At 47.1% G+C, this 57671-nt stretch carries 59 protein-coding genes, 1 tRNA gene and 1 pseudogene (2 of these 61 running past the window's edge); 14 read left to right on the top strand and 47 right to left on the bottom strand.

The window, feature by feature from the left end:
* Window positions 1–1149: the 3' portion of an alkaline phosphatase PhoA gene (locus JNUCC22_RS04825; RefSeq protein WP_108725077.1), read on the top strand. The gene continues 231 nt to the left of window position 1, outside the view; the window shows 1149 of its 1380 coding nt (coding positions 232–1380); its start codon lies off the left edge, out of view; its stop codon occupies window positions 1147–1149.
* A gap of 38 nt (window positions 1150–1187) precedes the next feature.
* Here the strand turns inward: JNUCC22_RS04825 and JNUCC22_RS04820 are convergent, their stop codons facing one another.
* Window positions 1188–2594, bottom strand: coding sequence for a SpoVR family protein (locus tag JNUCC22_RS04820; protein ID WP_007409274.1), 1407 nt, complete (start codon window positions 2592–2594; stop codon window positions 1188–1190).
* A 104-nt stretch (window positions 2595–2698) separates the two neighbouring features.
* Here JNUCC22_RS04820 and JNUCC22_RS04815 point away from each other — a divergent pair.
* The 3 genes and pseudogenes from JNUCC22_RS04815 to JNUCC22_RS04805 form a co-directional block, all read left to right on the top strand.
* Window positions 2699–4278: pseudogene (locus tag JNUCC22_RS04815) on the top strand (mechanosensitive ion channel); the annotation flags it as partial.
* A 133-nt stretch (window positions 4279–4411) separates the two neighbouring features.
* Complete coding sequence (gene nsrR / locus JNUCC22_RS04810) at window positions 4412–4846, top strand: nitric oxide-sensing transcriptional repressor NsrR (RefSeq protein ID WP_007409277.1); 435 nt, start codon at window positions 4412–4414, stop codon at window positions 4844–4846.
* 178 nt (window positions 4847–5024) lie between these two features.
* Complete coding sequence (locus tag JNUCC22_RS04805; protein WP_216062176.1) at window positions 5025–6479, top strand: peptidoglycan endopeptidase LytF; 1455 nt, start codon at window positions 5025–5027, stop codon at window positions 6477–6479.
* A gap of 44 nt (window positions 6480–6523) precedes the next feature.
* On the opposite strand, the gene JNUCC22_RS04800 is transcribed toward JNUCC22_RS04805, so the two are convergent.
* Complete coding sequence (locus JNUCC22_RS04800; protein WP_003155332.1) at window positions 6524–6847, bottom strand: DUF3889 domain-containing protein; 324 nt, start codon at window positions 6845–6847, stop codon at window positions 6524–6526.
* 191 nt (window positions 6848–7038) lie between these two features.
* On the opposite strand from JNUCC22_RS04800, the gene JNUCC22_RS04795 reads away from it, so the two are divergent.
* A complete protein-coding gene (locus JNUCC22_RS04795) occupies window positions 7039–7281 on the top strand; it encodes a YhdB family protein (RefSeq protein WP_003155335.1) in 243 nt (80 codons plus the stop codon).
* Between the two features lie 14 nt (window positions 7282–7295).
* On the opposite strand, the gene JNUCC22_RS04790 is transcribed toward JNUCC22_RS04795, so the two are convergent.
* The 13 genes from JNUCC22_RS04790 to JNUCC22_RS04730 all read right to left on the bottom strand — a co-directional run bounded on the left by JNUCC22_RS04790 (window position 7296) and on the right by JNUCC22_RS04730 (window position 21425).
* Window positions 7296–7820: an NADPH-dependent FMN reductase gene (locus tag JNUCC22_RS04790; RefSeq protein WP_216062175.1), complete on the bottom strand. Its 525-nt coding sequence runs from the start codon at window positions 7818–7820 to the stop codon at window positions 7296–7298.
* Window positions 7817–8464: a response regulator gene (locus tag JNUCC22_RS04785; protein ID WP_216062174.1), complete on the bottom strand. Its 648-nt coding sequence runs from the start codon at window positions 8462–8464 to the stop codon at window positions 7817–7819. Before JNUCC22_RS04785 ends, JNUCC22_RS04790 begins: the two co-directional genes overlap by 4 nt.
* Window positions 8464–9600, bottom strand: a complete 1137-nt coding sequence (locus JNUCC22_RS04780) for a GAF domain-containing sensor histidine kinase (RefSeq protein WP_216062173.1) — start codon at window positions 9598–9600, stop codon at window positions 8464–8466. The genes JNUCC22_RS04785 and JNUCC22_RS04780 overlap by 1 nt, the downstream gene beginning before the upstream one ends.
* Before the next feature lie 145 nt (window positions 9601–9745).
* Window positions 9746–11488: a phospho-sugar mutase gene (locus tag JNUCC22_RS04775; RefSeq protein ID WP_130571226.1), complete on the bottom strand. Its 1743-nt coding sequence runs from the start codon at window positions 11486–11488 to the stop codon at window positions 9746–9748.
* Between the two features lie 139 nt (window positions 11489–11627).
* Window positions 11628–13295: a glycerol-3-phosphate dehydrogenase gene (glpD, locus tag JNUCC22_RS04770; RefSeq protein ID WP_003155341.1), complete on the bottom strand. Its 1668-nt coding sequence runs from the start codon at window positions 13293–13295 to the stop codon at window positions 11628–11630.
* Between the two features lie 138 nt (window positions 13296–13433).
* Window positions 13434–14924, bottom strand: coding sequence for a glycerol kinase GlpK (gene glpK, locus JNUCC22_RS04765; protein WP_216062172.1), 1491 nt, complete (start codon window positions 14922–14924; stop codon window positions 13434–13436).
* A gap of 16 nt (window positions 14925–14940) precedes the next feature.
* Window positions 14941–15768, bottom strand: coding sequence for an MIP/aquaporin family protein (locus JNUCC22_RS04760; RefSeq protein WP_216062171.1), 828 nt, complete (start codon window positions 15766–15768; stop codon window positions 14941–14943).
* A 172-nt stretch (window positions 15769–15940) separates the two neighbouring features.
* Window positions 15941–16516: a glycerol-3-phosphate responsive antiterminator gene (locus JNUCC22_RS04755; protein WP_007610287.1), complete on the bottom strand. Its 576-nt coding sequence runs from the start codon at window positions 16514–16516 to the stop codon at window positions 15941–15943.
* A 16-nt stretch (window positions 16517–16532) separates the two neighbouring features.
* Complete coding sequence (locus tag JNUCC22_RS04750) at window positions 16533–17885, bottom strand: aspartate aminotransferase family protein (RefSeq protein WP_216062170.1); 1353 nt, start codon at window positions 17883–17885, stop codon at window positions 16533–16535.
* Window positions 17886–18128: 243 nt separating this feature from the next.
* Window positions 18129–19667: a bifunctional GNAT family N-acetyltransferase/carbon-nitrogen hydrolase family protein gene (locus JNUCC22_RS04745; protein WP_003155346.1), complete on the bottom strand. Its 1539-nt coding sequence runs from the start codon at window positions 19665–19667 to the stop codon at window positions 18129–18131.
* On the bottom strand, window positions 19660–20349 hold the full coding sequence (locus JNUCC22_RS04740) for an HAD family hydrolase (RefSeq protein ID WP_003155347.1): 690 nt from the start codon (window positions 20347–20349) through the stop codon (window positions 19660–19662). The genes JNUCC22_RS04745 and JNUCC22_RS04740 overlap by 8 nt, the downstream gene beginning before the upstream one ends.
* Before the next feature lie 127 nt (window positions 20350–20476).
* The gene (locus tag JNUCC22_RS04735) at window positions 20477–20899 is read right to left on the bottom strand and encodes a CBS domain-containing protein (protein WP_007610283.1); all 423 of its coding nucleotides are present in this window, start codon (window positions 20897–20899) and stop codon (window positions 20477–20479) included.
* A gap of 130 nt (window positions 20900–21029) precedes the next feature.
* Window positions 21030–21425 (bottom strand): DUF5365 family protein, encoded by a 396-nt coding sequence (locus JNUCC22_RS04730; protein WP_007408448.1) that lies wholly within the window; start codon window positions 21423–21425, stop codon window positions 21030–21032.
* Window positions 21426–21534: 109 nt separating this feature from the next.
* Here JNUCC22_RS04730 and JNUCC22_RS04725 point away from each other — a divergent pair, with 109 nt between their 5' ends.
* On the top strand, window positions 21535–22443 hold the full coding sequence (locus JNUCC22_RS04725; RefSeq protein ID WP_007408447.1) for an RluA family pseudouridine synthase: 909 nt from the start codon (window positions 21535–21537) through the stop codon (window positions 22441–22443).
* Here JNUCC22_RS04725 and JNUCC22_RS04720 read toward each other — a convergent pair.
* Both JNUCC22_RS04720 and JNUCC22_RS04715 read right to left on the bottom strand, forming a co-directional pair.
* Window positions 22440–23036, bottom strand: a complete 597-nt coding sequence (locus JNUCC22_RS04720) for a class D sortase (protein ID WP_012117161.1) — start codon at window positions 23034–23036, stop codon at window positions 22440–22442. The two genes, JNUCC22_RS04725 and JNUCC22_RS04720, sit on opposite strands and share 4 nt — an antisense overlap.
* The gene (locus tag JNUCC22_RS04715; RefSeq protein ID WP_150941090.1) at window positions 23033–25075 is read right to left on the bottom strand and encodes a 5'-nucleotidase C-terminal domain-containing protein; all 2043 of its coding nucleotides are present in this window, start codon (window positions 25073–25075) and stop codon (window positions 23033–23035) included. Before JNUCC22_RS04715 ends, JNUCC22_RS04720 begins: the two co-directional genes overlap by 4 nt.
* Before the next feature lie 192 nt (window positions 25076–25267).
* Between JNUCC22_RS04715 and JNUCC22_RS04710 the strand changes: the two genes are divergently transcribed.
* On the top strand, window positions 25268–25933 hold the full coding sequence (locus JNUCC22_RS04710) for a spore coat protein (protein WP_007408445.1): 666 nt from the start codon (window positions 25268–25270) through the stop codon (window positions 25931–25933).
* Here the strand turns inward: JNUCC22_RS04710 and JNUCC22_RS04705 are convergent, their stop codons facing one another.
* Window positions 25934–26836: a hypothetical protein gene (locus tag JNUCC22_RS04705; protein ID WP_061862616.1), complete on the bottom strand. Its 903-nt coding sequence runs from the start codon at window positions 26834–26836 to the stop codon at window positions 25934–25936. It abuts the gene before it with no gap.
* A gap of 120 nt (window positions 26837–26956) precedes the next feature.
* Window positions 26957–27496 (bottom strand): YhcN/YlaJ family sporulation lipoprotein, encoded by a 540-nt coding sequence (locus JNUCC22_RS04700; RefSeq protein WP_003155362.1) that lies wholly within the window; start codon window positions 27494–27496, stop codon window positions 26957–26959.
* A 144-nt stretch (window positions 27497–27640) separates the two neighbouring features.
* On the opposite strand from JNUCC22_RS04700, the gene JNUCC22_RS04695 reads away from it, so the two are divergent.
* A complete protein-coding gene (locus tag JNUCC22_RS04695; protein ID WP_216062169.1) occupies window positions 27641–28204 on the top strand; it encodes a hypothetical protein in 564 nt (187 codons plus the stop codon).
* 104 nt (window positions 28205–28308) lie between these two features.
* Here JNUCC22_RS04695 and JNUCC22_RS04690 read toward each other — a convergent pair whose 3' ends face one another.
* A complete protein-coding gene (locus JNUCC22_RS04690) occupies window positions 28309–29700 on the bottom strand; it encodes an L-cystine transporter (RefSeq protein ID WP_216062168.1) in 1392 nt (463 codons plus the stop codon).
* A gap of 151 nt (window positions 29701–29851) precedes the next feature.
* Here JNUCC22_RS04690 and JNUCC22_RS04685 point away from each other — a divergent pair, with 151 nt between their 5' ends.
* Entirely contained in the window at window positions 29852–30931 is a 1080-nt protein-coding gene (locus JNUCC22_RS04685) for a GGDEF domain-containing protein (protein WP_061046937.1), read from the top strand.
* Window positions 30932–30947: 16 nt separating this feature from the next.
* Here the strand turns inward: JNUCC22_RS04685 and JNUCC22_RS04680 are convergent, their stop codons facing one another.
* Window positions 30948–31778 carry a MetQ/NlpA family ABC transporter substrate-binding protein gene (locus tag JNUCC22_RS04680; protein ID WP_216062167.1) on the bottom strand — a complete coding sequence of 277 codons (831 nt, stop codon included), beginning with the start codon at window positions 31776–31778 and terminating at the stop codon, window positions 30948–30950.
* Between the two features lie 382 nt (window positions 31779–32160).
* Between JNUCC22_RS04680 and cspB the strand changes: the two genes are divergently transcribed.
* Entirely contained in the window at window positions 32161–32361 is a 201-nt protein-coding gene (cspB, locus tag JNUCC22_RS04675; RefSeq protein ID WP_003155376.1) for a cold shock-like protein CspB, read from the top strand.
* A 91-nt stretch (window positions 32362–32452) separates the two neighbouring features.
* On the opposite strand, the gene JNUCC22_RS04670 is transcribed toward cspB, so the two are convergent.
* The 18 genes from JNUCC22_RS04670 to queG all read right to left on the bottom strand — a co-directional run bounded on the left by JNUCC22_RS04670 (window position 32453) and on the right by queG (window position 48696).
* On the bottom strand, window positions 32453–33400 hold the full coding sequence (locus tag JNUCC22_RS04670; protein WP_007408439.1) for an ABC transporter permease: 948 nt from the start codon (window positions 33398–33400) through the stop codon (window positions 32453–32455).
* Window positions 33393–34310 (bottom strand): ABC transporter ATP-binding protein, encoded by a 918-nt coding sequence (locus tag JNUCC22_RS04665; RefSeq protein WP_012117151.1) that lies wholly within the window; start codon window positions 34308–34310, stop codon window positions 33393–33395. The genes JNUCC22_RS04670 and JNUCC22_RS04665 overlap by 8 nt, the downstream gene beginning before the upstream one ends.
* Window positions 34311–35027: an ATP-binding cassette domain-containing protein gene (locus JNUCC22_RS04660; RefSeq protein ID WP_216062166.1), complete on the bottom strand. Its 717-nt coding sequence runs from the start codon at window positions 35025–35027 to the stop codon at window positions 34311–34313. It lies immediately after the preceding gene.
* A complete protein-coding gene (locus JNUCC22_RS04655) occupies window positions 35017–35394 on the bottom strand; it encodes a GntR family transcriptional regulator (protein ID WP_007408436.1) in 378 nt (125 codons plus the stop codon). Before JNUCC22_RS04655 ends, JNUCC22_RS04660 begins: the two co-directional genes overlap by 11 nt.
* Before the next feature lie 2 nt (window positions 35395–35396).
* Window positions 35397–36164 (bottom strand): hypothetical protein, encoded by a 768-nt coding sequence (locus JNUCC22_RS04650; RefSeq protein WP_216062165.1) that lies wholly within the window; start codon window positions 36162–36164, stop codon window positions 35397–35399.
* Window positions 36165–36283: 119 nt separating this feature from the next.
* The gene (locus JNUCC22_RS04645) at window positions 36284–36655 is read right to left on the bottom strand and encodes a hypothetical protein (RefSeq protein ID WP_003155385.1); all 372 of its coding nucleotides are present in this window, start codon (window positions 36653–36655) and stop codon (window positions 36284–36286) included.
* 12 nt (window positions 36656–36667) lie between these two features.
* Entirely contained in the window at window positions 36668–37201 is a 534-nt protein-coding gene (locus JNUCC22_RS04640; protein WP_003155386.1) for an NAD(P)H-dependent oxidoreductase, read from the bottom strand.
* Window positions 37202–37225: 24 nt separating this feature from the next.
* Window positions 37226–38821, bottom strand: a complete 1596-nt coding sequence (locus JNUCC22_RS04635; RefSeq protein WP_003155387.1) for an MFS transporter — start codon at window positions 38819–38821, stop codon at window positions 37226–37228.
* 40 nt (window positions 38822–38861) lie between these two features.
* Window positions 38862–39527, bottom strand: a complete 666-nt coding sequence (locus tag JNUCC22_RS04630) for an HlyD family secretion protein (RefSeq protein ID WP_007610259.1) — start codon at window positions 39525–39527, stop codon at window positions 38862–38864.
* 36 nt (window positions 39528–39563) lie between these two features.
* On the bottom strand, window positions 39564–40028 hold the full coding sequence (locus tag JNUCC22_RS04625; RefSeq protein ID WP_003155389.1) for a MarR family transcriptional regulator: 465 nt from the start codon (window positions 40026–40028) through the stop codon (window positions 39564–39566).
* A 180-nt stretch (window positions 40029–40208) separates the two neighbouring features.
* Entirely contained in the window at window positions 40209–41393 is a 1185-nt protein-coding gene (yhbH, locus tag JNUCC22_RS04620) for a sporulation protein YhbH (RefSeq protein WP_007408433.1), read from the bottom strand.
* Between the two features lie 190 nt (window positions 41394–41583).
* Entirely contained in the window at window positions 41584–43479 is a 1896-nt protein-coding gene (gene prkA / locus JNUCC22_RS04615) for a serine/threonine protein kinase PrkA (RefSeq protein ID WP_216062164.1), read from the bottom strand.
* Between the two features lie 358 nt (window positions 43480–43837).
* Entirely contained in the window at window positions 43838–44548 is a 711-nt protein-coding gene (locus JNUCC22_RS04610) for a hypothetical protein (protein ID WP_060562068.1), read from the bottom strand.
* An 11-nt stretch (window positions 44549–44559) separates the two neighbouring features.
* Window positions 44560–45270: a polymer-forming cytoskeletal protein gene (locus tag JNUCC22_RS04605; RefSeq protein ID WP_150941086.1), complete on the bottom strand. Its 711-nt coding sequence runs from the start codon at window positions 45268–45270 to the stop codon at window positions 44560–44562.
* Window positions 45261–45893, bottom strand: coding sequence for a YhbD family protein (locus JNUCC22_RS04600; protein WP_015417094.1), 633 nt, complete (start codon window positions 45891–45893; stop codon window positions 45261–45263). The genes JNUCC22_RS04605 and JNUCC22_RS04600 overlap by 10 nt, the downstream gene beginning before the upstream one ends.
* Before the next feature lie 136 nt (window positions 45894–46029).
* A complete protein-coding gene (gene trmL, locus JNUCC22_RS04595) occupies window positions 46030–46512 on the bottom strand; it encodes a tRNA (uridine(34)/cytosine(34)/5-carboxymethylaminomethyluridine(34)-2'-O)-methyltransferase TrmL (protein ID WP_007610253.1) in 483 nt (160 codons plus the stop codon).
* Between the two features lie 36 nt (window positions 46513–46548).
* Window positions 46549–47460 carry an amidase domain-containing protein gene (locus tag JNUCC22_RS04590; RefSeq protein ID WP_216062163.1) on the bottom strand — a complete coding sequence of 304 codons (912 nt, stop codon included), beginning with the start codon at window positions 47458–47460 and terminating at the stop codon, window positions 46549–46551.
* Between the two features lie 75 nt (window positions 47461–47535).
* Window positions 47536–48696, bottom strand: a complete 1161-nt coding sequence (gene queG, locus JNUCC22_RS04585; RefSeq protein ID WP_015239452.1) for a tRNA epoxyqueuosine(34) reductase QueG — start codon at window positions 48694–48696, stop codon at window positions 47536–47538.
* Between the two features lie 84 nt (window positions 48697–48780).
* On the opposite strand from queG, the gene JNUCC22_RS04580 reads away from it, so the two are divergent.
* Window positions 48781–49404 (top strand): hypothetical protein, encoded by a 624-nt coding sequence (locus JNUCC22_RS04580; RefSeq protein ID WP_015239451.1) that lies wholly within the window; start codon window positions 48781–48783, stop codon window positions 49402–49404.
* Window positions 49405–49493: 89 nt separating this feature from the next.
* Here the strand turns inward: JNUCC22_RS04580 and JNUCC22_RS04575 are convergent.
* Window positions 49494–49567: transfer RNA gene (locus tag JNUCC22_RS04575), tRNA-Gly, on the bottom strand.
* 190 nt (window positions 49568–49757) lie between these two features.
* On the opposite strand from JNUCC22_RS04575, the gene JNUCC22_RS04570 reads away from it, so the two are divergent.
* Window positions 49758–49961 carry a helix-turn-helix transcriptional regulator gene (locus tag JNUCC22_RS04570; protein ID WP_003155407.1) on the top strand — a complete coding sequence of 68 codons (204 nt, stop codon included), beginning with the start codon at window positions 49758–49760 and terminating at the stop codon, window positions 49959–49961.
* Complete coding sequence (locus JNUCC22_RS04565) at window positions 49958–50425, top strand: hypothetical protein (RefSeq protein WP_012117138.1); 468 nt, start codon at window positions 49958–49960, stop codon at window positions 50423–50425. The genes JNUCC22_RS04570 and JNUCC22_RS04565 overlap by 4 nt, the downstream gene beginning before the upstream one ends.
* A gap of 20 nt (window positions 50426–50445) precedes the next feature.
* On the opposite strand, the gene rpsN is transcribed toward JNUCC22_RS04565, so the two are convergent.
* The 6 genes from rpsN to JNUCC22_RS04535 all read right to left on the bottom strand — a co-directional run bounded on the left by rpsN (window position 50446) and on the right by JNUCC22_RS04535 (window position 55814).
* On the bottom strand, window positions 50446–50715 hold the full coding sequence (gene rpsN / locus JNUCC22_RS04560; RefSeq protein ID WP_015239450.1) for a 30S ribosomal protein S14: 270 nt from the start codon (window positions 50713–50715) through the stop codon (window positions 50446–50448).
* A gap of 174 nt (window positions 50716–50889) precedes the next feature.
* Window positions 50890–52026, bottom strand: coding sequence for an FMNH2-dependent alkanesulfonate monooxygenase (ssuD, locus tag JNUCC22_RS04555; protein ID WP_072588928.1), 1137 nt, complete (start codon window positions 52024–52026; stop codon window positions 50890–50892).
* 24 nt (window positions 52027–52050) lie between these two features.
* Window positions 52051–52884, bottom strand: coding sequence for an ABC transporter permease (locus tag JNUCC22_RS04550; protein WP_052827200.1), 834 nt, complete (start codon window positions 52882–52884; stop codon window positions 52051–52053).
* A complete protein-coding gene (locus JNUCC22_RS04545; RefSeq protein ID WP_216062162.1) occupies window positions 52884–53873 on the bottom strand; it encodes an aliphatic sulfonate ABC transporter substrate-binding protein in 990 nt (329 codons plus the stop codon). Before JNUCC22_RS04545 ends, JNUCC22_RS04550 begins: the two co-directional genes overlap by 1 nt.
* A gap of 15 nt (window positions 53874–53888) precedes the next feature.
* Window positions 53889–54656: an ABC transporter ATP-binding protein gene (locus JNUCC22_RS04540; protein WP_216062161.1), complete on the bottom strand. Its 768-nt coding sequence runs from the start codon at window positions 54654–54656 to the stop codon at window positions 53889–53891.
* Window positions 54657–54878: 222 nt separating this feature from the next.
* Window positions 54879–55814 (bottom strand): amidohydrolase family protein, encoded by a 936-nt coding sequence (locus tag JNUCC22_RS04535; protein ID WP_216062160.1) that lies wholly within the window; start codon window positions 55812–55814, stop codon window positions 54879–54881.
* 256 nt (window positions 55815–56070) lie between these two features.
* On the opposite strand from JNUCC22_RS04535, the gene katA reads away from it, so the two are divergent.
* Window positions 56071–57516: a catalase KatA gene (katA, locus tag JNUCC22_RS04530; protein ID WP_003155420.1), complete on the top strand. Its 1446-nt coding sequence runs from the start codon at window positions 56071–56073 to the stop codon at window positions 57514–57516.
* A gap of 71 nt (window positions 57517–57587) precedes the next feature.
* Here the strand turns inward: katA and JNUCC22_RS04525 are convergent, their stop codons facing one another.
* Window positions 57588–57671 carry the end of an ABC transporter ATP-binding protein gene (locus JNUCC22_RS04525; protein WP_025284458.1) on the bottom strand. It continues 882 nt past the right edge of the window, so 84 of the gene's 966 nt are visible here — the last part of the coding sequence; its start codon lies beyond the right edge, outside the window; its stop codon occupies window positions 57588–57590.

The following is a 57671-nucleotide window of genomic DNA, read 5'->3' as shown; positions in this document are numbered from 1 at the left end:
GGTATGAAACTGACGGCATTCGATCCCAATCTCACCGGTATGATGATGACTTATCCTGACGATCCTGATTCCAATATTACCGATTCCGCGGCGGCAGGCACGGCAATGGCCACGGGTGTGAAAACGTATAACGCGGCGATCGGAGTCGATAAAAAAGGAAAGCGGGTAAAATCCGTCCTCGAAGAAGCGAAACAAAGAGGGAAATCCACCGGACTTGTCGCAACTTCGGAGATTGCCCACGCCACCCCTGCGGCATTCGGAGCCCATAACAAATCCCGAAAGAACATGGATGACATCGCAAGCAGCTACTTTGATGACCGTATCAACGGAAAACAGAAAGTCGATGTGCTCCTCGGAGGCGGCAAGTCAAACTTTATCCGTAAAGACCGCAATGTAACAAAGGATTTCAAAAAAGCGGGATACAGCTACGTGACATCAAAACAGGAGCTCAAAAAGGATCGTAACAAGAAGATTCTCGGCCTGTTTGCCGATGGCGGACTCGACAAAGCAATCGACCGCTCAAACGCCGTCCCTTCATTAGAAGACATGACAACGGCAGCGATCGACAGGCTGAACAAGAATAAAAAAGGGTTTTTCTTAATGGTCGAAGGCAGCCAAATTGACTGGGCGGGACATGACAATGATATAGTCGGCGCAATGAGCGAAATGAAGGATTTTGAAAAAGCGTATAAAGCAGCGATCGCATTTGCCAAAAAGGACAAACATACGCTTGTCGTTGCCACGGCTGATCATACCACCGGCGGATTGACGATCGGCGCGAATGACGATAAAAACTGGCATGTTGAACCGATTCTTGCCGCAAAAAAAACCCCGGCATTTATGGCTGACCAAATCAAAGCGGGCAAATCCGTATCTTCCGTGCTTGCGCGCTATACAGACCTGAAATGGTCAAAAGCTGAAATCAAACAGATCGAAACGGCCGCAAAACAGAATGCTGACAAGAGCATCTACAAAGCAATCATTAAGCTCTTTAATGCGAAAACCAACAGCGGCTGGACAACCGGCGATCATACAGGCGAAGAAGTTCCCGTTTACGCATACGGTCCGGGAAGAGAGTCATTTACGGGGCTTTTAAACAACACGGACCAGGCCAAAAAGATTTTTCACATCCTGAGACACGGAAAATAAAAAAAGGATGCGGGGGTTTCCCCGCATCCTTTCTTCTTTTACAGATATCTCCGGTGCACTCCTTTGCCGTCATACGAAAACATCACTTCTCTGTCTTCAAGAACAGATTCGATGTGCACGCTCCTGCCCCACAGCTGGTACAGATACGGCAGCACTTTCTCCAAATATTTCAGATCAAGCTCAATTCCCTCATACCAATGTTTAATATAAAGCTCATTATTCTTCAGGTAATCCCCGTCATTGACGGTCAGATAAGGAAATCCCCCGTTGACCCGCATGTTCACGAGCTGGTCGCGCACGGCCTTCCATTCTTTGTCGATCACTTTATAGTCCCTGCCCTGCTTTTGGAATAAATACAAATCCTCACGCATCACGAGATCTTTCGTCAAATAATTGCGGATAAATGATATATCCGATTCAATTTCCCTGACCTCAAACATTTTCTCGCGTCCGGAACCGGGCTTTACTCCTGTTTTTTTCATTTCATCTGTCGGGTTGTCATAACGCTCTTCGATGTCTTCAAAAATTTTCAGCCCTAAATAATACGGGTTGATTCCCGTTTTTGACGGCTGGACAACGCCTGCGTTCAGTTTCGCAAATTCGATGGCTTCATCTGAAGTCAGGTCAAGCTCGCGGATAATCCGCTGATGCCAATAGGATGCCCAGCCTTCGTTCATGATTTTCGTTTCCAGCTGCGGCCAGAAATACAGCATTTCTTCTCTCATCATGGTTAAAATGTCACGCTGCCACGGTTCAAGCTCCCGCGAATGTTCTTCGATAAACAGCAGAATATCTTTTTCCGGCCGGGGCGGAAACGGTTTTTTCCCTTTTTTCTTTTTCACCTGCTTCGGCTTATCCATTCCCCATAAATCATCGTAAGGCGATGGCGCGGTTTCTTCTTCGTCCTCCTCTTCGTCATCGACGCTCCACAGCAGCTTCGGCCTGACGAGCGACGGATCGATATGCTCCTGAACCGCCAGAATGGCATCTAAAAAGGACTCCACCTCTTTGATCCCGTGAATTCTTTCATAATGCTTAATCCGCTCCGCCGCAGCCGCCATACTCTCAACCATGTCCCGGTTCGTATTTTGAAAGCGGCAGTTATGTTTGAAAAAATCACAATGGGCAAGAACATGGGCTACAATTAATTTATTTTGGATCAGCGAATTGCTGTCCAGCAAAAAAGCGTAGCAAGGGTTGGAATTAATGACAAGTTCATAAATTTTGCTCAAACCGAGATCATAATGGAGTTTCATCTTGTGAAATTGTTTGCCGAAACTCCAATGGCTGAATCTCGTCGGCATGCCGTACGCGCCGAATGTATAAATAATCTCAGCCGGGCAAATTTCATATCTCATCGGGTAGAAATCAAGGCCGAAACCCTTCGCAATGTCGGTTATTTCCTCAATTGCCCGCTGTAAACCTTTTGTCTCCTCCGCGTTCAACCGAATCCCCCCTACTTGGACTTATTTATAATGTATGACCCCTCCTCTCAAAAGATGAAATAACAGACCGGTTTCCGGCTGAAAACTTTCGGCACATCCGCCCCGTTTGCTTTATATGTAAGTGGGTAAAACACACACCATACCCCAAAAAGAAAAGGAGCGATTCTACTTGAATACAGCAGACATGCTTACGACGTATCTCAGCAAACTCCCGAATCTGATCATCGCACTGATCGTCCTGCTTATCGGCTGGGGCATTGCCAAAATCATTGAAAAAGCCGTATACAAAGGCCTGCAAAAAACAAAAATCGACGACAGGCTGTTCGCCGAAAAAAAGCCGGCGCGCTATTCCTCAGAAAAAGTCATCAGTAAAGTCATTTATTTTATCGCATTAATCATCGTTTTTATTCTATTCTTTAACATTCTGCATCTGACAACCGTGGCTTCGCCTTTTGTCAGCATGCTGTCGGCGATAACGGCGGCTGTGCCGAGCATTTTAAAAGCCGGCCTGATTCTGCTCGTGGGCTGGGCGGCCGCTTCGCTTTTCAGCTATCTCGTCAAAAAAGCGGGCATGAAACTCGCTGAAAACGGCCGGCTCAGAAAATGGACAATGGTGTCTGAAGAAGCGGAGATGAGCAGATCCGTTACGGCCGCTTCACGAATCGTTTTTTACTTCGTCTTGCTCTTGTTCCTGCCCGGCGTCTTGGCCGCTCTCCAAATCAGCGGAGTATCAGGGCCGTTTACAAATATGATCCAAAGCGTTTTGTCCTTTATACCGAAATTATTCGCCGCGGCGCTGATTGTTTTAATCGGCTGGCTTGTTGCCCGTCTCGTCCGTGATATCGTCACAAACTTTCTGGCGAGTATCGGCACGGAAAGGCTCGCCGCACGTATGGGGCTTTCTATATACCTGAAGGATACAAGCCTGTCGGCAATCATCGGAACGATTGTCTACGTGCTGATTTTCATTCCGGTGATCATTTCTGCGCTTGACCGGCTTGATGTGGCGGGTATTTCTGAACCGGCGTCAGCCATGCTGCACACGGTCTTCACAATGCTCCCTAATATCATCATCGGTATCGTGCTGATCATCGCCGGCATCTGGATCGGAAAATGGGTCAACAGCATTGTATCCGGGCTCTTGCACCGGGCCGGTTTCGACTCTCTTCTCGGTAAAATGGGTTTTGAACAGACGGGTACCCCGAAGCTGACGCTTTCTCAGACGGTCGGCATGATTGTTCAGATCATCATCGTCCTGCTGTTTACGGCAGAGGCGCTGCAGCTTGTTCATCTCGAATTTCTCGTCGTTATCGCAACAGGTATTATCGCTTACCTGCCTAATGTTCTGGCCGCTGTATTTATTCTCGGAATCGGACTTTTGGCCGGACAGCTCGTCAGCAGACTGCTTGCCGGCATGCTGAGCGGAAAGGAATTCAGATTCCTGGCGCCGCTTGCGAAATATACCATTATCACTCTTTCAATCTTTATGGCGCTGGATCAGCTCGGTGTCGCCGACACGATCGTAAATGCCGCGTTTATTCTGATTCTGGGCGGTTTCGCGCTTGCCTTCGGACTTTCATTCGGTCTTGGCGGAAAAGATTTCGCCTCCCGTTATCTCGCAAAATTGGATCACAAAATTGAAAAACATCAATCGGCTGACGATCGTAAGCCGCCGATGTCTTAACGAAAAAAACGTGCGCTCAGAAGGAGCGCACGTTTTTTTTTTGAGTTAAGGGGGCAAATTCCTTTTTTTTCATTTTAGATTCATATATGATAGACTGTAACAGAAGCAAAATCTCTTTTTTCGAGGTCATTCTATGAAATTAACGAACTATACCGATTATTCTTTACGCGTTTTGATTTTTTTGGCTTCCAGACATTCCGACGAACTTTCCAACATAAAAGAAATCGCAGATACTTATTCCATCTCTAAAAACCACCTCATGAAAGTCATTTACCGCCTCGGCCAGCTCGGGTATGTCGAAACGATCCGGGGCCGGGGAGGCGGAATCCGATTAGGAATGACACCGGAAGACATAAACATTGGAGAAGTCGTTCGAAATACAGAAGACGACTTTAACATCGTAGAATGCTTTGACTCCCAAAAAAATCTCTGTATCATATCTCCCGCCTGCAACTTAAAGAACCTTCTGAATGAAGCCCTGCAAGCTTACCTGGCCGTTTTAGACAAATATACGTTAAGGGATCTGGTCAAAAACAAAGAGGAGATTATGAGACTGCTCAGAAGCTGAAGGAATGCCCGCATTCCTTCTTTTTTTATGCCGGCATAAGAAAAAAGGACTATTTCTATTAATATGATAAACGATTGCAGACAAGTGCCGATATAAAGATTATCATTACTGATATCCTCACCTTGCGGCTGCAACGAATGGGGATAGTAAAATCATCGCAGGAAAAGGGAGATTCATTATGAAAAAAAAGGTAGCGGTCGGTTTGACTGCATCTGCGATCGTCGGGTCTGCGTTAGCTGTAACACCGGCAGAAGCACAAACGATTAAGGTTAAAAGCGGAGATTCATTATGGAAGCTTGCCCAAAACTACAATACAAGCGTGGATGCCATTACATCAGCGAATCATCTAAAATCCACCGTTATTTCTATCGGGCAGACACTCAACATTCCTAACGGCAAATCAGATTCCGGCAGCAAAAAGCCATCTTCAAAGAACAGCGGCACGACTAAAAGTGTCTATACAGTGAAAAGCGGCGACTCGCTGTGGCTGATCGCATCTGATTTTAAAATGTCCGTACAGGAACTGAAAAAATTGAACGGTCTGACAAGCGACTTAATCCGCGCCGGACAGAAGCTGCAAGTGACGGGGAAAGTTTCCTCAAGCACCGATCAGAAAAAAACCGCGCCTGGCAGCAGCTCAAACAGCAGCAAAAAGCAGTCATCATCTTCCGGGACGTATAAAGTCAAACTCGGCGATTCACTATGGAAGATCGCAAACAGCGTCAATATGACCATTGCGGAACTCAAAGTATTAAACAACTTAAAAACGGATACGATCTACGTAAACCAAGTCCTGAAAACAAAAGGAACGTCTTCTTCGGGAAACACGCCGTCAAAGGACAATTCAAACCAAAATAAAAACCAGACGCAAACGTCCTCCTATACAGTAAAAAGCGGAGACTCACTCTGGAAAATCGCAAACGCATACAATATGACGGTTCAGCAAATCAGAAGCATCAACAAACTGACGTCAGACATGCTGCGGGTCGGACAAGTGCTTAAGCTGACCAAAACGTCATCTTCCGGCTCTTCGACTTCACCGTCAACTCCGAACCAGTCCGGAAATACAGGGAAAACCACTACATATACCGTGAAAAGCGGGGATTCTTTATGGGTGATTGCCCAAAAGTTCAATGTGACCGCCCAGCAGATCCGCGAGAAAAACAATCTGAAAACAGATGTTCTTCAAATCGGACAAAAGCTGACGATTACCGGGCAGCAGACAAACACAACACCGAATCAGTCCGGCAACACAGGCGGCACAGGTTCAACAAGCGCGAAGATTAATGTAATGATCGATGCCGCAAAAGCTCAGCTGGGCGTACCGTATGTATGGGGCGGGACGACGCCGAGAGGCTTTGACTGCAGCGGTTTCATTTATTACGTTCTCAATAAGGTCACTTCTGTATCCAGACTTTCAGCCGCAGGCTACTGGAATACGATGACATCAGTCAGCCAGCCGGCGGTCGGTGACTTTGTCTTTTTCTCAACTTATAAAGCCGGACCTTCCCACGTCGGTATTTATCTCGGGAACGGCCAGTTTATTAATGCCAACGATTCGGGTGTCGTTATTTCCAGCATGAACAATTCCTATTGGAAACAGCGTTACCTCGGCGCAAAACGTTTCTTCTGATATCTGACAAGCTGTACGGCCTCAATTAGGCTGTGCAGCTTTTTTTACAGTCTGAAAATATTAATGCTGATCACATGTTTTGTCACCGGATGGAAATACACTTCAGCACGGGATGAAAACGTTTCTTTTGCTGTTTGCACCGTTACGCGAAACACATCTTTCGTCTGCTCCCGGTTCACTTTTGTACGGCCCATGTACGAATAATCGGTAAGCTCGGCCCCCTTGTATTCACGTTCAAGCTGGTTCCATGCGAGCTGCTCCCATTTTTCAACTGATGGATCAAGGTGTTCTGTATGCCCTTTTTCAGCGATAGAGGCAATGAGAATGCCGCAAAACAAGAGGGCAAGCGCAAATGGAAGGGATTTCATCTTTATGTTCTCCTGAGTCGTTTTTTGTCAATCTTAGCGTGTCCAAAGAAGAGACGGATATGCGGTTTTATTTTATGTCTCCCTCATATTGCTATGCCGTAGTGATAAGGACACCAACTTTTCCCCCGTTGCATCCGGGCTTCAGCGGCATAAACTAACGGAGAACTTCTCATTGAAAGGAGAAGCGTTAGATGGATCATGCCGATTATGACAAAGCCTTGTATTACACACACCGATCTCAATGGGACAATTTGTTAATATTGATGGTTCGTACAAAAGATGATTTATTATCAAAGCGTATTGAGCACTTTCTGCACGCGTATCATTTCGAATATGATCATGCGGTGCTTGAAAAAGAGCTGTATTCTCTTCTCGGGTATATTGATCATGCGACAGAGCTCGCTTATGAAGATCAATTAGCCATGCTGACATAAAAACAATCCCGGCGTCAGACGCCGGGATTTCTTGTGTTTGTGAACATATTCAGCTCTTCAATCGTCTCTTTCAGGCTGATCGCCATATCCTCAGATACGGTCCGGCGCTCCATGTCAATGTGAATCGGGTCTAAGACCAGCTGTTTCGGGATGACATTTGCATAAACGCCCCGCATGACCGTCCGCATATTCGCCAGCGCGTTCATGCCTCCTTTTCCTCCGCCCGCCGCGGCAATGATTGCCACCGGTTTGTATGCCCAGTGATCGCTGCTTAAAAAATCGATGGCGTTTTTTAAAGCGCCGCTCATGCCGCTGTGATACTCGGGAGATAATAAGACGACGGCCGCCGACTTTTTCACCTGCCGCCTTAACTCTTGCACTGAAGGCAGCTCGTTCTGTTCTTCTTCACCGTTATAAAGCGGCAGATCACTTTCGCTCAAATCAATATAATCGGTATGAAACCGATCTCTGATATAAGAAGCGGCAATTCTAGTCCGCCCGTTTTTTCTCGGTGTTCCGCTGATCACTAATATGCTCATGATTTTACCGCCTTTCCAAAAACATTATATTTTACCGCATACAATGCCGCCTGCGTCCGATCGGAAAGATTCAGCTTTGACAGCAGGTTGGACACGTGGGTCTTCACTGTTTTTTCTGAAATAAACAGTGCCGCCGCAATTTCCTTATTACTTTTTCCTTTGGCTATTTCTTGAAGAACATCTTTTTCACGAGGGGTCAGGTGATAATATTTTTCCTTATCCTGATCATCCTGAACCATATGGGTCAGCACATGAGGCACAATATCCGCCGACAGCCGGTAACGTCCGGAATATACTTCCCGGAGCGTTTTTACTAAATCATCGGGCTGGGCGTCTTTCAGCTGATACGCTTTTGCGCCGGCTTTAAGGGCGGGAATGACATGCTCCTGATCAGAATAGCTCGTCAAAACGACGATACCGATGTCCGGAAATCGTTCAGCCGCAATTTTTGCCGCTTCTATGCCGTCCATATCAGGCATTGATAAATCCATCAGAATGATGTCCGGCTCCGTCTTTTCAGCTTGCTGAAGCGCTTCAGCACCGGTGGACGCCTCACCGACAACTTCAATGTCTTCCTGAGTGGCGAAGAAATAGCGCAGTCCTTTGCGGACAACGTGATGATCATCAGCAATCACAATTTTCATCAATCAGACCTCCTGTCCCGAAACGGAAGCCGAACGGAGACAATCGTTCCGGCGCCAAGCTCGGATTGCAATGTAAAGCGGCCTCCGATCGCTTCGGCACGCGCTTTCATGCCGGCCACGCCGAGCGATGGGAGCACAGCATGCGCATCAGCGCTGAAGCCCGCTCCACGGTCGCTAATGTGAAGCTCAGCGCAATCCGGCTTTTTAACGGCGGAAATGATAACCCGGTCCGTTCCCGCATGCTTTTTACAGTTATTCAAGGCTTCCTGGGCGATCCGCCAAAGCGCGTGTTCCTGTTCATCCGTAAGCTCCAGCTCATCCTCCATTTCACAAACGGCTTCCAGGCCGATAAGAGTGGCATAGCTTTTGATCGACGCATACAGCCCTTTCGTCAAACTTTCCGGCTTCAGCTGCCAAATAAGCGCCCTCATTTCTGTTAGCGCATCCTGAGACAGCTCTTGAATAAACGTAATCATCTGCCGGAGCCGATCATCATCTGTAAAGCTCTTTGCGGCTTTTGCCGTTAAGCTGACAGAAAACAGCATCTGATTGACGGAATCATGCAGCTCTTGCGCAAGTCTGCTTCGTTCCACCAACAGGGCGTTCTGCTGCTCAAATTCGGCCAATTTCATCCGCTGGATCGCCGTTCCGATTTGAAATGCAACCGCTTCAAGCAGATGCAATTCTTCTTCGTTGAAAAATGTCTTTTCGCTTGCGGCGACGTTTAATAAACCGAACTTCCGGCCGCCGTCCTCAAGCGGTACGGTCGCATGATGGGTAATGCCCTCCGTATCGCGGCAGTTCGTCGTCTGTTCCGCAAATTCAATCCGTTTACAATTCATTATGTTTACGGCCTTTGTCAATCCGCCATTGCTGAATTTGGTCAGACAATAGCATTCCCCGCTGCACATGAGTGCATTTTCCCGCTGACCGAGAGCCGGCGGTAAATAAGCGGCTGCGGCGAGCGTATAAGACCCGTCCGGCTCAATCAGAAAAATCCACCCTGTCTGCAGCCCGGTCAGGCTGAGCAGTTCGCGGAGCACTTTATCAAGCGCTTCCTTTAAATCGTGGCTTTGGTTTAAGGTTTCCGCAATCGCTTTTAACGTTTTTAACGTTTCTACCGTCGTTTTCGTCAATTTCCCTCACTCCGGCCAATCAGAATTATCCATATTATATCAATTCTTTTCTGTATATTCCTTTGTTTTCAGCATGAATTTTCCTCATACTTTCGGATGAGGCGTATAAAAAAACCGCCGGATGTCGCTTCCGGCGGTTTGTTGTTTATTTCGTTTTTTCCACTATGCCATCCACTGTTTTCATGACGGCTTCAGATAATGCGGCAAGACGCTGTTCGCTGTCTTGTAAAGAAGTTCCCTTCACAGCGAAATAGAACTTCACTTTCGGCTCCGTTCCTGATGGACGAAGACAGAACCAAGAGCCGTCTTCAAGGAAATATTTCAGGACATTTGACTTCGGCAGATCAATATCCTCTTCATGATGATCGGCAAATACAGTCCGTTTTCCCGTTGAATAGTCTTCAGCCTGCGTGATTTGTTTTCCGGCCATCTGCTTCGGCGGATCGTTTCGGAAGGAAGTCAGGATAGCGGAAATCTGCTCGGCTCCCTGTTTTCCTTTTAACGTCAATGACTTCAAGCCTTCACGGTAATAACCGTATTCTTTAAAAATGGACAGCAGCGCGTCATAAAGCGACATGCCCTGCTTTTTATAAAAGGCGCATACCTCGACGGCTAACAGCGCAGCTTGTATCGCGTCTTTGTCACGCGCGAAATCGCCGATTAAGTAGCCGTAGCTTTCTTCATACCCGAACTGGAACGTGTATTGGCCTGATTTTTCATATTCTTTGATCTTTTCACCGATAAATTTGAAGCCTGTCAGCGTGTCAACCGTATCTAATCCGAACGATGAAGCGACGGCGCGGCCCAATTCGCTCGTGACAATCGTTTTCATGACGACACCGTTTTCAGGAAGAGTGCCCTGTTTTTTCTTCTCGGAAAGCAGGTAATGCAATAAAAGCGCGCCTGTCTGGTTTCCCGTCAGCACTGTGTACTTGCCTTCGCTGTTTTTTACAGCAATGCCGAGACGGTCGGCATCCGGGTCCGTAGCGACGAGAATATCAGCGTTTTGTTCTTCTCCGAGCTTAATGGCATATTCGAATGCCGCGTGCTCTTCCGGATTCGGCGATTTGACGGTTGAAAAATCCGGGTCCGGCAGCTCTTGCTCCTTTACGACGGTGACGTTTTTATAACCGAGTGCTTCAAGACCGCGGCGCACCGGTTTATTTGCCGTGCCGTGCAGCGGAGTGAACACGACGCTGACATCCACTTCATCCGAAAGCTCGGGATGTACGGAGATGGAAGTCAGTTCTTCAGTATACGGTTTATCAATTTCTTCACCGATTATTTTAATCAAACCTTTTTCTTTCAGTGACTGTTCATCTTCAACTTGAATCGTTAATTCATTTTCTATGGCATTCACTTCCGCAATGACGATGTCCGCTTCTTTCGGCGGCAGCTGTGCGCCGTCATCGCCATACACTTTATATCCGTTATATTCAGGCGGGTTATGGCTGGCCGTCACGACGATACCGGCATAAGCGTTCAGCTTTCTCACCGCAAAAGACAGCTCAGGCGTCGGGCGGAGCTCATCAAATACGTATGTTTGAATGCCTTGGGAAGCAAGAGTTTTTGCAGCTTCCATCGCAAACTCAGGAGATTTATGACGGGAGTCGTATGCGATCGCAACCCCTCTTTTTTTCGCGTCTTCCCCCTGTTTCGCGATATACGCCGCAAGTCCGGCGGATGCTTTGCGGACCGTGTAAATATTCATCCTGTTCGTACCCGGCCCGATTTCTCCTCTCATGCCTCCTGTTCCGAACTCAAGATTTTTGTAGAAAAAATCTTCCAGCAGCTGCTCGTTTCCTTCTGCGTCCGCCAATAATTTTTTCAATTCTGAATCTAATTGTTCGGCCTGATTCCAGCGTTCGTAACTCTTACTCCAACTCATGTTCGTCCTCCTATAATTTCAGCTTATGACCATATTTTAATATGAAGCGGCTGCCCGTGTCACTTGATAACTTAACCAAATGCTTTATGTAAACAGATAAAAGAAGGGCTCATGCCTTTTCGGCACAGCCCTCCGGTTATTATTGTTCGAGCGGAACAACCGCGTCGTGCAGCAGCGTATTTAACCACTCAGTGTGTTTTTCTTTCGTTTCGTCATTCCATTGGAATCGGTCGCTCATGTAATCAATCACGGCCGTTTTATACGTTTGCACCCATTTGATGTCGAAGAACAGTCTTCCCGTTCTGCGGACGAAGAAATCGGCAGGTGTCGCAGCCATTTCTTCTTCGATGCTGTAAGCTGCTTCAGCCAAAATGTGAACCGGAATCTGGCGTTTTTCCGCTTCGTCTTTCAGACCCTCAATCCGGCTGAATACATTTTCAACGTTAGAGCCGTATCTGATGGCTAACTGCTTAGCGGTTTCCTGTGATAAACCGATTTTCAAGCCATCTTTTGTCTTTGCTTCCACAAATGACTCGAAGTTTTTAGAGCCGCCGACATGTCCGCCGGAAATCGGCATCGTCTTCGTCTTGCATCCGCCGAAGTCCTGGCCGCCCTCTTCTTTCAAGCGGTCGCGGACAAGATCAACAATGTGCTCAGCCATTTTACGGTAGCCCGTCAGTTTTCCTCCGGCGATCGTAATCAGGCCTGATTGAGATGTCCAGATTTCATCTTTACGGGAGATCTCAGACGGGTCTTTCCCTTCTTCGTGAATAAGCGGCCTGAGGCCGGCCCAGCTTGATTCAATATCGTCCGCCGTAATGTTCAGTTCCGGGAACATATAATTGATGGAGCTGACGACATAATCGCGATCCTGCACCGTCATGCGCGGGTGCTCAAGTTTTTGTTTGTAAACCGTATCGGTCGTACCCACGTATGTTTTTCCTTCACGCGGAATGGCGAACACCATCCGACCGTCCGGCGTATCAAAGTACACCGCCTGTTTAAGCGGGAATACGGATTGGTCGAATACGAGATGGACCCCTTTTGTGTGCTGAAGATGTTTTCCGCTTTTGCTGTGGTCTTTTTCTCTCAGCTCGTCGACCCACGGACCTGTCGCATTGACGATTTTTTTGGCGTAAACTTTGTATTCCTTGCCTGACAGCAGATCTTCAATTAAAACGCCGACAACTTTTCCTTTTTCATAAAGCAGTTCTTTCACTTTAGAATAGTTGACAGGCTCCGCACCGAATTTAACGGCTTCTTTCATGACTTCAATCGTCAGTCTCGCATCGTCCGTCCGGTACTCTACATAATAGCCTCCGCCTTTTAAGCCGTCTTTTTTGACGAGCGGCTCTTTTTGCAGCGTTTCTTTAGCAGACAGCATGCTTCTGCGCTCTGATTTTTTCACCCCTGCTAAATAGTCGTACACACGCAGGCCGATGGAAGTAGAGAATGAACCGAACGTGCCGCCTTTATGAAACGGCAGCAGCATCCATTCCGGCGTCGTGACGTGCGGGCCGTTTTCGTACACGATGGCACGTTCTTTACCGACTTCTGCAACCATTTTGACTTCAAATTGCTTCAGATAACGCAAACCGCCGTGGACAAGCTTTGTGGATCGGCTTGATGTGCCGGCCGCGAAATCCTGCATTTCGCTCAAAGCGACTTTCATTCCCCTTGAAGCAGCGTCAAGCGCCGTACCGGCACCCGTAATACCTCCGCCTATAATAAACAGATCGTATGTTTTTTTAGTCATGTCTTCCAGCATATGATCCCGTTCCAAACTTGAAAATTGGTGATTCATCATTACGTTTCCTCCTTGTTGTCACGGTATAGAAAAAGAGACCACAACAGCCAAAGCGCATGTCATCACTTTGGTGCTGTGGTCTCTCCTCATCTCAGGACCGTTCCTATTAACTTGTTTTCAGTATACCACATTTTTATCTTATTTAAAAGCCATAGCTGCATTTACTGCTTTTTTCCATCCGCCGTACAATTCATCACGTTTTTCATCTTCCATTTCCGGTTTGAATTGCTTATCAAGGTTCCATTGATCAGCGATTTCAGTGCTGTCCTTCCAGTAGCCGACAGCGATTCCGGCCAAATACGCGGCACCGAGCGCCGTCGTTTCATTAATTTCCGGACGTTCGACCGGTACATCAAGCAAGTCGCTCTGGAACTGCATGAGGAAGTTATTTTTTACCGCTCCGCCGTCTACACGCAATGTTTTTAAAGAGATACCTGAATCAGCCTCCATGGCATCAAGCACATCTTTCGCCTGATAAGCGAGAGATTCAAGCGTAGCCCGGATAAAATGCTCCTTCGTCGTTCCGCGTGTCAGGCCGAAAACTGAGCCGCGCACGTCGCTGTCCCAGTACGGTGTGCCTAATCCGACGAAAGCGGGCACGACATAAACACCGTCAGCGGAATCCACACGCTCTGCGTATGTCTCGCTTTCTTTTGAATCCTGGAACATCCGCATGCCGTCTCTCAGCCATTGGATGGCAGAACCTGCGACAAAGATGCTTCCTTCCAGTGCATACTCGACTTTTCCGTCTAATCCCCAGGCGATTGTCGTCAGAAGGCCGTGATCAGAAGTGATGGCTTTTTCTCCGGTATTCATCAGCATAAAGCAGCCTGTGCCGTATGTGTTTTTCCCCATGCCTTCTTCAAAGCACGCCTGGCCGAACAGCGCAGACTGCTGGTCTCCGGCCGCTCCCGCAATCGGAATGTTTTTACCGAAGAAATGATAATCAACCGTTTTCGCATACACATGAGAAGACGGTTTCACTTCCGGCAGCATTGATTTCGGTACGCCTAAAATATCAAGCAGCTCGTCATCCCATTTTAATTCATGTATATTAAACATCAGGGTTCTTGAAGCGTTGGAATAATCCGTTACGTGCGCCGCCCCTCCGGACATTTTCCAGATGAGCCATGAATCAATCGTTCCGAACAGAAGATTTCCGTTTTCCGCTTTTTCCCGCGCGCCTTCTACATTGTCAAGAATCCATTTGACTTTCGTTCCTGAGAAATAAGGGTCGATCAAAAGTCCCGTTTTTTCTCTGAATGTATCATTATATCCTTTTTCACGAAGCTCTTCGCAAATGCCGGATGTTTGTCTCGATTGCCACACAATCGCATTGTATACCGGCTTTCCGGTATCTTTATCCCATACGACCGTCGTTTCCCTTTGGTTCGTGATGCCGATGCCGACAATTTGATCAGCGCTGATTCCGGACTCGGAGATCACAGTCGCGATAACGGCGAGCACCGATCCCCAGATTTCGTTCGCATTGTGCTCCACCCAGCCCGGCTGAGGGAAATGCTGTGTGAATTCCTTTTGAGCGGAATGCACGATTTTTCCTTCTTTATTAAAAAGAATCGCTCTTGAACTTGTTGTGCCTTGGTCAATTGATAAAATATAGGTCTCCATGATGCCGCTCTCCTTTTTAAATATATTCAGAATTTGATAATGTTTTCCGTGATTGAGATTTCTTGGTATAAATATAGAGTATGAAAAGCACTACAACCATTATAACGCTTACAAACCAAAAGCTAGGTGTCACATTTCCTTTAAACGCGGCATTGTAAAATACGCCGCCGAACGCACCGCCCATGATCGGACCGACTACGGGAATCCAGGCATATTTCCAATTTGACGGCCCTTTTTTCGGAATCGGCAGAAAGGCGTGAGCGATTCTCGGCCCCAAATCCCGCGCAGGGTTGATCGCATATCCGGTCGTCCCTCCAAGAGAAATCCCGATGGCAACGATGAGGAATCCGACAATCAGCGGGTTCAGCCCTTTTGTAAATTCATTCGCTCCGATTGCCAAAATGCCGAGCACAAGCACAAACGTACCAATGACTTCACTTATCATATTCCCAAATGTATGAGGAATACTCGGACCGGTCGAGAAAACGCCCAGTTTAGCGGCCGGATCATCCGTCGCCTTCCAATGCGGCAGATAATGAAGGAACACAACAACCGCACCGATCATTGCTCCGATCATCTGTCCCGCAATATAAACAGGGACCTCTTTCCAAGGAAAGCTTCCTTCAAGCGCAAGGCCTATCGTTAAAGCCGGATTCAAGTGGGCGCCGCTGATGCTGCCGACGGCATATGCCGCCATGGCTACTCCCAATCCCCAGCCGAATACAATAACAATCCATCCGGATTGGTATGAAAGCGATTTCTTTAAATTGACTCCCGCACAAACGCCGCCGCCGAAAATAACAAGCAGCATTGTACCGATTACTTCTCCCCAAAATGCTGTCATCATCATTCCTCCTAAATGACAAAATAGCAGGTTTGACAGAGTTATAGAGAATAAAAAACCCACAACAAACCGCTTTACGCTTTATTGCTTCCGTAAAGAGCTGTTGTGGGTCTCCGGGTCTCCATCACATAGTATTAACCTAGGTCTATTGTAACAATGGGTGTAAGCGGTGTCAATCTTTTTTTGTCATAGAATGTTCATATTTAGCCCATAGTTCGGTGTCTGAAGTCGTCACGGCCGTGGCTCCTGCCTGCAAGGCGTTTTCAACGTCCTGCTCCGTGCGGATGAAGCCGCCGGCAAAAATCGGAATCCCCGTCATTTCTTTAATTTCTCTGATTAAAGTCGGAACGATGCCCGGGAGAACCTCGATAAAGTCAGGCTTATGCTTCCCGACGAATTCCATGCTTTTCTCCATGGCGCTCGTATCCAAGAGAAACAGACGCTGGATCGCGTATATTTTCTTTTGTTTCGCTTTGACGATGACTGATGATCTCGTCGAAATGATGCCCGCGGGCCGGATATCCTGGCAAATGAACTCCGCACCGTATTCATCATGCTTAATGCCGTGGATTAAATCGACGTGAACCATCAGAAGTTTTCCGTGTTTTTTCGCTTCATTCACGACACCTTTTAATTGACCGAGGTGGATATCTAAAATGACGCCGTATAAGAACGGACTTTCTAAAAATGCATCGAATTGCTTCATGTTCCGGATTGCCGGTAGAATCTGCTGGTTGTGAAAACTCATGTTTTACTCCTTTACATTAAAAATCAATGCTCAGCACGCTTTCCTTGACGGTCGAAATGATGAAAGAGAGCTCCTCGTCCGACAGGCAAAAAGGCGGAGACAGCTGAATGACATTATTATATCCCGCTACAGTATCGCCATTTTTCCCGACAAGCAGGCCTTTTTCTCTGCACACGGTGATGACGTGCTGCACAAGGGCGGCATCAGCGGGTTCCTTCGTGACTTTGTCCTTGACGAGCTCAATGCCGGCAAGAAGGCCCTTGCCCCGTACATCTCCGACCGCCGGATGTTCTCTGAGCGGCTCAAGCTCACGGAGCAGCCTTTCTCCAAGCTCCCGGGAGCGGGCGATCAGATTTTCGTCCTCCATCAATTGCAGGTTTTTCAAGGCCAGGGCGCAGGCTGCCGGATTGCCTCCGAATGTATTCACGTGCCGGAAGCGGCCGTACGGCTCACCGCCCGAATATGCCTCAAAAATCTCCCGTTTTACTGCCGTTGCCGACAGCGGCAGATAAGCGCTCGTAATGCCTTTTGCCATTGTGACGATGTCCGGTGAAACGCCGTAATGCTGAAATCCGAACGGCTCTCCCGTGCGGCCGAAACCGCAAATAACTTCATCACTGATCAGAAGCGCGCCGTGGCGGCGGCAAATGTCCTCTACCTTTGCCATATACCCGTCCGGGGGCATCAGTATCCCTCCGCCTGTAATAATCGGTTCCATAATAACGCCGGCAATCGTTTCGCTTAACTCCCACGTCATGATCCGGTCGATTTCATGCGCGCTTTCCAATGTGACGGCATCGCCGGGATTCCGATAAAGATCAGGCGGCGCCGCGTGCAAAAAACCTTGTGAGAGCGGCTCATATTTATATTTTCTCTGCGCCTGGCCGGTAGCGGCGAGCGCCCCCATCGTATTGCCGTGATAGCCTCTGTACCGGGAGATGAATTTGAAGCGGCTGTGATCGCCGTTTTCAATGTGGTATTGGCGGGCAATTTTGAACGCGGTTTCATTTGCTTCCGATCCGCTGTTGGAAAAGAAGATTACATAATCGCCGCCTAGCCATTCATTCAGTTTTTCCGCAAGCTCAATCGCGGGTTGATGGCTTTGGGTCAGCGGATAATAAGGAAGCTCCTTCAATTGACTGTAAGCCGCATCGGCAAGTTCCTTTCTCCCATATCCGATATTGACGCACCACAGTCCTGACATGCCGTCCAAATACCGTCTGCCGTCAATGTCCGTAACCCAGGCGCCTTCCCCTTTTTGGACGATTATGCTGTCATCCGGCTCCGCCCCTTTCATCGCGTGCCAAATCAGCTCTTTATCCTTTTGTTTGAGTGACTGATTTTTTTGTACATGTTCCACACCGCTCATCTCCCTTTCAATATCATTGCACTGTATCGAAAGCTGCCCGGCTTCTGACGCCGATTCTCTTGGTGAAGTTTTCCTCTTAATAAGAATATAAAGGCGCGGCATGGGCGAGTCAATAAAGCGGCGGCAATTAAAAAAACGCTTTCTCCCAGAAAGCGAAAGGGCTACAAGAGCATATCCCGAAACCGGGGCCGGTGCAAGTGTTTTTATAAAAAAAACCGCCCCTTAAGCGGAGCGGGCATTTTTTTATTTCAAATGCGTAATCCGGTAAATATCTTTGCGCCGGTCTTTCAGCTGGCGCACGGTTCCGTTTTCACGCTGCCTTCTTAAGATTTCAAGGTCCACGTCCCCGATCACGACCATTTCGATATTCGGATTCGTTTCACCGACGATTCCGTCTCTGGCAAATTCAAAATCAGACGGAGCAAAAATGGCTGACTGCGCGTATTGAATATCCATATTTTCTGTTTGCGGCAGGTTTCCGACCGTACCTGAGATGACGGTGTAAATTTGGTTTTCAACCGCTCGCGCCTGAGAGCAGTACCTTACGCGCAAGTAGCCTTGGCGGTCTTCAGTGCAGAACGGCGTAAAGATAATTTTCGCCCCTTGATCCGCGGCAATTCTCGCAAGCTCCGGAAATTCAATATCGTAACAGATCTGAATGGCGATCTTTCCGCAGTCCGTATCAAATACGCGCACCCTGTCTCCGGCGCTGATGCCCCACCATTTCCGCTCATTCGGCGTAATGTGAAGCTTATATTGTTTTTCAATCGTGCCGTCACGTCTGAATAAGTAGGCGATGTTATAAATTTTCCCCTCTTCTTCAACGAAGTGGGAGCCGCCGATGATGTTGACATTATATTTCACCGCGAGATCTGTAAAGAGGCTGATATAGTCCTCGGTATATTCGGTAATCCTCTGAATGGCCAGACTCGGAGAACGCTCCTCGAGGAAAGACATGAGCTGCGTCGTGAAAATTTCCGGGAACACCGCGAAATCAGATCTCGCATCGGAAGCCACATCGACATAATATTCAACCTGATTGGCAAATTCCTCGAAGGAGTAAATCTTTTTCATTTCATATTGAATGACGCAGATGCGCACCGGAAATGCCGATTTGTAATAGCGCTTCGATTGCGGCAGGTAATCGACATTGTTCCATTCCATTAATGTCGCATATTTAATGGACGCGGTGTCATCCGGGAGATAATTCGGATTGATCCGCATGAGCGTAAATCCGTTCATCAGCTGGAAAGAAAGCACCGGATCATAAATCTGATGGCGCGTCACCTGTTCGACATAAGCTCTCGCCGTCATTTCTTCCGCATACTTATGATAATTCGGAATCCGCCCGCCGATAATAATGCTTTTCAGATTCAATCGTCTCGCCAAGTCTTTTCTCGCCTCATACAGCCGGTGTCCGATTTTCATCCGTCTGTATTCCGGGTGAACCATTACCTCAATCCCGTACAGATTCAATCCGTCCGGGTTGTGGTTCGTGATATAACCGTCGTCTGTAATGTCCTGCCACGTGTGGCGGTCATCATATTCATCGAAATTGATGATCAGGCTTGAGCATGAACCGATAATTTCCCCTTCGTACTCGGCGCAAAACTGACCTTCGGGAAAGTGCGCGAGATGGCTGATTAAATGCTCAGGCTCCCACGGCTCCATCCCCGGAAAACAATCCTTTTGCAGCTCAATAATTTTGTTGATATCTTTCTCTTCCATATTCCGTATGACCATTTTCTTTTCAAAACGGGTCAGATCAAGTTTCTCAGACAATGCTGCTTCCCCCTGCCGGTTCGTTTTGATCGTTCAATCGCTGTAAGAGTAATTCAAGTTCCATTTCCGCCATCGATTCCAGTCTGTGATCGTATTCTTCAAATAACAGGGCGCTTGTTACCTTATTCGGCACGATGACACATTTCATGCCGGCCCGTTTGGCTGCGATAGAGCCGTTGACCGAATCCTCAAAGGCCAGACATTCAGATGGTTCAACGCCTAAATGTTCCGCAGCTTTCAGATAGAGCTCCGGATTCGGCTTCACTTCTTCTACGTCGTCAGCCGTCTGAATCACTTCAAATTCATCAAACAGGCCTAATTCCTTCAGATGGCCCGATACCCATTTGAAATCTGAGCTGGACGCGAGCCCCACCTTCAATCCTAATTCTTTTGCCGCGGCTAAATAAGCCTCCACCCCGGGGCGAGCCGTTTCCGTCTTCATCCGCTGTTCGAAGCGCCCGCGCCTGATCGCCGTCAGTTCATCATGATCGAGCTTTCTTCCCAGCTGCTCCTCTAAATATGCGAACGGCTTAAACCCCGCGGCCGTTCCGATCACCTTTCCCCAGACGGATAAAGGCAATGTTGAACCGTGTTCCTCAAACATTTCCTGCAGCACTTCATATTCATGGGTTTCTGTATCTAAAATTAACCCGTCAAAATCAAAGATTAATGCTTTTATCAATGGTTACAGCTCCTTTAGCTAAACGTACTGACCTATGTATACACTATACCGTGAATTTCTTTCGCGTTCAAAATGTAACATTCTCACGGAAAGAAGAGCCTGCATGAGTGCAAGCTCTCTTCATCCGTTACTGTGTGTTTTGACTGGAAATATTGGAAAGAGCTGCTCCCGCAGACTCATTTGAACGCTGATCGACCGCTAAGTCTCCAAGCGCAACGATCCCGACCAGATGATTTTGATCGACAATGGGAAGGCGGCGGATTTGGTGTTGGGCCATCAGATGTGACGCCTCTTCAAGACTCATTTCCGGGTTTCCGGATACAACTGTAGAAGACATCACGTGTGAAACAGGTGTTTGGCCGTCGCGGCCTTGAGCCGTTGTTCTCAATGCGATATCACGGTCTGTCAGCATTCCTTTTAATTCCCCTCCGTCAACGACGGGAATTGCTCCGACATTATGCTGGTGCATCAGCGCAGCCGCTTCCTGAATCGTTTGATTGGGAGAAACGGTAGCCACGTGGGTAGTCATTGATTGTTTGATTGAACTCATTGTAAAGCACCCCTTTCGACATTTATTATGCTCGGGGATTTGTCTCATTATAAAGGGAGTTAGAGGAAAGAAATTGTGGTATCATGTCAAGGAAGCAAAAAAGAGCCTGTTAAAAGGCTCTTTATACCCGTCAGATCAGCCTTCTGTGACCGCAGGCTTCTGATCCGGCCCCTGTCTCGAAATCATCATAGGTAAAGGGAAAATTCATTCCGCATTCATTCAGCAAAGCGCAATTTTTATCAAACAGCGCCCGCTCTTTGACGTCATATACCGGGTGCGGCTTTGACAGCATGATATGTACCGTTTGCAGACAAGCCATAATTTGAAACGCTTCTTTTAAAGTTCCTTGGTAACGTTGGTTTTGTAATGATAATACGCCCCTTTTTTTAAAGCGCTGAATTTCCAGTTCGGAGAAATAAAGAGGAAAGACATTTTGAAACAATTCAGAGGAAAGCTCTTGTATCGCGCTTTCTTGTCCGTCAGTCGCTGCGTTCACAATTCTCACATCAATCACCTTTCTTGCCATGTGAATATCCTTAATCTTTATCAAGAATAGCATAGAAAAAAACGCGAAAGCTAAGGTAAGTGTTTCCTATTGAAACAGCCGCTTTCCGCTTGAAAAGGAGCTTTATGATATGAAACAAAATGACCGCGGTCTGGAACTCCTGATTACGGAAAAGCACGCCGGACAATGGCTGTTTTCAGTCCTGAAATCTGAATTCCAGGCGTCAAAACCCGTAATTACGGAATGGATGAACCAAGAAAGCATTCAGGTGAATCGAACATCCCCGAAAAACAACATCATACTGAAAACCGGAGATCGCTTATTCATTGATCTTCAGGAAAAAACGGGTTCTTCGGTGACTCCGGAATACGGAGAGCCGGACATTTTATTTGAGGACAATCATATGCTGATTGCAAATAAGCCGGCGGGAATGCCGACTCATCCAAATGAAGAGGGTCAGACCGGCACCCTCAGCAACCTGATCGCTTACCATTTTCAAATCAACGGCGAGCAGGCGAAAGTGCGCCACGTTCACCGTCTTGACCGTGACACGTCAGGCGCGGTCGTTTTCGCGAAACACCGCCTGGCCCATGCAATCCTTGACCGTCAGCTCGAAACCAAAACATTAAAACGCACCTATATCGCCGCGGCGGAAGGAAAAGTCACGCCGAAAAAAGGCACGGTTGACTCGCCGATCGGCCGCGACAGGTCACATTCCGTCAGACGGCGCGTCTCACCCGGCGGACAAGCCGCCGTCACCCATTACAAAGTGAAAGGCTATCATCCCGGTGCGCAGCTTACATTGGCAGAGCTTGAACTGGAAACCGGGAGAACACATCAAATCAGGGTGCATATGGCAAGCATCGGCCATCCGTTGGCGGGCGATGACCTGTACGGCGGAAGCAGGACGCTGTTTCACAGGCAGGCGCTTCACGCAAAAAAAGTCAGTGTCGTCCATCCGATCTCAGGAGAAGAAATCGTTGCCGAGGCGCCGATGCCGGCTGATCTGGCTCATTTTACCGAAACGTATTTTTCTTAAACAGGGTCGGCATATATAATATATCGTTTCGGCGCATTTCCAATGTAAGAAAACGGATAGCAAGTGGTCAGGATCAGTTCCTCCCGCTTGTGCTGAAGGGTGATGACAGATGTATCATCCCGGCTGACGATTTTTGTACGGCTGATTTTATAAGAAAACGTGCCGTAAGACAAAATCACGTTCAGTCTGTCTCCTTTTTTCAGTTCGCCGGTCCGGCGGAACACCGTGTCCCTGTGGCCGGATAACACAATTTGGCCGTGATCGCCCGGATAATAGCTGTCCTTATAATGTCCGACGCCTTTTGCTAAATCATCTGCGTCAGTCCCTTCGACGATCGGGAGCTCAGCGTCGATTTCAGGGATTTCTAAAATGCCGCTTGCCTCACCCGTTTCGGGGTGAAATTCTTTTTTGCGCTGTGTCAGCACAGCGCTTTTTGTTTCGTTCTTTTCCAAGACAGGTTCTGTTGCTTTTTTTGCTTCTTCAAGCGAATGGTTCGTTTTCATATGTGAATCAATGATCTTCCAGCTTCCGTAACATGTGATGATGATACCGACGATGATGACGAGAAGCGGAATATGTTTCAGTTTGTTCATCGTGTGCGGGTTCCCCTTTTCTTTCTGAAAAGCCAATATACGCCGGCACCCGTGATCACCAGGCCGGCCAATGCCGTCTGATGGCTGCCCGCTGAAGTATCAGGCAATGGGCGGCCTTTTTGTGTGCCGCTTTCAGTCTGTTTTGTGCTTTGTTCCGAATTTGCGGCAGACGCCGGACGGGATTCGGGAATTGACTCCACTGTATCAGATGCTGTTTCTTTTACGACAGGACGTTCAGGTTTTTTGGTTTGATCAGGCTGTTCTGCTGCATCCGGTTTTTCCGCTTGAGGTTTTTCTCCTTTATCAGGCCTGGTACCGCCCGGTGTTTCCCCGCTTCCCGGCTGATTGCCGGTGTCATCAGGTGTTTCGGCGGCTGATGCCGTGCGGATTCGGCCGTCGGTTTGATAAGAAATCGGCGCGGAAAAGCTTTTGACATAGTCTACTGTCGCTTCCAAATCCTCAGGCCCCGTCACCGGATTCTTGCCGAGTTTCCCGATCGGACCGTATTTTGCCCCCGCTGCCGTTGCCATAAATTGATTGACTGTTACTGTATATCCTTTTTCGGGCTGTATGTCTGTCCCGTCCGCCATCTTCATATCAACCGCTTGTCCGGTTTCCGGGTTCCATGTATAGGAAAATCCGCTGATGCTGTAATCCGGTCCGTACACCGGAGAAATTTGCGCGTTAATGATCTCCCGCAAATCTTTTCCTTTGATTTCAAGCTTCGTCAGCACATTGCCGAACGGCTGTACATTATAAAGGTCTCCCCATGTGATCGGCCCTTTTTTTAAGCCGTCCCGGATGCCTCCTCCATTCATAAGCGCAAAATCGGATTTCATCTTCGCTTTCATACCGTCGGCAATCAGATTTCCGAGCGCCGTGTCGCCGTCATTTGAATACCCGCCCGTTATATCATGGGCCGCTTCCCCGACTGCTTCGCTGATAATCGGTTTTACTTTCTCTTCATATTTGCTTAATATGCCTGCCGCAGCCGGGTCAGGCTTGATTTTGCTTTGATCGATATATTGGATTTCCGCTGATTTTTTCACGATATCCTTCGACTCTTTATCAAGTTCAAGATCGGCGATTCCGATTGCTTTTCCGTATTCAAATGCCTGCACGATCAGCTTGCCGTTGATTTCTCCGTTTACGACTTTATGATTGTGCGCGGCGAAAATCACATCAATCTCTGAGTCTGTTCCGCTTGCAAGCTTTGCGGATTCTCCCGTGATGGCTGAGCCATTTTGTTCAGCAGACATATGGGCGAGCACGGCGATTGCTTTAATTCCTTTTTTCTTCAGGTCAGCGGCGGCGTCATTGACAGCCTTTACCTCATCCGTAAACGTAATATTTTTAATTCCGTCCGGGATGACCATGCCTGCCGCCGATCTGGTTACAACCCCGATAAATGCGACCGGAATTCCGGAAACGTATTTAATTTCATACGGCGGCAGAAAGGACTCCCCTGACTTCAGTTTACAGTTGGCGCAGACGAGCGGGAAATTTTGGCCGTCATAACCGCTTGTCCCCTTACCGTCCGGATGATCTCCTCCATTGATGATCCGTTTAAGCTCATTCGTTCCTTCATCGAATTCGTGATTGCCGACAGTTCCGACATCAAAACCGATGTCTTCCATCAATTCTACTGTCGGTTCATCCTGAAAAAGGGCTGACACGGGAGAGCTGCCCCCGATCATATCGCCCGCATGCACGACAAAGGCGTGTTCTTTCTCGGCTTTCGCCTTTTTAATGTACGCTGCGGCGTAGTCCATCCGCCCGAACGTGCCATCCGGTTTACCGTCTCCGTTAAGGTCAAGCTCATATTGCTGATCAATTTTTCCGTGCAGATCATTCATGCTGATGATTCTGAGCGGGACACGGCCGGAGTCTTCTGTCTGCTGTTCTTTATACGCTTTATCCGTTCCAGCTTCATTCAGTGATCCTGCTTGTCCGATTGCTTCCGCATCTTTCACGCTGAACATCAAAAAACAAACCGTCAGCAAACAGCACGTAAGACGCATACCCCTTTTTTTCTTCATTCATTTCCCCCCTGTCTTCTAAGAAATACGTTAGCTTATTTTCTTAGAAATCACATCACTTTTTTGTAAAGATTGTCTTCACTGGCGCAAAATAGTAAATAATCCCCACGTAACGAAACAGGTCTTGATGTATAACGGATCGGCTTTTTTCACATCTTAATGATGATTTGACATGAAGGAGGAAAACAACCAGTGGAACAGCAGCAGAATCAGCAGCAGCCGCCAGTAAATCAAGGGATCCCGGGTTCACCGCAAGTGAATCACGGAGGACATGAGCTTTTCGATATGCATGAAGTGCTGGCCGGAACAGTCGGCGTTTTGGATCAATTTATGATGCTCAGACAGTTTATACAGGATCAGCAGCTGGCCGACATCCTTGACCGCCAGTATCAATTCATTCTCGGACTCTATAATCTGACGGCAGAATGCTTTAAGACCGGCCAAAAGCCTTCTCAGGAAACGTCGACATATATGATGAAGGAACAGAACCAGGCCGTCTACGGTATAAAACCGACTCAGCCGAAAAAACCGAATCAATCATTAAATGATGTCAAAGATCTCGGGATCAGCGGCCATATGCTCGGCCTGATTAAAGCTCAAGCTTCTCTCTTGACGATGAGCTCGCTTGAAATGACCAATCCCGTCACTAGAAGAGTGCTCTCCGCCCAAATTCAGCAATATGTCGAAATGGCGTATGAAATCTTCTTATACCAAAACAAACACGGTTATTATCAGGTTCCTCAGCTCAATGCACAAGATATGCAGACCATGCTGAATTCATTTGCGCCGGCCCAGGGACAGCCGCAAATGCCTCCGATTAAAGGACAAATGGGACAGCAGCAGCAAAACCTCCATTGATTAAAAAACGGCGTTGGAAACCTGACTCTCCAATGCCGTTTTCTTTTTTTCATATGCTTTTATGAAATCATGTTCAAATTGTTTCAGGCTTTCTTTCGTAGCCGCTTCAAAGCCTTTTTCAAAATCCTGTGTTTCGGCGGTTTTGTTGATAATGGTTAAGATAATGCCTTCTCCGAATGTGTCGGTTAAGTCCTTTATCATATAGAAGCTTTGCAAATAGACATCCGTTTCATATTCCATACGCGATTTCTGCCATTTTCGGTCGGTCGTTAATTGATCAAACGGCACGACGGAAAATGCAATCGGATCAATGACTACATCATAATGCGCGACCCACTCGCTCAGCCCCTCATGAAACCAAAGCGGAAATACAGACGTATCCGTCCCCAATTGCCGCGTTTTTTGATGAAACGCGTAGTGTGTATATTCATGTATAATCAATTGCTTATACATGAAAACGGCCAGCTCATCTTTTTTCAAAAGCTGTTTTTTCTCTTCAGGCAAAAGCCCCATCATCTGCTCCTGTTCTGAATAAAAACCGACTACATTTTTCAATCCTGAATATTGCTCCATTTCAGCTTCATCCGAAAAGAAAATGAGTTCAAGCGGCGCTGCACCTTTATAGCCGACAATGATTTGATTGATACGCTTTGCGTGGTCCAGCGTAAGCTTGGTCAGATCCAAGAGCGGCTTTTCATCCGCCGTATAGTAAATCGCTGTATGTTTGTAAATTTCTTTATTCATGTGTTCAGTCACTTGTTCCTTCGTCGGAACAGAGCGGCTGTTTTGGCCTGACAGGACGTACATCATACTTACTGAAACGGCTGAACTGACAGCCAATATGACAAGGACTCCGCACAGGATCAGAGTGAATGCCGCCCGTTTCCCCATGCCGTCACGCAAACAAGCTCCCCTCCCCGATCCTTTCATTTTCATCTCATTCTTTACTTTATGCTCAGGAGCGCTGGGTCGTGACGGCAGATAAAATAAAAAAGCCGCAGCAAATGCGGCTTTTCCATTCATTTATTTATTGGGGTTTGGGAATACACGCTGCACCATTTGGCCGAATTCATCAAACAGACCGGATACAGGATGTCCGTTTTGGATTCGTTTTCCGTAGCCTTGCATGCGTTCAACGAAGTCCGGGTTCGCTGATACATATACAGTCCGGACATGTTTATCGGCTGATTTCACCTTATCGGTAATCTTATTTTTTAAATGGTTGGCGATGGCGCCTTTTTGCCCGTTTGTCAAAACAACAGCAACATATGCGCTGTTTCCGGCTACGATCACAGTCGCATTTTTAACCTCTTTTAAATCAGTCACCTTGTCGGCGGCTTTATCAGCCACTCTCAGGTTACGATTGTCATTGTGATCGGTATTTTGGTTATGACGGTTCACTGTATTCATATTTGTCGCACCGTCGTTAGGCGTGTTGCGGTAATTTACATTCTGGGTGCGGTTGTCATTTCGTTTTCCTTCTCCCTGGTTCCCCATACTGCACCCTGCGGTAATCAGCATCGGCAGAAGAAGGGCAGAGATAACTGCTTGCTTTTTTATCATGTGAATTCCTCCTTTCTCACTTTACGTATAGGTTTTTCTATTCGGCGGGATTTATACACGCCGTTTGCATTCTGAGCGGTTTGGATAAATATCAGAAGGAAAGGGAAAGGTAAGCGTAATCAATTGAATGAGGAGGGATTTAACTTGTTCAGAAAAAAAAGCGGCATCAGCCCGACAGCGCTGCTGATCGGATCATCGATTCTGATTGCAGCTTTATCACCCGAAATCCGCCGGAAAATCTCCGGAATGGTTTCAGGCAGAATGCAGCATAAAGATGGCACACACTCCATGCAGCCTGCTGACCTGATTCAACAGGCTTTCAGCGGGGAATCCGGCAGACAGCAGCACGCAGACAAAGCCCGGCATTCACAAACCGGCTCCACACAGCCTGCCGAGCTGATCAAACAGGCTTTCGGCGGGGAATCCAGCGGACAGCAGCACACGGACAAAGCCCGGCATTCACAAACCGGCTCATTGCAGCCTGCCGAGCTGATCAAACAGGCGTTCAGCGGGGAATCCGGCGGACAGCAGCATGAGCAGACTTCCCGCAATCACTCCGGCTCATCCCATACGGACAGACAGGCAAAAGAAACTTCGCCGAAGCCTCACTATACCGAGCCGATTCACTTCGAAGAAAGCGCGGTAAATGTTTTAAATGACAGCACCGTGATGAATATGCTGGAAGAAATTGAACCCGGAAATCATTAGAAACGAAAAAATCCTTCATTCGTTCAACGATGAAGGATTTTTTCGTTTTAGCGCTCTATCTCATATTTTTCTATAAGAGAATGAACCATTGATCTGCTTTTTTGTTAAGCTTCTTCAGCTTCAATGACGATTGAGGAATCATTGTACACCGCGGTATCGGTTTCCTTTGTCATTTTACTTGTTAACAGCCCTGCGGTCATACTGCCGCTGACATTTAAGGCGGTGCGCCCCATGTCAATTAACGGCTCAATTGAAATGAGCAGCCCGGCAAGCGCGACAGGCATGTTCAAAGCGGATAGGACGAGCAGAGCCGCAAATGTCGCGCCGCCTCCCACGCCTGCTACACCGAATGAACTGATTGCCACGATCGCGATGACGGAAATGATAAATCCCGGTTCAAACGGGTTTTGCCCCACTGTCGGCGCAATCATCATCGCGAGCATCGCCGGGTAAATGCCGGCACAGCCGTTTTGACCGATCGATAAGCCGAATGAACCGGCGAAGTTCGCAATGCCTTCCGGTACGCCCATGCTTTTTTGTGTTTTAATATTGAGCGGCAAAGCCCCTGCGCTTGAACGGGACGTAAACGCAAACACCATAACCGGAAATGCTTTTTTCACGTATGTGATCGGATTTAAACCGCTGAACGTGATCAGCAGCAAGTGAATGATAAACATGGCGATAAGCGCGGCGTATGAAGCGATCACAAACATCCCCAGTTTCGCAATGCTGTCGATGTCGCTTGTCGCGATCGTTTTGGTCATAATCGCCAATACCCCGTAAGGCGTCAGTCTTAAAATTAATGTCACGACGCGCATAATAATCGCGTAAACCGCATCGACAATTCCGCTGAATGTCGCTGCGTGCTCCGGCTGTTTCCGTTTCACGCCCAGAAAAGCGATGCCGAGGAAAGCGGCGAAAATAACGACTCCGATGGTGGAAGTCGGTCTGGCCCCCGTGAAATCAAGAAACGGATTTCCCGGCAGAAGCTCAACGATTTGCTGAGGCAGCGTTTTGGCCGTCATATCCTCAGATTTTTGCTGCAGCTCCTGGCCTCTTGATAATTCGGTGCTTCCCTGGTCGATATGAACGGCTTTCAGATCAAAGGATAGCGCCGAAGCAATTCCGACTGCCGCAGCAATTGCTGTCGTAGCGATCAAAATTCCGATGATCAGCCCGCTGATTTTCCCGATGTTATGGGTCAGTTTAAGCTTCGTAAATGCGCCGAGAATAGAAATAAAGACTAGCGGCATGACAATCATCTGAAGCAATTTGACATAACCGCCGCCGGCAATATTAAACCAATCGGCCGTTTGTGCCACGACATGTGAGGCCGGCCCGTAAATCAATTGCAGCGCAAAACCGAATACAATGCCTAATCCGAGCGCGGTAAAGACACGTTTAGAAAAGGAAACGTGTTTTTTTTGCATCACAAACAGACCTGCTATAAACAAAAACAAAATAAAAACATGTAAGATTACAAATAAATTCTCCAAAACAGGTAAACACTCCCTTGCTCATTATCCTTAAACACTATATTACATCAATTCCGATCGGTCAAGTAAGAATTGACAATATATGTATTTTTAATGATTTTTCTCTTTTCTTTCCATCCTTTCTTTAGTAACTTATATAAGGGTGATTGTTATGCTGAAGGAACTGTTTCTTAATTTGACGATTTTAATCACATTTAATTATCTCTTCACCGTTCTTTTTAAAGAGTCGCTTTCGTATAAAGAAGACCGTCTGATGTTTCAATTACTGAAGGGGACGGTCTGCGGGCTTTTAGGGGTTTTTCTGATTGCTTTCGGCTTTTCTTACTCCGATTCCATCATTGATCTCAGAAATATCCCCATTATCATCGCCGCTCTTTACGGAGGCTGGGTGTCTACAGCAGCTGCCTTTATCATTATCGTGGCAGGCCGTATCCTGATCAATTTCAATGCCAGCGCCATTTATTCTATCGCCGCAGTCGGCATGATTGCGATACTTTCTGTGGCCGTATTCAGAGGAAAAAAGCCGAATCACAAAAATGCGTTCGTTATGCTGCTCTTTTCAAATGTTATTATCACCCTGACGCTGCTGTTACTTATGCCTGAACAGCCTGCCGGGGCCCTCGTTTATTTTTGGCTCATTTCTACCTTGGGCGGAATGCTGTCGCTGTATATCATTAAACACGAAGCCGATGCCCGCCTTTTGTTCAAGCAATACAAGTTTCAAGCGAATTATGATTTTCTGACGGGGATTTTTAATAAGAGAAAATTCGAGGAAGTCTCGCGCGTTCTGTACGATCGGGCGTCTCAATCCCCCTCGTCTCAGCTCGCGCTTATTTATTTGGATATTGATCACTTTAAGCAGATCAATGACCAATACGGCCATTATGAAGGGGACCAAGTGCTGAAGGAACTGGGGGCGCGCCTGAGGTTCTTACTCAGCAGTTCTGATCCGTCAGCCCGCATCGGCGGGGAAGAATTTGCCGTGCTTATGCCCAATTGCACGTATACAAAAGGGCTTCACCTCGCAGAAGAAATCAGGCACACGATTGACGCGAACCCGATTCTGCTGACGAGCGGAGATACAATTCCCGTGACCGTTTCCCTCGGCATCGCGCATTATCCGACAAATACATCGGATCCTCAGACATTGCCCCTGATCGCGGACCGGATGCTGTACAAAGCGAAAACATCAGGGCGCAATCAAGTGTGCAGCACTGAAAAAAAAGAATGATCGCCCGAAGAGGAAATCATTCTTTCTTTTCAGTGAGAAAGCCGCCCCTCAGGAAAACAGGAATCAGGCTGCCCTCATATTCTTTTTCAATAAACGCCGCGGTATCATCTGATTGATACAAAGACAGGAGTTTTTGCATCCGTTCATCATCTTTATCCTCAGCCCTGACGGCGATCAGATGAATATACGCTTCCTTCATTTGCGCCGATCGGATCAGCGCGTCCTTCTCCGCATGAAATCCTGCTCTTTTCGCCTCGCTTTGACTGAGAACTGCTGCGTCAGCATGTTCCGCCGCCTGATAGGCGTTCTTTTTTGTTTCCGTTTTTAAGGTCAGATGCTTCGGGTTGTCCTTGATCATATCAGTTGAACCCGTACCGGTGAATCCCTTTTTCAATGTCATCAGTCCGGCCTCCTGCATGAGAAAAAGCGCCCTGCCGAAGGCCGCCGCTTCACCAGGCACGGCAATGACAGCTCCGTCCGGTATATCCTTCAGCCGTTTATGTTGCTTGGAATACACCCCCAGCGATGCCGCATATGTCGTTCCTAAAGGAGCCAGCTTCTTTTTCACATGAGGCGGCAAAGATTGAAAATAAGAAACGGATTGAAACGCATTGGCATCGAGATCCCCGCCCGCAAGTGCCAAATCGGCCTCGGCATAATCCGAAAACATTACCAAAGAAAGCTGCAATCCTTCCTCACCGGCTTTTTTCGCGACAAACTCCCAGATCGATTGATCAGATCCATTGATTCCGATAGTAATTGTCCGGTTCCCGTCAGGATAATGGCATGAAGTAAGTGACATGATCAAAATGAAAAGAAACAGACTGTTTATAAGCCGCAGATTCAAGTTGACCTACTCCCTATCTATTTTTATGTACAGAAGCTGCACCATGGTATTCGGGCTCATGATTACATACAATACCGATTAAAAAAAGGGTTGTCAATTGCTTCCTTAAGAGGCTGCAAAGCGGTTTTTATCAGCTGAAAATGGGCTGTTCTAGTCTCAAATCTGATTTCCGTATCAGAGCGTTCCCCTCTTAAAACATGTTATTTCGAAAAAAGTTACATTTAGCAGTTGTTTTTTCTTCGAATTACTGGTAGAGTAAAGGTAATTATTTTTGTTCGAACTATCTTTAAGAAGAAAGTTTTGTAAGAGTTTTCGTCTTGGAAGTTTGTTTTAGAGCAAGAATAGTGAATTTAAGCGTTATGTCGCTTTAGGAGGAAATTTCATGTTAGAAGGTAAAGTAAAATGGTTCAACTCTGAAAAAGGATTCGGATTCATCGAAGTAGAAGGTCAAGACGATGTATTCGTTCACTTCTCTGCTATTCAAGGCGAAGGCTTCAAAACTTTAGAAGAAGGCCAATCTGTTTCTTTCGAAATCGTTGAAGGAAACCGCGGACCACAAGCTGCTAACGTAACAAAAGCATAAATTGTTTAAAAACCCTGCCGGTGTATGCCGGCAGGGTTTTTTTCATCTAAAACGAAAAGCTGTTTTGCAAAGGCAAAACAGCTTTTTTATATCAGGTGGCAATATCGCGTTTTAAGAAGACGCCGAATGCGAGCGCCAGAAAAATAACGAAGTAAATCACAAGCATCACAACCGAAAATGTCATCGTCATCCCCTCTACTAAAGGAGTCCCGTTCATATATTGCGACAAATCCGTGTTCGCGAATAAAATATATTTGGTCCATTCAAATTTCGTGGCAAGAAATACAGTCGCCGTGTTTCCCATAACCAATAGAAAAATAGAAAACCCGACCGCTAATGAGCTGTTCCGGAATACCGCAGACAGCATAAACGCCATCGTCGCAAGCATAAAAGCGGAGACAGATTCATAGATATATGTTTTAGCGAGGAAGGCGATGATATTTTGCTCAAAAACATGGCCGTCTTTGTATACGAGATGAATATCAGCCGCAGTATCTCCCCCTGTACCGAAAAAGACCAATCCCAACAGAGCGGAGCCGGCAAATAAAATCACAAGCATCAGCAGTCCGAACAGCAGCACCGTCATATATTTAGAAAGCAAAATCTGAAAACGGCTGAGCGGACGGATAGCCAGCAGCTTGATCGTCCCCCAGTTGAACTCATTCGCCACGATGCCTGCGGCAATGATAATCGTAAACAGCCCGGTCAAAACAGTCATCATCGAAGAATCAGCTACGTATGACCACACTGTGTACCCTGTATCCTCAGGGATGTTATGATCCATACGGTATTGATTTATCGCGACATTCTGTTTCAGGTTATCAATGAGCGTCTGGTTTCCGGTTTCCTTCATCTGCTGTTTCATTTCTTTGTTTTCAGCCTGGAGCTCCTGTTTCCAATTCGGATTGGCTTCGCTCGAGGTGAAATGGTTTGACAGAAGCGCAAAACCGATCATCGAAACGCCTAAAATTACAATCATAGCCCACGTGCCGACGCGGCTGAAAATTTTTATCCATTCATTATAGATCAGCTTAAACATATTGAACCTCCTCTTTCGTCCCGCCGGTAATCTCCAAGAAACGGTCTTCCAAAGATTTTGTCATGATTTTCACTTCATATAAGCGGATGTTTTCACGGACGAGCAGTGAAATCACATCAGGCACTTCCTGTTTTGACAGCTTGATCTCAATGCCGTTTGTCTTCTTCACACAGTCAAACTGACTCAGAACGGCAAGAGCCTCTTCTCTTTGTTCAATATGGAAGAAGTATGTATCTTTATCCTCTTTTCCTTCATCCCTTACTTTTTGAATATCGACAAGCTCCCCTTTTTGCAGAATGCCGATTCGGTCGCACATTAACTCCATTTCTGACAGCAGATGGCTTGAGACGATGACAGCCATTCCTTTTTCACGTGTCAGCTTTTTCAGATGGTCCCTGATTTCCCTGATGCCCGCGGGATCAAGGCCGTTTGTCGGTTCATCCAGAATCAGCACCTTAGGATTATGCAGCAGGCTTTGGGCGAGGCCGAGACGCTGTCTCATTCCGAGAGAGTAGGTTTTTACTTTGTCATGTATTCTGTCCTGCAACCCGACGAGCTCGATGACCTCATCTATTTTTTCTTTCGTAACGCCTTTTACCATCCTTGCGTACTGCTGTAAATTTTTATAACCGCTCAGGAATTTGTACAGCTCCGGGTTTTCCACGATGGCTCCGACGTGCCTGACCGCTTTTGCATAGTTTTTCGTAATGGATTCCCCGCAGATTACGATGTCTCCCTGAGACAGTTTCATTAATCCGACCATCATTCTGATCGTAGTGGTTTTCCCCGCTCCGTTCGGCCCTAGAAACCCAAACACTTCGCCCGCCCGGACGGAGAAGCTCAGATCATGAATAATCGTTCGTCCTTTTATCGTTTTCTTTACCTGTTGCAGTTCTAATACCGTTTCCAATTAGAATCCCCCTTCTATTTCGTGCGCCTGCATGACGCTTCTGTACCATTGCAGCACGGACATTCCTTCCTGTTCCCGAATTTCTTCGACCTCGCGCCGTTCAGCGATTTTCCCTTTTATGAAAACCATCACTTCGTCTAACAGCGTCTCAATCTCGCCGATCTCATGCGTGGCGATGACGACAATCTGGCTGTCAAAATCAATATAAGATACGAGACTGTTGACAATCGACTCCCTGACCGCCGGATCAAGACCTGAAAACGGCTCATCCAGCAGAATGACGGATGCTTTTCTCGACAGGGCCAAAACGATTTTCAGCCTGCCCCGGCTGCCTTTGGACAGCTGTTTTATCTTCTGCTTCGCTGAAAGATTCATTTCCGTTAATAGGTTATATGCTTTTTCCAGCTGAAAATCCGGGAATTGCGAATGATAAAATGTGAGCATATCACCGACGGTCGTCCGGGCGGAAAACATATCATGTTCGGTTAAATAAGCCGTACGAAACAGCATGTTCCTGCTTACTGCGCAGTCTCCGATCCGGACGGCGCCCGAGGTCGGGAACGCAAGCCCGGCAAGCATTTTAAGCGTTGTTGATTTACCGCTTCCGTTCGGCCCTAAAATTCCGTAGATTTTACCCGGAGACAATGAAAATGATACATCGCTGACCGCGAGCCTGCGGCCGTATTTTTTTGTTACGCCTTCAAAATCAAGATTCATCGTTTCCTTCCTCCGCATATTGTTTGATCCCGTCGATCATTTCCTCAGGAGATAACCCCAGCTCCGCCATTTCCTGAATAAAGCGTTTGAAAACGTCTTTAGTCAGCCTGTCTTTCAGCTCCGCTTTCAGATCGGACCTTTCCGCTATAAAGGTTCCCTGTCCTCTTCTCGTCTCCACGATCCCCAGCCTTTCCATTTCACTGTACGTTCTTTGTATCGTATTCGGATTCACTTTCATCTGTACGGCCATCTCCCTTACGGACGGCAGTTTGTCCCCCGGTGAAAGCTCACTTCGGATCAGCCGGTAATATACACGATCGGCAATCTGCAGATAAATCGGCTTGGATGACTGAAATTCATTCTCCATCATCACACCTCAACCTTTCGATTCAGCAGCATAGAGGCCAGCGCGAGACAGAGCGCCGAAAGCACGATCACTGCCAGGAAGCTGAAAAGCGAGATGTGGACGGCCTTCAGCTCCACCGTCCAGCCGGTCAATTTTGTATAATGAAAATCAAAATCCGCATACACTTTTACCGGCCATAAATCATGTTGAGATGAAGTGAATGGCGTAATGATTTTATCGTCAATATAGGTCCAGACAAACGCAAGCACGATGCAGATCACCCACCGGAGGACGGGAACATGTTTTAATGAGTGAAAAACAGTCCAAAAGACGGCCACGATCACAGATAAATACGCTGAACTGATCAGCAGGTAAGCATTCAGTCCGGTTAATGTGCCGGCCAGGGGAATGGTGTGTTCCAGCGCTCCTTTTGCAGAAAGCATCCGGTACATCCAAATGCCGTAACCGGTCAGCGCCAGCTGCCCGATCAACTGATACAGCAGTGAGGCCGTCAGCTTGGAAGCCAGCAGATAAAATCCTCCATTCGGATTGTAAAGCCACAGCTGATTTTTTCCTTCTTTATGAAGGTGATAGTACATAAAAAGCGGCGCTACAAGAAATTGAAAAAACCCCATTGCCGTAAAAAAGCCGAAAATGACGAGCGGTTCTTTCTGACGGGCAGCGGTGACGTGGGCTGCAAACGCCCAGCAAATCATGCCGCAAAGCCACACCGCAAGCCAAATCCATGAAACTTTCGCATCTTTTTTCAGCAAACCTAAAAACGATGTCATTCTTTCTCTCTCCATTCGGATCAAGTGTATGAGTAACATAGTACACTAGATCATCACGTATTACAATATCTTCAATAAAAAAAAGACAAATCCGCTCTTACGCAGATTTGCCTTTTCAATTACTTCTTTTTGTTTTTTAAGGAGAGCAGCGCATCACGATAGCTGCTATCCTGCATTTTGCCGCCGCTATCAGGATCGTTTGGTTCCTGATCTGTCTCAGAAGTCTTAAACTTCTGAAGCGCCTGACGGTACACATCATCGCCCATTGTATTCTTTTTCTCACGGGGAGATTCAGATTTTACAACGACGGGAGCATGCTCGGCTGAGCGCTCCTCGGCCGGATCATGCTTTTCCGGCTGTTCGGCTGTAGTGCCGATCGCTTCTCTCTTTTCTTCTTTGACATCCTGTCCTGCAGAAGTGCTGCGGACATTGAATGTGATAAGAAGTGCAATCACAATGACAGCAGCAATAACCGCTATAATAATGGCCATATAACCCTCTCCTTACTGTCGTCCGGCAGTTAGATTACCTGTGACTTGGCTGACACGTCTGCCAAGCGCACGGCCTAATTGAAGGCCTTCTTCCGTCATCAGCACATCGCTGTCAACCGGGCATGTGACGCCCGCGCCGTAGTAAGAGCCGTACAGCGCGTTTTCAGGAACGTTGCCGGGAAGTCCGACAACAATCATGCCTTGGTGAAACATAGGAGTGATCAGATTGTGCATTGTCATTTCTAATCCGCCATGTGTTGTCGCCGTCGTACAGAATACGGCGCCGACTTTATCAATCAGCTCGCCTTCAGCCCACAGATAGCCGAGTCTGTCGATCCACGCTTTTAAGCCTGAACTGATGGTGCCAAAGTGTCCCGGGCATCCCCAGATAATGGCATCCATGTCTTTCAGCTTGCGGATGTCTGCTTGATCGACATGATCGATCAGGACTTCAGCCTCAGCGTTTTCTCGTGCTCCTTCGGCAATGGCTTCAGCAAGGTGTTTTGTATGTTCGCCTTCACTATCGTACACTACGTAAATTTTCATTCAGGAAACCTCCCATTCAGATGATTAAGATTCCTTCACTTCTTTAGGGGCCGGAAGCAATGACAGCTCCTCTTTTTTCTTCGCCCGCTGTTTGTCTTTCCGTACGTCACGCAAGAACAGGCTCAGGACTACGCCGATAACCGCAAAGATCGTCGCCCACATAAACGCGTCATTAATCCCCATAACGTTGGAATTAAGTGAAGCTGTTTTGTAGAGATAAGAATAAACGGTTTGTTTTGCCGCATCAAGCGACATGTTCATGTTGACCATTAAATTCGAAACCGCGCTTTGGAACGACTGCATGAAGCTTGGATCAGCCGTGCTTGTTTTATCCGCAATCTGCGAATAGTGCATTGTCGTACGGTTCGTATAAATCGTTGTGATCAAACTTGTTCCGATTGAACCGCTGATCTGGCGGAGCGTGTTGCTCATCGCCGTGCCGTGGCTGTTCAACCGTGCCGGAAGCTGGTTCATTCCGGCTGTCATAACAGGCATCATTAACAGTGACATACCGAATGCGCGGATGGCATAGACAAGCATAATGTGCGTGTAAGGTGTGTCAATTGTCAATTTTGTGTACTGGAATGTCGTTGCGACCGTGATGACCAGCCCGATAATCGCAAGCGGTCTTGGACCGATTTTGTCAAACAGAATACCGGAAATCGGCGACATGATCAGCATGACAATCGCGCCCGGCAATAGCAAGAGGCCCGATTGCAGCGCCGTAAAGCCGACTAAGTTCTGCAGGTAAATCGGAAGCAGGAACATTCCTGTGTAAAGCGCAACGGTAATAATGATGTTAATCACACTGGAAAGTGAGAAAATATCATATTTAAATACCCGGAAGTCGAGCATCGGTTTTTCAGAGCGCAATTGCTGAATGACAAACGCGGCAATCGCGATGACACCGACAATGACGGTAGACAGCACGATCGGATCTCCCCAGCCGTCGCTGCCCGCTTCACTGACTCCGTAAAGCAATGAGGCAAATCCGACAATGGATAGAATCGCACCCAAGCTGTCGAGTTTGATTTTTTGCGGTTCCACCAAGTTCTTAAAGAGGAAGAACGCTATGATAATAACGATTGCCCCGATCGGAACAAGGCCGTAGAACATAATGCGCCATGTGTAATGCTCGATGATCCAGCCGGAAAGAGTCGGTCCGACCGCCGGAGCAAACATCATCGCAAGACCGAAAATCCCCATTCCTTTCCCCCTGCTTTCAGGCGGGAAGATAAGCAGAATGGTTGTCATGACCAGCGGCTGCAGGATACCGCCGCCGACCGCCTGAATTAACCGGCCGATCAGCATGGTTGAGAAGTTAGGCGCGATTCCGCAGACTAACGTTCCCGCTGTAAAACAGAACATGGCTACGAGAAAGAGGCTTCTCTGTCCGAACCGGGTAATTAAGAACGCAGATAACGGAATCAAAACACCGTTGACCAGCATGTATCCGGTCGTAAGCCACTGAATCGTCGTCGCACTCACACCGAACTCGGTCATTAAGTGCGGCATCGCCACGTTAAGAAGCGTTTGGTTCAAGATCGCCAGGAATAACCCGGCCATAAGCACAATAAGCAATGTTTTAGGACTTTTTACTTGATTATCTGATTTAGCCACCTAAGACAACCTCCCTTCATGGTTTGATGACTGATCTGTATTATTCAGAGATTTTTACAGATGCGTTCATACCAGGAAGCACCTTGTCAGATGGGTTGCTGAGTGAAATTTTAACAGGAACTTTTTGCGTTACTTTTGTGTAGTTGCCGCTTGAGTTTGAAGAAGGCAGCATATCAAATGTTGAATTTGTCGCATAACCGATTTCTTCTACTGTTCCGTCAAATGTTGTATTAGGGTCGCCGTCAACAATTACGTCTACTTTGTTTCCTACTTCAATGTCTCTAATGTCTGTTTCTTTAATGTTTGCAGTGATGTAAAGGTGTTTCATGTCAATTTCCTGGGCAATTGTCGTACCGGCTTGCACCATTTGGCCGTTTTTCACTTCGTTTTTCACGATTGTTCCATCCATGATGGCTTTTACGTCAGCATTTTGCTGTCCTTTGATTTTTGCAACAACGTCGTTTTTGCTTACTTCTTTCCCCTCATCAAGGTTCCAGTCAGTTACTTTACCCGCAGCAGGAGCTGTGATAGCAGCCATGTCGCCGGCAACTTTTGCTTCATCGGTTTTTACATAGTGTGTGCTTTGATAATAGTAGTAAGCACCTCCGCCTATAATTGCAAGAACAACAATCAAACCGATAATGTTGGTCAGAATTAAACGTCCTCTGTTCATTTTGTTTTCTCCTTTCGTTTCTTCCTCTATCATTTTGTGGAATGATGATAAAAATATGTGGGGATTTTTTTATTTTCCGTTTTTCACTGCACAGCCGTTTGCAAGCTTCGTTAAACTTTCCGCAAGCTTGCGCAGGTACTGCAGTTCAGCGGTATTGAGCTGCCGGTATAAGACCGCCGCTTTTTCGGCATATTGAACAGCAGCTTTCTTTAGAAGTTCTTCCCCCTCTTCGGTTAACTGAATCATAACAACACGCCGGTCGTCGTGATAGTCGCTCCGAACCATTAGGCGGCGCTTATACAGAATATCGGTCATTCTCGTGACAGACGCCGGTTTCAGATCAAGCGACAAAGCCAGCCTTGAAAGCTGCGTGCTTTTGCTCTTATGTATTTTGAACATCAGCAGATACTGCAGCACTGTAATATCAAAAGGTTCAAGAACTGTTTCCAGAATCATTTTCTGCTTTTTGTAAATCGATCTGGAAGTATCAAACAGTTGTTCAAAACTGAGCAAAGCGAGCTCTGATTCAATCACCGTATTTTCACCTCATTCCCTTAATAATAGTTCACAAGATAAAATATTAATAAATGAAAGAAGGTTTGTAAAGAGAAAAGTTTCATTTTTTAAGGATTTTTTTTATGCCGTTTTTTCTCTTTATTTTTAATTTAAAAAAGCCGGGTGAAGAACCGCGGCCGCACGATTCTTCACTCGGCTTTATATTTCATACGATGCTTTGCTTACACCGGCTTCCTCATTTTTAAAAAAGCTTTTCAGCGCTTGAAATACGTCTGATTTCTGTTTCAGGATGTAGTATTTAAATTTATCATCTTTGACATTTTTATAGGCGGACATGAGGGTGGAATGCCTGTTATATTGATTGACCTCACCGTAACAGAACAGGTTCGATTTTTTCATGATGTCATTGACGAGCTTTACGCACCGGGCGTTATCCGAAGTCAGGTTATCTCCGTCTGAAAAATGAAAGGGATAGATATTGTAGCGGGCGGGGTCATATTTTTCATCAATTAATTCAAGAGACTTCCGGTAAACGGAGGAACAGATGGTGCCCCCGCTCTCGCCTTTCGAGAAAAAATCTTCTTCGGACACGACCTTCGCTTCCGTATGGTGGGCGATAAATTCGATATCAACCGTTTCATACTTTGTCCGTAAAAATCGTGTCATCCAAAAAAAGAAGCTCCTCGCCATATACTTTTCCCATACGCCCATCGAACCGCTTGTATCCATCATCGCTAAAACGACAGCTTTCGATTCCGGCTTCGTCACATCATTCCATGTTTTGTATTTCAGATCTTCCGGATAAATAGGGTAAAACGACGGCTTGCCTGTCATGGCGTTTCGTTTATAGGCCGACAGCATCGTCCTTTTCTTATCAATATTCCCTGTCAGCCCGGTTTTCCGGATATCATTGAACTCGATATCGGTATGGACGATATTGTCCCTTTCCTTTTGCTGCAGATTCGGCAGTTCTAATTCCTGAAACAGCGCTTCTTCCAGATCCATCAATGAAACTTCCGCTTCATAATAATCCTCGCCTGCCTGATCGCCTGCTCCCTGGCCTTTTCCAGCACCCTGCTTTTTATCTGCGCCGTCTCTTGCGACGACATCGCCGACTTCGCTGTCGCCGTCGCCTTGGCCGACATGTTTATTTTTATCATAGTTATAACGGATTTTATATTCATCAAGCGAACGAATCGGGATTTTCACGACATCTTTTCCGTTGGACATAATAATGCTTTCCTCAGTGACAAGATCCGGAAGGTTGTTTTTTATCGCTTCCTGTACTTTCTTTTGGTGGCGCTGCTGGTCGTCAAAGCCTTTGCGATGGAGGGACCAGTCTTCCTCTGAAATCAAAAAATTTCCGCTGTCATTACGGGACATGAATTCCCCTCCTTAACCGTTATGGTCGTTTTACATGTGTATTCCGGCTTGGTCCTGTTTATGAAACAAGTCCGGCGAAAAGATTTATTTTTATCTTATGCCGGCCGGACTCTCCAATTGACAAACAATTGCGAAAAACAGACAAAAGAACCCGTCCTTTTACAGACGGGCCTCTCAATGAAATCAAACATCAGCGGTTTAACAAGCTTCCGACATATTTCAGCAGTTCATTAGCGCTTGTCGAATTATAGCCGTGTTCATCTATTAACCTTGCCACTACCTCATTGACCTTTTTAAGCTGCTGTTCATCCGGCGTTTTGGTGGAGGTCGTAATTTTCACCACATCTTTTAAGTCTGCGAACAGCTTTTTCTGAATCGCTTCGCGGAGTCTTTCGTGCGAATTATAGTCAAAGCGTTTTCCTTTTCTTGCATAGGCGGATATGCGGATTAAGATTTCTTCGCGGAACGCTTTTTTCGCGTTTTCTGAAATGCCGATCTGCTCTTCAATGGATCTCATCAGTTTTTCGTCAGGATTCATTTCTTCACCCGTCAGCGGATCGCGGAGCTTATTTTTATTGCAGTACGCTTCCACATTATCTAAATAATTGTCCATGAGAGTTTTCGCGGATTCTTCATATGAATAGACGAACGCCTTCTGCACTTCTTTTTTAGCGATGTCATCGTACTCTTTCCTGGCGGCGGAAATAAAATTCATATACCGCTCTTTGTCCTCGGCGGAGATGGACGGATGCTGGTCAAGTCCTTCTTTTAAGGAACGCAGCACGTCAAGCGAATTGATCGATTCCATATTTTTTCTGATAATTGTTGAGGAAATGCGGTTGATGACATAGCGCGGGTCAATTCCGCTCATTCCTTCATCATGGAATTCCTTCTTCATATCCTCAAGATCAACGGAATTGTAACCTTCAACGCTTTCTCCGTCATAAAGCCTCATTTTTTTGACGAGATCAATATCAGAGCGGTTCGGTTCCTTCAGCCGGGTCAAAATAGAAAACATCGCGGCCACTTTTAATGTATGGGGGGCGATGTGTACGTCAGAAACATCACTTTCAGAAATCATTTTTTCATAAATCCGTTCTTCCTCTGACACCTTTAAATTATAAGGAACAGGCATCACGATGATCCTTGAGTGAAGGGCTTCATTTTTCTTATTGGCAATAAACGAGCGGTACTCCGTTTCGTTCGTATGCGCAACAACCAATTCGTCGGCTGAGATGAGCGCAAACCGTCCGGCTTTGAAATTCCCTTCCTGCGTGAGTGACAGAAGGTGCCACAGAAATTTTTCATCGCATTTCAGCATTTCCTGAAACTCCATCATTCCGCGGTTCGCTTTATTTAATTCACCGTCAAACCGATAAGCGCGCGGATCTGATTCTGAGCCGTATTCGGCAATCGTTGAAAAATCAATACTCCCCGTCAAGTCGGCGATATCCTGTGATTTCGGGTCAGACGGGCTGAAGGTTCCGATTCCGGTACGTTTATCCTCCGAGAAGAATATACGTTCAACCTTTACATCCTCAATTCTGCCGCCGTACTCTTCTTCAAGCCGCATGACATTAAGCGGAGAAAGGCTGCCCTCAATTCTGATGCCGTATTCTCTGTAGAAGTCGTCGCGCAGATGATGGGGAATGAGATGGAGAGGATCTTCATGCATCGGGCAGCCTTTAATGGCGTAAACAGCGCCGTTGTCTGTCAATGAGTAGGCTTCAAGCCCTTTTTTCAGCATGGTGACAAGAGTTGACTTTCCGCCGCTGACGGGTCCCATCAATAGTAAAATCCGTTTTCTTACATCGAGCCGCTTGGCAGCCGGGTGAAAGTATTCCTCCACGAGCCGTTCCAGAGATTCCTCAAGGCCGAACAGCTCCCGCGAGAAAAAGCTGTATGTCTTTTTACCGTCATCCTCCTCGATTCCGCTGTCTTTTATCATATTAAAAACGCGAGAATGAGCAGACTGCGCGACCAATGGATTTTCTTTTATCATCTCCAAATAATCAGCGAACGTCCCTTCCCATTTGAGACGCTGCTCTTCCTCTCTGTACTTTTCAATTTTCTTTAATATATCCATAAGAACCTCCTCTATCATGGTTAATGCACTAGAAATAAGGTACTTTGTTACAATCTATGCGGTGACGTGATAATACATGCTTTTCGTTTCTTAAAAATAAAGACGTTACAAGGCCGTCATTGACAAGGGTCCGGTGCACCGTTCATAATGAAAGAAATACAGTTTCATCCAGACTCGGACATCAAATGGAAAAGCAAAGAGGAGGAGAAATGATGAAAACGATCATTTTACTTGGGGTCATTCTCACTTTTTTAGTATCCATTTTTACGGCGGGTTACGACAGCAAACCTGAAAACAAATAACGGCAAAAGGGTGCTCTTTATAAAGAGCACCCTTTCCTATACAACATAACAATGTTTCATATTTGAATATGTTCTTGGACAGTTGATTTTTCATGAGATTTGCAGCTTGTTTGATACTCGATTTTTCCGATTTTGCAGCCCGGGCCGATTTCCACATGCTTTCCTCTGACGATGTCCGCTTCCGTGTATTCGAGGTAAATTGCGTCTCCTTCGATCAATTCAGCAGAAAGCGTGCCGGCTTTCCGTTTAAGAAAACCGGGTTTCCGTCTGACGGTGATCGATGTGCCGCCGATTTCTTTCACGCGGCTTCGGTCATAACGCAAATGGATGTTTACGTCCCCTGCGTTTAACAATCCCGCCACATTGATACATCCTGTTACATGAAGCAGCTCCGTCTCGCAATCGCCGCCGACGGTGAGACTGCCTTTTATATGACACCGCTCTCCCGCGGCCCCGCCGCCAATTTCAGCAAGTCCTTTCAGCCTCATCGTGGCGAAACGCATGGAGCCGCCGACTTTCAATGTGCCCATCACATTTGCTGAACGTGCTGATAAATCTCCTGCAACTTCATGCTCTCCGAAAATTTTCAGCCTGTTGATCTCGGCATCTCCGAGAAAAAGTCCCGTACCGAATATTCGGCAGCGTTCGCTTTGAAGTCCTTCGCCGACAGTTCCTTCCCCTTTAATGCTTACATTTTGGTAGGAGCCGCCGGAGGCGTGTCCGGCTCCGTACATTTTTAAATGACTCAATTTTTTTGTCGTTTCCATCGCAGTTCCTCCTATCGTTTCACGACTTTGTTAACCAAAGCGGAAGGATCACATGTAAAATCGCCGCTGTATTCCACAGTCCCAATGGTGCAGCCTGGGCCGATCCGTACATGATTTCCGCGGACTGTCTTCACGTTCGTGTCCGCCAATTCAATGATGTCACCTTCAATCAGCTCCGCTGTCAGCACCGGGGCCGGCATCAGCTTAAAACGCGTAAGCACGCTCTTTCTGCTCATCACTTTCAAATGGCGGCAGCCGATCTCTTTCACATGGCTTTCTCCCGCCGCCAGCTTAATACTGACTTCATCGGCATTCAGCAGGCCGCCGATCTTGCATTTGCCTTCCGAACGGAACGTCTCTGTCTCGCAATCGCCTTCAATCGCGGCTTTCCCGGATATGAAAATATCATCAGCTTTCACACCGCCGAAAGATGAAAATCCCGCGACGTTCAGCCGCTCCGTTTTGACATCACCTTTAATGACACCCGTTCCATTGATACGGATGGATTCAGCTTCGGCACTGCCGGAAATTTTCCCCGAACCGCTGATCGTCAGCGTTTGCGTCTTGACATGTCCGTCTGTTTTTCCGCTGCCGTTAAACAAAAAGCTCGCGCACTCCACATCACCTGACACCGTGCCGCTTCCGTTGATCTCCACTGTATGAAAACGGCCTCCTTTTGAACTTCCTGAACCGTTGATGATTAATTTATCTGTTACTTCCATTGATGGTCCTCCTGCATCCATTTCGTTTTTAATTCTTCCGATGCCGCAGCAAGCGCCACCCGTTCAACCACTTTGACAGTCGGTTCAAATAAAATATGTTCCGCGTCTGCAATGAAGCACGTCGTTACGCCAAGCTTTCGGAGCATGACAAGCTCCGTATTCGCTTTCAGTTCGGAAGCCTCATACGTTTTCAGCACCCCTGCCGCCAATTTTCCTTCCTCAAGGCTGATATTGCCCGATTGCAAAAGCCCTTCAAGCACATATAAAGACAGCAGCGCGCGGGACGTGAATGTCACACCGTCTTCGCCATAAACTTGCAGCGCGGCTTTTGAAATCAGTCCCTTTTGAAGCAGCTCCGCAGACGTTATATTGACATCAGTCATTTGCGGAGACAGCATTTCTCTCATTTCATCCAAAGACAGATTTTCTTTCATTTTCTGTATTTTTGAGATACGTTTTAATATTTCCGCTCTCGGAAAAAATGTTTCCTGGCCTGTAAATGTTGATTTTCGGATAAACCATTCTTCAGGAATTAAATTTTTCCGTTTCCAGCGGTACAGCTGCCCGTATGAGATTGATGTTTCTTCCAGCAATTCTTTTTTAGAAATCAGTTGTTCCTCCATGAATCCAGCTCCTTCGATGAAAGTATTGTAACATAACACTGTTACGTTGTTAAGCCTGAAATATAAAAATGCTGTGAACAGCTGCTGTCCGTCTTTTTTATTCAATAAAAAAACGCCCGGATGCGGGCGTTTTTTCTCACGTCAAATCTCTGTAATTTTGCTGGCGCAGCGCTTCATATACAAGAATCGCGGCCGTGTTGGACAGATTTAATGATCTCACATGCTCGGTCATCGGCAGACGCAGGCAGCGGTCCATATTGTTTTCGATTAATTCTTTCGGAAGTCCGCTCGTTTCTCTGCCGAATACGAAGAAAAAGTCTTCCTCCGTATTTGAGTAGTCAAATGATGTGTGCGGCTTTTGACCGAATTTTGTAATGAAGAAAAACTTTCCGTTCTCATATGCTTCAAATAACTCTTCCAATGAATCATGATATACGACGTTGACGAACTCCCAATAATCGAGTCCGGCGCGCTTCAGCATTTTATCATCGGTTGAGAATCCGAGCGGGCGGATCAAATGAAGCGTTGTGTCTGTTGCCGCACAAGTACGTGCGATATTTCCCGTATTGGCCGGGATTTCGGGTTGATATAAAACGACATGTAATGCCACGATGTTCACCTCTGTTTTTTATTCCGCCCACCATTATATCATTAATTACTCTTTTGTCGTATCATCCGTAATATGAAAAAACGCATATCTGATGGAAGGAGTATACGCCGTTGAATCCTCATATGACCAATATCTCATCCTGCTGTCATACGTTTGGGCATTGACGAGCGGCATATTGCTTTTATCTTTTGCGACCACGATCGCCGTATGATTAAAACGGCCGTCTCCTTCAAAATCATAGCAAATGATATCTCCGGGCATCAGTTCTTCAGCTCTTGATACTTGCACCGCGCGAAGCCCTGCCTTGGATTGGGCCAGATACATCTTCATCGAATGCGCGACCGTCCAGCTGTAGCTCCACGAGCTTGCCTTCATCCACCAGCCTGAGCCTCTGTTCGGATGCCCCCGCATCGGTGCTTTTCCGGCATGTAAACATTGGGAAATAAAATTGGTGCAGTTGTCGCTGAAATTTTTATAAGCGGGATTTCGTTTATTCCAAAACTTCTCCGCATACTGCACGGCAGCCAGACGGTCGTATTGAAACGCCCGCCCGAAATCTTCCCGTTCACTCCGCTCATATTCAATTACACTGTTTCCGTCAGAAAATCCCGCCGGTTTTTTCTTTACTTCCCGGTCTTTAATCAAAAGCCGATCATAGAGAAATGCAGTCCGTTCCTCAATCTGCTCTTCTAAGTAAAGGTGTCCGTCATGCTCCTTGCACAAATATTCGAAATGAATCGTGTACATGATGCATAACGTGCCGTCGTCCTCAAGGCTGCTTTTGACAATGACGGCTTTTGCCTTCGCTTTCACGATGTCAACTTTCCGTTTTTCAAACAGCTCTTTTTTTCTCGTCAGGACCTCAAGATCGCCGGGCTGCCCATTGTGCCTCATCTCGGTTCCGTTGATTAAATAATGAAGCCGGGCCTCCGCTAAATCTTCAATAATATGCTTCAAGCGCTCCACCCACCATACTGTTTTATAAAGAAAAACACTTGAACTCACGCCAAGTGCTTTTTCTCTATACATATGTCAGGACCGGCCGGTTTTAGTCTTATCAGAAACCGATAACAGCTCCAGTCCCTTTTCAATTTCCCGTATAGCTTCCTCATCCTGCTCCTTTTGAAGCGCTTTTTCTAATTCCCCCGCATAATCAGGATCACCGATTTTCCCGATGGCCCAGGCGGCCGTCCCTCTGATAACGGGGCGCGGATCTTGGTGCATCAAGGCCGTTAATTCCGGAAGAGACGAGGCATCTTTAAAATGAGCCAAAGCTAAAATCGCATTCCGCTGTATCGGCTTCTTGCCGCGCCATGATCCCGATACATGTCCGAATTTTTCTTTGAATTCGCGGTTGCTTATGGTCAAAAGCGGCTTTAACAGCGGCTTTGCGATTTCCGGATCAGGCTCCATCTGCGGATGAAGATGAAAATCTTTCCCCTTATTAATCGGACAGACCGTCTGGCACGTGTCACAGCCATACAGACGGTTTCCGATTTTCGTGCGGAACTCATCCGGCAAAAATCCCTTTGTCTGGGTCAGGAACGAAATACAGCGCTGGGCGTTAAGCTGTCCGGGATTGACGAGTGCGCCGGTCGGACACGCGTCTAAACATTTTGTGCACGTACCGCACATATCTTCAATCGGCACATCCGGTTCAAAGGGCAGATTGGTGATCATTTCAGCCAGATAGACGTAAGAGCCGTATTCAGGCGTGGTGATCATGCAGTTTTTGGCGCTGAAGCCGATTCCCGCCCGTTCAGCCACGGCCCTGTCGGACAATTCTCCTGTATCCACCATTGACTTCGTGCGGATATCCTCATGTTTGCTTTGGAGAAAATTCTCCAGCAGATCAAGCTTTTCCCTCAGCACGTCATGATAATCCTTCCCCCAGGAAGCTCTGCAAAAAATGCCGCGCCGCCCGTCCCTCGTGCTCCTCGGCGCATCTTTCATTTTGGAAGGATACGCAAGGGCGATGGCGACGATTGATTTGGCTTTCGGGAGAAGCAAAGACGGAGTAACCCGTTTTTCAATATCCGGCTCTTCAAAACCGGATAAATAGCCGAGTGATTCCTGAAGAATCAGCCGGTCCCGCAGACTGTCGAACGTATCAGCCGTCGTAAACCCGATTTTGTCGACTCCGATGCTTTTGGCGTATTCGATTAATTCCTCTTTCAGTTTATGAATATTCATTTTTTGCACAGCCTCCTTTCTTTGTGATCAGGCTCCCGCACAGGTATAATAGAGTTTTATCATCCCGAAATGGAGTGAACACACTTGAACATCAGTTTAGATCCACTTATTGCTGAACGGGTGCCGGGGATCAAAGCGGCAGCCGTCTTATATGAACAGATCGAAGTCGGGCCTGCTCCGCAAATGCTGAAAGGCCGCCTCCGTTTATTTCAAGAATCTCTTTACTTTGATTATGCTGACGGCGGTATAGAAGAGCAGCCTTTTGTAAAAGAGTGGGCGCGTATAATGGAACAGCTCAGTCCCGCCTTTTCAGGACAAAAAACGCCGATGGAGCTTATGCTCGGCGATATTTCCCGGGAACGATTCATTGAAAGTGTGAATTCAGCCCATGATACCATACTTTTTTTCTCCTTGAAATATTCATTGCCTATCATGGCGTATGACGCCGCAGAAATAGATGAACCGATTTCGATTACGATCGGAGAAAAAGAAAGCGTACTGTCTTTCTCCGGCCCGGACGGCGTTTTCGGCGACTTCACCGGACATATCAATACACGCCCTGTCACGCCCGGCACAAGGAAAATGCTGCAGCTGATCTTTTTCCCGCCTTCATTTCATGCCGACGCGGCGGATGAGCTGCTATCATCCTTAACAAAAATGTTTGAACAAATTCACGGAGGCACGCATACCGTCTCTTGGCTTTCATAAAAAGACACGCCTTCGTGTCTTTTTTCACATAAAAAAACGCAATACTTCGTTTATCAGAGAAACGAAACACTGCGTTAATAACGTATGTATGGAGCGGGTGATGAGAATCGAACTCACGACATCAGCTTGGAAGGCTGAGGTTTTACCACTAAACTACACCCGCATTAAAATTATTTTTTGTCAGTACCGATTTGATGTTTCTAATATTACATGTTTATTTTTTTTTCGTCAAGGGAATGTTAAAAAATTTGTCGAAAAAAATTCTTTTTTTGTCCACATGTTAAGTTGGGTTTACATTTTGTTAAGAGTCTCATACAATATAAAAAAGAAGAAAACTTGAGGTACGCCTGATGATGAAAAATAAAGTAAAAGAGCTGAGAGCCAGATTCGGCTATTCTCAGGAAACGCTCGGAAAAGAAGCCGGAGCCACCAGACAGACGATTGCAGCGATTGAAAAAGGAGATTATGTGCCTTCACTTTTATTGGCGCTTAACATCTGCCGGGCTTTCTCCCTGCCGATGGAGGAAGTTTTCTGGCTGGAGGAGGAGAAAAAATGAGTTTGAAAAGAAAAGCGTGTTTTCACCTTGCACTCTACGGATTGGCCTGCTGGACACTTATTTCCTTTATGGAAGCGGCGCCGCGGATCGCTCAGTTTTTCCAAACGGAGGGGAGCGGTTCATTTGAGCTGAATATCACGCCGTTTCTGCTGTTTACCGTTTGTGCCGCATTGTATATCTATGCCGAAAAGAAAAAACGGAACGGCAAAAAGCACAGGCTTGTGCCCGATGAATTTGAGGAACAGGATGAAAGAGAACGAATGATGACGGCTAAAGCTTGCCGTTCCTCGTATATCGCCGTTTACTTCTCATTGCCGGCCGCAGCCGTTCTGCTTTTGTTTTATCCGCTGATTCAGCCGCATCTACCCTTTTTTCCGATTCTTTTGATTTTCATTCTGATGATGATTCAGCATTTGGCTTATGTTTTCACTTTTCATAAGCACGGCAAAAACTCCGGTTCATGACAGATCCGGAGTTTTTTACATTACCAGCTCGCTTTTTTCACCCCGGGAATCCGGCCTTTATGCGCCAGCTCCCTGAATGCGATTCTGGACAATTTAAATTTTCTCATATATCCGCGGGGCCGCCCCGTCACCGTACAGCGGTTATGAAGCCTGGCCGGAGCAGAATCACGCGGCAGTTTGCCCAGCGCTTCCCAGTCTCCTTTTGCCTTTAATTCTCTTCGGATGTCCGCATATTGTTCAACAAGCTTCTGCCGCTTGAGCTCTTTGATCACTTTTGATTTTTTTGCCATTTCAGCACTCCTAACAAATCGTAATAATTACGTTTTGTATCATATCATCCATATGAGTATCGTGCAAGCTAAGCGCTTAAAAAGGCGGGTGAATACCCGCCTTCACTGCCGGCATTTCCCCGGAAATGAATCCGCAGAAAGCGCCCGCCGTCAATTATTCGCCTTGCGACGTCATCAGACTTTCGCTTTCTTTCCTCTTGCAAAATGGTCGTTGCCCATTGCTTCACCCAGTCTGCGCTCAAGCTTTTTAGTCCGTTCATTCTGAAACGGCAGAAGCGGAAACACGAGTTCAGCCAGATAATAAGCTTCTTCCAGATGCGGGTAGCCTGAAAAGATAAACGTCTCAATGCCGAGTGCCTGATACTCTAAAATTCGAGCAGCGACAGTCTGCGGATCACCGACAAGCGCCGTGCCCGCTCCGCCTCTGACCAGTCCGATGCCGGCCCAGAGATTCGGGCTGATCTCAAGCTTCGAGCGGTCACCGTTATGGAGATCGGCCATCCGTTTTTGTCCCGAAGAATCAGCCCGCCGGAGCGAAGCCTGCGCTTTCGCAATCGTCTCTTCGTCTAAATGGCTGATTAATCGTTCAGCCGCTTCCCATGCCTCTTCCTCAGTCTCCCGGACAATCACGTGAAGTCTGATGCCAAAACGCATCGTCCTTCCTTCCTTGGCAGCCTGTTTTTTAACAGTTTCAATCTTTTCTTTTACCTGCTCCGGCGGCTCTCCCCATGTTAAATAGACATCTGTATGTTTCGCCGCAGCCTCAATTCCCGCCTGTGATGAACCGCCGAAATATAATGGCGGATGCGGAGACTGCTTTGGCGGAAACAGCAGATTGCTGTTTTCCACTTTGATATGGTCCCCTTCATATGTCACCGTTTCGCCCCGCATGAGTCCGCGCCAGACGGTTAAAAATTCTTCAGTCGCCTTATAACGTTCATCGTGGCTGATAAACATGCCGTCTCCCGCCAGTTCATAAGGATCTCCGCCCGCTACGACATTTACGAGCAAACGGCCGTCTGACAGCCGATCCATTGTCGACGCCATTCTCGCGGCGACAGACGGCTGCATCAGTCCCGGACGGACCGCCACTAAAAATTTCAAGTCACTCGTTTCCCCCGCTAAAGCGGCAGCCGTCAGCCACGGGTCTTCACATGATCTCCCCGTCGGCAGCAGAACCCCCGTATACCCGAGTCTGTCCGCCGCCTGTGCCACTTGCTTAAAATAAAGATGATCCGCCGTTCTCCCTCCCGTTTGCGTCCCTAAATACCGGCCGTCACCATGCGTCGGAATAAACCAAAGAATCTCCATATGAATCTCTCCTTTTTTAATAGGTTACCCTTCATAACTGTTCCGCCATTTTAATAGTTTCCGTTCGAGCATTCTGACCAATGCATCTGTCAGCTTGCCGACAGCCGCAAAAATGATAATGCCGACAAACACCTTATTTGTCTGTGAAAATTGTCTGGCATCCATAATCATATAACCGACGCCCTCGCTCGATCCCATCAGTTCCGCCACCACGAGACCGAGCCACGCAATGCCTAGAGAGAGCCTGATGCCGAGAAGGATATTCGGCAGAGATGCCGGAAGAATTAATTTCGTCATCTGCTGATACCAGTTAAATTCCAGCACCCGCGCGACGTCAAACAGCTTCGCGTCCACACTGCGGATTCCGAGAAACGTATTAATGTACACGGGGAAAAATGCCCCTAATGCGATCAGCAGAATTTTTGATGTCTCATCAAACCCGAACCACAAAATAAACAGAGGAGTCACGGCCAAGTGCGGAACCGTTCTGAGCATTTGCAGAGACGGATCTAGATATGCTTCCGTCCGCTTTGAGAAACCGACCAGCAGCCCGAAAACAAGTCCGAGGCCCGCGCCAAGCAGAAATCCGGCAGCCGCCCTGTATAAACTGATCTCTAAATGACCCCACAGTTCACCTGAAAGAAGAAGTTCCTGAAACGTCTGCAAGATGACGACAGGTGACGGGAGCACCGTTGTCGAGACGATGCCCAGACTTGCGATAACCTGCCATACTGCGATGACCGCAGCCGGGAGTACAACCCCTTTCATCCATTGGTATGAATACTTCCGGGAAGTTGCCAGAGCTTTCTTTTCTGATTGGCTTATTGCGCCGGCAGCCGTTGATGCTTCTGCTTTCATTACTTGCCATCCCCCGTTTCAAGCGCTTTTTTAATAAATGAATTGTCGACAACGTCTTTTACATTAATTTTCTTATGAATCGCTTTTGTTTGATATTGAAAATCAGCGGTTTCCTGCTGGGCTTTGACAATATCATCATTGATCGGTTCATTGAGAGGCTCAGTATTGTTAAGCACGTTTCTGACGACTTTCGGATCAAGATGTTTGATTTTCGCATATAAGGAGACAGCTTCATCTTTGTGTTCCTTTTGCCATGCAACTGCTTTATTGAACACTTTCAGAAATCGGACAACCTCATCCGGGTGTTCTTTGGAAAATCCCGTTCTGACTAACGTGAAACCGGGAGAATATAAATCTGTGCTTTCTCCGTTCGCCAATATTTCCGCCCCGTGCTGCAGCGTTTCAATCGACAAATACGGCTCCCAAATGGACCATGCGTCAACTGATTTGTTTTCAAAAGCGGAAACCGCCTCATCAGGCTGAAGCTGGATGATGGTGACGTCATCGGCGGAAAGCCCCGCTTTATCTAAAGCTTTATAGAGAAAATCAAAGCCGCTGCTGCCTTTGGCTACAGCGATTTTTTTACCTTTCAATTCTTTCAGGCTCTGAATCCCGCTGCCCTTGTTTACGAGAATGCCATTTGCCTTTAACCCGTCCTGAGACAGCCCGATCTCTTTAAAATCAATTCCAGCCGCCTGACCGGAAATGACCGGTGAATTGCCGACCTGGGAAAAATCAAGCTTATCGGCGGCAAGACCTTCAAACTGCGGAGGACCGCTTTGGAATTCGACCCATTTTACTTTTATTCCGTCTTTTTTGAAGGCCTCTTCAAACCAGCCTTTTTCCTTGGCAATGAGAAGCGGGCTTAAACTCTGCTGGATGCCGATCCGGATTTCTTTCACCGTTTTCCCGCTCCCTCCTGTCCTGTCTGCACTGCATCCGGCTGACATCATGACTGCTGCGGCTAAAAGAATGATGATTTTTTTCACTTCACTTCGTCCCTTCTATATCCCGGACCCATCCGCAAACCGGAGGTCTTCCGTTTTCTCAAACTCAGAAAGCACCTTCTGCCGGACGGCCTGAAAATCCGCTGACGTCCGATTGCGCGGATGCGGAAGCTGAATCGGCATCAGGCTGTGCAGCCGGCCGGGCTTTGCCCTGAGGATCGCCAGCTTATCGCCTAAATAGACGGATTCATCAATATCATGCGTGACCAGAATCATCGTCGTATTTTTCTCGCGCCATATATCAAGCAGCACATCCTGCAAATGTTTTCTCGTAAAAGCGTCAAGCGCCCCGAACGGTTCATCTAAAAGCAGCACCTCCGGCTCGCGCAAAAGGGCTCTGGCGATGGCAACCCGCTGCGACATGCCGCCGGATAATTCGCGCGGATAAGCGTTCTCCGCTCCCTGCAGCCTGACAACCTCAATCAGATCATCCACTTTTTTCCGAATGGCCGGGTCGTTCATATTGAGATCGGCAGCGATGTTTTGTTTTACCGTCAGCCAGGGAAACAGCCGGTGCTCCTGAAAGATAAATCCCTGCCGGATGCCCGGTCCCGATACATTGCGGCCGTTTATTGTGACAGAGCCTTTATAATCGGTATCAAGACCGGCAATCAATTTTAAAAGCGTGCTTTTGCCGCATCCGCTCGGCCCGATGACAGTCAAAAATTCTCCCGATGCAATTGACAGCTCAATATCATTCAGCACCGGCGTTTTCCGGCCTTCATGCTCAAAAGCTTTTTCTTGTATGCTGATGGTTACAGCCATCTGTCTTCCCCTCTCTTTCAGCCGCGTGCGATCGAAAAACAAAAAGGCCCCCATCTCCGATTGCTTGCAGAGATGGGAGCCTTCGGCGGTCCGATCGGCAACCCGTTTGTTTTTAAATTTGAATATCATGTTAATTCAAATTATTCCGACTTGTCAACTGTTTTTTATAAGGATTAAAATACGCCCTCCGGCATAACCCTGCCAGAGAGCGCATCGGCTGTATCACGTATTTACTTCCTTTTCTTGGCGGGCGATTTTCAATAATGTCCGCGCGTTGTTGCCGAAAATGTTCTCTATATCTTCTTCCCGCATATTGATTTCCCGGCAGGTCCTCACCTGCTCCTGAAGATATCTGTATACATATCCTCTCGGAAATCCGTTCGAATCCGTCCCGAAGATGATCCGTTCAGCACCGATTAATTCAGATGTCTTCCGAAACAGAATTTCCAAATCAAGCGGGTACGGCATCCACCTCATCCACTGATTTGAGCCGGACGTGTCAATATACACATTCGGGCAGCTCCAGCACAGCTGCAGCAGTTCCTGATAATATCCGGCGCCGAAATGCGGAATGATGAACGGGATATCAGCATACTCTCTCGCGACGCGACAGATGGAGAGCGGGTTGATGTTGCGATGGCTGACAATGCCCCCCGCTCTTCCTAAAAGCCCGAAGTGAATTAATACAGGCAGCCTTTTGTCAGCTAAATACGTCCACAGCTTTTTCAGCGACGGATCATGAAAATCGATGTCTGTCAGCGGCCCGAACAGTTTATATCCTTTCAGACCGAGCCCTTCTACCGCTCTTTTCAGCTCTTCATACGCATCCTCCCGCTCCAAAGGATGATATGCAAATCCGGTAAATCTCGCGGGATTGGCTTGAATAAACGCCGCCATCCGGTCATTGCTCTCTGCTGTTAAAAAATTCAGCACGTCAATGCCGTACTTATCTAATTCATTCTCCCATCTTGTCATCAAAGCGATTTCGCCGTCATCGCCCTCAACATCATGCGGATCAGGAAAATCCCAAGTCAGATTCATTCTATCTGACCGCTCCCGGTTATAATCGGAAAATGTCTTATCGTTTTTGCCGAAATAAAGGCTGTACGGCAGATGACCGTGAATATCGACAGGTTTAAAATGCTGCCGGAAAAGCATACAATCGCCGCCTCCCTTACCGCCTGACAATATAAAAAGGCCCTTATCCAGTGAAGAATAAGAGCCTCTTGTGTCCAAGTCAGCGGTTTCTATTTTTTTCTCATCTTAAACCCATTATTCCCGTCAGTCAAGTATGCTTTCAAATCCAAACCCTTTTTCGATAATACAAATAATTATTTTATAATCATTATAAAATAATATTGACTTTTTAATGATAGGTGATATTATGTTTTTATAAATCTAAAGAGGTGATCACATGAGTTCAAATAAATTGACAACCAGCTGGGGCGCTCCTGTCGGAGATAACCAAAACTCAATGACGGCCGGCGATCGCGGTCCTGCTTTAATACAAGACGTCCATCTGCTTGAGAAATTGGCGCACTTTAACAGAGAACGCGTTCCCGAGCGTGTCGTTCACGCAAAAGGCGCGGGCGCACACGGTTATTTTGAAGTCACAAATGACGTTACAAAATATACGAAAGCCGCATTTCTGTCAGAAGTCGGTAAACGCACGCCGCTCTTCATCCGTTTCTCAACCGTTGCGGGCGAACTGGGCTCTAGTGACACAGTGCGCGACCCGCGCGGATTTGCCGTTAAGTTTTATACAGAAGAAGGAAACTACGACATCGTCGGAAACAATACACCCGTGTTCTTCATCCGCGATGCCATCAAGTTCCCTGACTTTATCCATACACAAAAAAGAGATCCGAGAACACATCTGAAAAACCCGACGGCCGTTTGGGATTTCTGGTCTCTGTCACCGGAATCCCTGCACCAGGTCACCATTCTGATGTCAGACCGGGGCATTCCGGCGACTCTTCGCCATATGCACGGATTCGGAAGCCATACATTTAAATGGACAAATGATAAAGGCGAAGGCGTCTGGATCAAATATCACTTTAAAACAGAGCAAGGCGTGAAAAACCTTGATGTTAATACAGCCGCAAAAATCGCGGGCGAAAATCCCGATTACCATACGGAAGATTTGTTCAATGCGATTGAAAACGGCGATTTCCCCGCATGGAAATTATATGTTCAAATCATGCCGTTAGAAGACGCAAACACATATCGCTTTGATCCGTTTGACGTCACAAAAGTATGGTCTCAAAAAGACTATCCGCTCATTGAAGTCGGCCGCATGGTTCTGAACCGCAATCCGGAAAATTACTTTGCGGAAGTAGAACAGGCGACGTTCTCTCCCGGCACATTAGTCCCCGGCGTCGACGTCTCACCTGACAAAATGCTTCAAGGCCGGTTGTTCGCATACCATGACGCGCATCGCTACCGTGTCGGCGCGAACCATCAGGCGCTGCCGATCAACCGTTCCCGCAATGAAGTGAAAAACTATCAGCGTGACGGACAAATGCGTTTTGATGATAACGGCGGCCGCTCTGTCTATTACGAGCCTAACAGCTTCGGCGGCCCGAAAGAGTCACCTGAAGATAAACAGGCGGCATATCCTGTATCAGGTTTCGCTGACAGTGTAAGCTATAATCATCATGATCATTACACACAAGCCGGCGACCTGTACCGCCTGATGAGCGAAGAAGAGCGCGCGCGCCTTGTCGCCAATATCGTCAGTGCGATGAAACCTGTGGAAAAAGAAGAAATTAAGCTGCGCCAGATCGGCCACTTCTACAAAGCTGATCCTGAATACGGCAGACGCGTTGCCGAAGGACTCGGACTGCCATCACCAAAATAACATCAAAAAACCTGCCGGTCTGCCCGGCAGGTTTTTCCTGTTTATTATCAATAAAACCGTTTTTTTCTCAATTATACGAAGTGGCATGCCGCAAAATGATGAAGCCCTTTTTCTGACAGCGCCGGACTTTTCTCAGCACATATCTTCTTGGCTGC

It is taken from the genome of Bacillus sp. JNUCC-22 (assembly GCF_018861275.1).
Taxonomy (GTDB): Bacteria; Bacillota; Bacilli; order Bacillales; family Bacillaceae; genus Bacillus; species Bacillus velezensis.
This window is presented reverse-complemented; position numbering and strand designations above follow the sequence as displayed.

Coding starts and splice junctions, on each gene's coding strand:
- nsrR (WP_007409277.1), top strand. CDS start 4,412: ATGAAATTAACGAACTATACCGATTATTCTTTACGCGTTTTGATTTTT.
- JNUCC22_RS04805 (WP_216062176.1), top strand. CDS start 5,025: ATGAAAAAAAAGGTAGCGGTCGGTTTGACTGCATCTGCGATCGTCGGG.
- JNUCC22_RS04800 (WP_003155332.1), bottom strand. CDS start 6,847: ATGAAATCCCTTCCATTTGCGCTTGCCCTCTTGTTTTGCGGCATTCTC.
- JNUCC22_RS04795 (WP_003155335.1), top strand. CDS start 7,039: ATGGATCATGCCGATTATGACAAAGCCTTGTATTACACACACCGATCT.
- JNUCC22_RS04790 (WP_216062175.1), bottom strand. CDS start 7,820: ATGAGCATATTAGTGATCAGCGGAACACCGAGAAAAAACGGGCGGACT.
- JNUCC22_RS04785 (WP_216062174.1), bottom strand. CDS start 8,464: ATGAAAATTGTGATTGCTGATGATCATCACGTTGTCCGCAAAGGACTG.
- JNUCC22_RS04775 (WP_130571226.1), bottom strand. CDS start 11,488: ATGAGTTGGAGTAAGAGTTACGAACGCTGGAATCAGGCCGAACAATTA.
- glpD (WP_003155341.1), bottom strand. CDS start 13,295: ATGATGAATCACCAATTTTCAAGTTTGGAACGGGATCATATGCTGGAA.
- glpK (WP_216062172.1), bottom strand. CDS start 14,924: ATGGAGACCTATATTTTATCAATTGACCAAGGCACAACAAGTTCAAGA.
- JNUCC22_RS04760 (WP_216062171.1), bottom strand. CDS start 15,768: ATGACAGCATTTTGGGGAGAAGTAATCGGTACAATGCTGCTTGTTATT.
- JNUCC22_RS04755 (WP_007610287.1), bottom strand. CDS start 16,516: ATGAGTTTTCACAACCAGCAGATTCTACCGGCAATCCGGAACATGAAG.
- JNUCC22_RS04750 (WP_216062170.1), bottom strand. CDS start 17,885: ATGAGCGGTGTGGAACATGTACAAAAAAATCAGTCACTCAAACAAAAG.
- JNUCC22_RS04735 (WP_007610283.1), bottom strand. CDS start 20,899: ATGAGTTCAATCAAACAATCAATGACTACCCACGTGGCTACCGTTTCT.
- JNUCC22_RS04730 (WP_007408448.1), bottom strand. CDS start 21,425: ATGGCAAGAAAGGTGATTGATGTGAGAATTGTGAACGCAGCGACTGAC.
- JNUCC22_RS04725 (WP_007408447.1), top strand. CDS start 21,535: ATGAAACAAAATGACCGCGGTCTGGAACTCCTGATTACGGAAAAGCAC.
- JNUCC22_RS04720 (WP_012117161.1), bottom strand. CDS start 23,036: ATGAACAAACTGAAACATATTCCGCTTCTCGTCATCATCGTCGGTATC.
- JNUCC22_RS04715 (WP_150941090.1), bottom strand. CDS start 25,075: ATGAAGAAAAAAAGGGGTATGCGTCTTACGTGCTGTTTGCTGACGGTT.
- JNUCC22_RS04700 (WP_003155362.1), bottom strand. CDS start 27,496: ATGATAAAAAAGCAAGCAGTTATCTCTGCCCTTCTTCTGCCGATGCTG.
- JNUCC22_RS04685 (WP_061046937.1), top strand. CDS start 29,852: ATGCTGAAGGAACTGTTTCTTAATTTGACGATTTTAATCACATTTAAT.
- cspB (WP_003155376.1), top strand. CDS start 32,161: ATGTTAGAAGGTAAAGTAAAATGGTTCAACTCTGAAAAAGGATTCGGA.
- JNUCC22_RS04670 (WP_007408439.1), bottom strand. CDS start 33,400: ATGTTTAAGCTGATCTATAATGAATGGATAAAAATTTTCAGCCGCGTC.
- JNUCC22_RS04660 (WP_216062166.1), bottom strand. CDS start 35,027: ATGAATCTTGATTTTGAAGGCGTAACAAAAAAATACGGCCGCAGGCTC.
- JNUCC22_RS04655 (WP_007408436.1), bottom strand. CDS start 35,394: ATGGAGAATGAATTTCAGTCATCCAAGCCGATTTATCTGCAGATTGCC.
- JNUCC22_RS04650 (WP_216062165.1), bottom strand. CDS start 36,164: ATGACATCGTTTTTAGGTTTGCTGAAAAAAGATGCGAAAGTTTCATGG.
- JNUCC22_RS04645 (WP_003155385.1), bottom strand. CDS start 36,655: ATGGCCATTATTATAGCGGTTATTGCTGCTGTCATTGTGATTGCACTT.
- JNUCC22_RS04640 (WP_003155386.1), bottom strand. CDS start 37,201: ATGAAAATTTACGTAGTGTACGATAGTGAAGGCGAACATACAAAACAC.
- JNUCC22_RS04630 (WP_007610259.1), bottom strand. CDS start 39,527: ATGATAGAGGAAGAAACGAAAGGAGAAAACAAAATGAACAGAGGACGT.
- yhbH (WP_007408433.1), bottom strand. CDS start 41,393: ATGTCCCGTAATGACAGCGGAAATTTTTTGATTTCAGAGGAAGACTGG.
- prkA (WP_216062164.1), bottom strand. CDS start 43,479: ATGGATATATTAAAGAAAATTGAAAAGTACAGAGAGGAAGAGCAGCGT.
- JNUCC22_RS04610 (WP_060562068.1), bottom strand. CDS start 44,548: ATGGAAACGACAAAAAAATTGAGTCATTTAAAAATGTACGGAGCCGGA.
- JNUCC22_RS04605 (WP_150941086.1), bottom strand. CDS start 45,270: ATGGAAGTAACAGATAAATTAATCATCAACGGTTCAGGAAGTTCAAAA.
- JNUCC22_RS04600 (WP_015417094.1), bottom strand. CDS start 45,893: ATGGAGGAACAACTGATTTCTAAAAAAGAATTGCTGGAAGAAACATCA.
- queG (WP_015239452.1), bottom strand. CDS start 48,696: ATGAATATTCATAAACTGAAAGAGGAATTAATCGAATACGCCAAAAGC.
- JNUCC22_RS04570 (WP_003155407.1), top strand. CDS start 49,758: ATGAAAAATAAAGTAAAAGAGCTGAGAGCCAGATTCGGCTATTCTCAG.
- JNUCC22_RS04565 (WP_012117138.1), top strand. CDS start 49,958: ATGAGTTTGAAAAGAAAAGCGTGTTTTCACCTTGCACTCTACGGATTG.
- rpsN (WP_015239450.1), bottom strand. CDS start 50,715: ATGGCAAAAAAATCAAAAGTGATCAAAGAGCTCAAGCGGCAGAAGCTT.
- ssuD (WP_072588928.1), bottom strand. CDS start 52,026: ATGGAGATTCTTTGGTTTATTCCGACGCATGGTGACGGCCGGTATTTA.
- JNUCC22_RS04550 (WP_052827200.1), bottom strand. CDS start 52,884: ATGAAAGCAGAAGCATCAACGGCTGCCGGCGCAATAAGCCAATCAGAA.
- JNUCC22_RS04540 (WP_216062161.1), bottom strand. CDS start 54,656: ATGGCTGTAACCATCAGCATACAAGAAAAAGCTTTTGAGCATGAAGGC.
- JNUCC22_RS04535 (WP_216062160.1), bottom strand. CDS start 55,814: ATGCTTTTCCGGCAGCATTTTAAACCTGTCGATATTCACGGTCATCTG.
- katA (WP_003155420.1), top strand. CDS start 56,071: ATGAGTTCAAATAAATTGACAACCAGCTGGGGCGCTCCTGTCGGAGAT.